The 57671-nt window shown below is 65.9% G+C and carries 52 protein-coding genes, 1 tRNA gene and 2 pseudogenes (2 of these 55 running past the window's edge); 37 read left to right on the forward strand and 18 right to left on the reverse strand.

The window, feature by feature from the left end; translation table 11 throughout:
• The 6 genes from bamA to lpxB all read left to right on the forward strand — a co-directional run.
• Positions 1-744, forward strand: partial view of an outer membrane protein assembly factor BamA gene (bamA, locus tag DEM25_RS02250; RefSeq protein WP_109767160.1) — the 3' portion only. Its footprint begins 1611 nt before the window's first position; 744 of the gene's 2355 nt are visible here — the last part of the coding sequence; its start codon lies beyond the left edge, outside the window; the stop codon is at positions 742-744.
• A 61-nt stretch (positions 745-805) separates the two neighbouring features.
• Positions 806-1876 carry a UDP-3-O-(3-hydroxymyristoyl)glucosamine N-acyltransferase gene (lpxD, locus tag DEM25_RS02255; protein WP_245412728.1) on the forward strand — a complete coding sequence of 357 codons (1071 nt, stop codon included), beginning with the start codon at positions 806-808 and terminating at the stop codon, positions 1874-1876.
• A gap of 23 nt (positions 1877-1899) precedes the next feature.
• Positions 1900-2388, forward strand: coding sequence for a 3-hydroxyacyl-ACP dehydratase FabZ (gene fabZ / locus DEM25_RS02260; RefSeq protein WP_109767159.1), 489 nt, complete (start codon positions 1900-1902; stop codon positions 2386-2388).
• Between the two features lies 1 nt (position 2389).
• Positions 2390-3229: an acyl-ACP--UDP-N-acetylglucosamine O-acyltransferase gene (gene lpxA, locus DEM25_RS02265; RefSeq protein WP_109767158.1), complete on the forward strand. Its 840-nt coding sequence runs from the start codon at positions 2390-2392 to the stop codon at positions 3227-3229.
• Positions 3230-3232: 3 nt separating this feature from the next.
• Positions 3233-4129: an LpxI family protein gene (locus DEM25_RS02270; RefSeq protein ID WP_109767157.1), complete on the forward strand. Its 897-nt coding sequence runs from the start codon at positions 3233-3235 to the stop codon at positions 4127-4129.
• Positions 4126-5316, forward strand: a complete 1191-nt coding sequence (gene lpxB, locus DEM25_RS02275) for a lipid-A-disaccharide synthase (RefSeq protein WP_245412729.1) — start codon at positions 4126-4128, stop codon at positions 5314-5316. The genes DEM25_RS02270 and lpxB overlap by 4 nt, the downstream gene beginning before the upstream one ends.
• Before the next feature lie 53 nt (positions 5317-5369).
• On the opposite strand, the gene gltA is transcribed toward lpxB, so the two are convergent.
• Positions 5370-6659, reverse strand: a complete 1290-nt coding sequence (gene gltA / locus DEM25_RS02280) for a citrate synthase (protein ID WP_109767155.1) — start codon at positions 6657-6659, stop codon at positions 5370-5372.
• Between the two features lie 168 nt (positions 6660-6827).
• Entirely contained in the window at positions 6828-8252 is a 1425-nt protein-coding gene (gene gltX / locus DEM25_RS02285) for a glutamate--tRNA ligase (protein ID WP_109767154.1), read from the reverse strand.
• Between the two features lie 167 nt (positions 8253-8419).
• Here gltX and DEM25_RS02290 point away from each other — a divergent pair, with 167 nt between their 5' ends.
• Positions 8420-10858, forward strand: coding sequence for a ComEC/Rec2 family competence protein (locus DEM25_RS02290; RefSeq protein ID WP_158585139.1), 2439 nt, complete (start codon positions 8420-8422; stop codon positions 10856-10858).
• Between the two features lie 67 nt (positions 10859-10925).
• Here DEM25_RS02290 and lexA read toward each other — a convergent pair whose 3' ends face one another.
• Entirely contained in the window at positions 10926-11648 is a 723-nt protein-coding gene (lexA, locus tag DEM25_RS02295) for a transcriptional repressor LexA (protein ID WP_109767213.1), read from the reverse strand.
• 340 nt (positions 11649-11988) lie between these two features.
• On the opposite strand from lexA, the gene DEM25_RS02300 reads away from it, so the two are divergent.
• From DEM25_RS02300 to tgt, 6 genes and pseudogenes are all read left to right on the forward strand, one after another.
• Positions 11989-12402, forward strand: a complete 414-nt coding sequence (locus DEM25_RS02300; protein ID WP_147393260.1) for a hypothetical protein — start codon at positions 11989-11991, stop codon at positions 12400-12402.
• 85 nt (positions 12403-12487) lie between these two features.
• Positions 12488-12985: a pantetheine-phosphate adenylyltransferase gene (gene coaD / locus DEM25_RS02305; RefSeq protein WP_109767151.1), complete on the forward strand. Its 498-nt coding sequence runs from the start codon at positions 12488-12490 to the stop codon at positions 12983-12985.
• A gap of 30 nt (positions 12986-13015) precedes the next feature.
• Positions 13016-13606, forward strand: coding sequence for a peptidylprolyl isomerase (locus tag DEM25_RS02310; RefSeq protein WP_109767150.1), 591 nt, complete (start codon positions 13016-13018; stop codon positions 13604-13606).
• A 29-nt stretch (positions 13607-13635) separates the two neighbouring features.
• Entirely contained in the window at positions 13636-14142 is a 507-nt protein-coding gene (locus DEM25_RS02315) for a peptidylprolyl isomerase (RefSeq protein WP_196780243.1), read from the forward strand.
• A 67-nt stretch (positions 14143-14209) separates the two neighbouring features.
• Positions 14210-15218: pseudogene (gene queA, locus DEM25_RS02320) on the forward strand (tRNA preQ1(34) S-adenosylmethionine ribosyltransferase-isomerase QueA).
• Positions 15205-16338 (forward strand): tRNA guanosine(34) transglycosylase Tgt, encoded by a 1134-nt coding sequence (gene tgt, locus DEM25_RS02325; protein ID WP_428981923.1) that lies wholly within the window; start codon positions 15205-15207, stop codon positions 16336-16338. The pseudogene queA and the gene tgt overlap by 14 nt, the downstream one beginning before the upstream one ends.
• 6 nt (positions 16339-16344) lie before the next feature.
• Here the strand turns inward: tgt and DEM25_RS02330 are convergent, their stop codons facing one another.
• Positions 16345-17274, reverse strand: a complete 930-nt coding sequence (locus DEM25_RS02330) for a DMT family transporter (protein WP_109767148.1) — start codon at positions 17272-17274, stop codon at positions 16345-16347.
• A gap of 105 nt (positions 17275-17379) precedes the next feature.
• Here DEM25_RS02330 and glmU point away from each other — a divergent pair, with 105 nt between their 5' ends.
• The gene (gene glmU, locus DEM25_RS02335; RefSeq protein ID WP_109767147.1) at positions 17380-18738 is read left to right on the forward strand and encodes a bifunctional UDP-N-acetylglucosamine diphosphorylase/glucosamine-1-phosphate N-acetyltransferase GlmU; all 1359 of its coding nucleotides are present in this window, start codon (positions 17380-17382) and stop codon (positions 18736-18738) included.
• Here glmU and recG read toward each other — a convergent pair.
• Positions 18735-20843: an ATP-dependent DNA helicase RecG gene (gene recG, locus DEM25_RS02340; RefSeq protein ID WP_109767146.1), complete on the reverse strand. Its 2109-nt coding sequence runs from the start codon at positions 20841-20843 to the stop codon at positions 18735-18737. The two genes, glmU and recG, sit on opposite strands and share 4 nt — an antisense overlap.
• Positions 20844-20944: 101 nt before the next feature.
• Between recG and DEM25_RS02345 the strand changes: the two genes are divergently transcribed.
• The gene (locus tag DEM25_RS02345) at positions 20945-21220 is read left to right on the forward strand and encodes an FAD assembly factor SdhE (RefSeq protein WP_109767145.1); all 276 of its coding nucleotides are present in this window, start codon (positions 20945-20947) and stop codon (positions 21218-21220) included.
• Positions 21221-21222: 2 nt separating this feature from the next.
• Positions 21223-24729 (forward strand): transcription-repair coupling factor, encoded by a 3507-nt coding sequence (gene mfd / locus DEM25_RS02350; RefSeq protein ID WP_109767144.1) that lies wholly within the window; start codon positions 21223-21225, stop codon positions 24727-24729.
• 63 nt (positions 24730-24792) lie between these two features.
• Here mfd and DEM25_RS02355 read toward each other — a convergent pair whose 3' ends face one another.
• On the reverse strand, positions 24793-25425 hold the full coding sequence (locus DEM25_RS02355) for an invasion associated locus B family protein (protein WP_109767143.1): 633 nt from the start codon (positions 25423-25425) through the stop codon (positions 24793-24795).
• A 229-nt stretch (positions 25426-25654) separates the two neighbouring features.
• Here DEM25_RS02355 and DEM25_RS02360 point away from each other — a divergent pair, with 229 nt between their 5' ends.
• Positions 25655-27463: an extracellular solute-binding protein gene (locus DEM25_RS02360; RefSeq protein ID WP_109767210.1), complete on the forward strand. Its 1809-nt coding sequence runs from the start codon at positions 25655-25657 to the stop codon at positions 27461-27463.
• A gap of 22 nt (positions 27464-27485) precedes the next feature.
• On the forward strand, positions 27486-28157 hold the full coding sequence (locus DEM25_RS02365) for a DsbA family oxidoreductase (protein ID WP_109767142.1): 672 nt from the start codon (positions 27486-27488) through the stop codon (positions 28155-28157).
• 15 nt (positions 28158-28172) lie between these two features.
• On the opposite strand, the gene hspQ is transcribed toward DEM25_RS02365, so the two are convergent.
• Positions 28173-28499, reverse strand: a complete 327-nt coding sequence (gene hspQ, locus DEM25_RS02370) for a heat shock protein HspQ (protein WP_109767141.1) — start codon at positions 28497-28499, stop codon at positions 28173-28175.
• A 136-nt stretch (positions 28500-28635) separates the two neighbouring features.
• On the opposite strand from hspQ, the gene DEM25_RS02375 reads away from it, so the two are divergent.
• Complete coding sequence (locus tag DEM25_RS02375) at positions 28636-29601, forward strand: AEC family transporter (RefSeq protein WP_109767140.1); 966 nt, start codon at positions 28636-28638, stop codon at positions 29599-29601.
• On the opposite strand, the gene DEM25_RS02380 is transcribed toward DEM25_RS02375, so the two are convergent.
• Positions 29576-30811 (reverse strand): UbiH/UbiF family hydroxylase, encoded by a 1236-nt coding sequence (locus tag DEM25_RS02380; RefSeq protein ID WP_109767209.1) that lies wholly within the window; start codon positions 30809-30811, stop codon positions 29576-29578. The genes DEM25_RS02375 and DEM25_RS02380 overlap by 26 nt on opposite strands.
• Positions 30812-31006: 195 nt before the next feature.
• On the opposite strand from DEM25_RS02380, the gene DEM25_RS02385 reads away from it, so the two are divergent.
• From DEM25_RS02385 to DEM25_RS02400, 4 genes are all read left to right on the forward strand, one after another.
• Positions 31007-32593, forward strand: a complete 1587-nt coding sequence (locus tag DEM25_RS02385; protein WP_109767208.1) for an ABC transporter ATP-binding protein — start codon at positions 31007-31009, stop codon at positions 32591-32593.
• Positions 32590-33687, forward strand: a complete 1098-nt coding sequence (locus DEM25_RS02390) for an ABC transporter permease (RefSeq protein WP_109767139.1) — start codon at positions 32590-32592, stop codon at positions 33685-33687. The genes DEM25_RS02385 and DEM25_RS02390 overlap by 4 nt, the downstream gene beginning before the upstream one ends.
• A complete protein-coding gene (locus DEM25_RS02395) occupies positions 33684-34610 on the forward strand; it encodes an ABC transporter permease (RefSeq protein ID WP_109767138.1) in 927 nt (308 codons plus the stop codon). The genes DEM25_RS02390 and DEM25_RS02395 overlap by 4 nt, the downstream gene beginning before the upstream one ends.
• An 86-nt stretch (positions 34611-34696) precedes the next feature.
• Positions 34697-35767: a BMP family ABC transporter substrate-binding protein gene (locus DEM25_RS02400; RefSeq protein WP_109767137.1), complete on the forward strand. Its 1071-nt coding sequence runs from the start codon at positions 34697-34699 to the stop codon at positions 35765-35767.
• Between the two features lie 59 nt (positions 35768-35826).
• Here DEM25_RS02400 and DEM25_RS02405 read toward each other — a convergent pair whose 3' ends face one another.
• Entirely contained in the window at positions 35827-37062 is a 1236-nt protein-coding gene (locus tag DEM25_RS02405) for a glycosyltransferase family 87 protein (RefSeq protein WP_158585140.1), read from the reverse strand.
• A gap of 161 nt (positions 37063-37223) precedes the next feature.
• Here DEM25_RS02405 and DEM25_RS02410 point away from each other — a divergent pair, with 161 nt between their 5' ends.
• The gene (locus DEM25_RS02410; protein ID WP_109767135.1) at positions 37224-37538 is read left to right on the forward strand and encodes a P-II family nitrogen regulator; all 315 of its coding nucleotides are present in this window, start codon (positions 37224-37226) and stop codon (positions 37536-37538) included.
• Positions 37539-37554: 16 nt separating this feature from the next.
• Here DEM25_RS02410 and DEM25_RS02415 read toward each other — a convergent pair whose 3' ends face one another.
• A complete protein-coding gene (locus DEM25_RS02415; RefSeq protein ID WP_109767207.1) occupies positions 37555-38562 on the reverse strand; it encodes a sodium-dependent bicarbonate transport family permease in 1008 nt (335 codons plus the stop codon).
• Positions 38563-39140: 578 nt separating this feature from the next.
• Positions 39141-39230: transfer RNA gene (locus tag DEM25_RS02425), tRNA-Ser, on the reverse strand.
• Positions 39231-39419: 189 nt separating this feature from the next.
• Between DEM25_RS02425 and DEM25_RS02430 the strand changes: the two genes are divergently transcribed.
• From DEM25_RS02430 to DEM25_RS02475, 10 genes are all read left to right on the forward strand, one after another.
• Positions 39420-39836 (forward strand): hypothetical protein, encoded by a 417-nt coding sequence (locus tag DEM25_RS02430; protein WP_245412730.1) that lies wholly within the window; start codon positions 39420-39422, stop codon positions 39834-39836.
• Between the two features lie 142 nt (positions 39837-39978).
• Positions 39979-40929: a septal ring lytic transglycosylase RlpA family protein gene (locus tag DEM25_RS18470; protein WP_439650643.1), complete on the forward strand. Its 951-nt coding sequence runs from the start codon at positions 39979-39981 to the stop codon at positions 40927-40929.
• 158 nt (positions 40930-41087) lie between these two features.
• A complete protein-coding gene (locus tag DEM25_RS02440; RefSeq protein ID WP_245412731.1) occupies positions 41088-42215 on the forward strand; it encodes a D-alanyl-D-alanine carboxypeptidase family protein in 1128 nt (375 codons plus the stop codon).
• Complete coding sequence (gene tmk / locus DEM25_RS02445) at positions 42200-42919, forward strand: dTMP kinase (RefSeq protein WP_109767131.1); 720 nt, start codon at positions 42200-42202, stop codon at positions 42917-42919. Before DEM25_RS02440 ends, tmk begins: the two co-directional genes overlap by 16 nt.
• Complete coding sequence (locus DEM25_RS02450; RefSeq protein WP_109767130.1) at positions 42916-43962, forward strand: DNA polymerase III subunit delta'; 1047 nt, start codon at positions 42916-42918, stop codon at positions 43960-43962. Before tmk ends, DEM25_RS02450 begins: the two co-directional genes overlap by 4 nt.
• Positions 43963-44055: 93 nt before the next feature.
• Entirely contained in the window at positions 44056-45597 is a 1542-nt protein-coding gene (metG, locus tag DEM25_RS02455; protein ID WP_109767205.1) for a methionine--tRNA ligase, read from the forward strand.
• A complete protein-coding gene (locus DEM25_RS02460) occupies positions 45597-46394 on the forward strand; it encodes a TatD family hydrolase (RefSeq protein WP_109767129.1) in 798 nt (265 codons plus the stop codon). The genes metG and DEM25_RS02460 overlap by 1 nt, the downstream gene beginning before the upstream one ends.
• Positions 46384-47211 carry an MBL fold metallo-hydrolase gene (locus tag DEM25_RS02465; RefSeq protein ID WP_109767128.1) on the forward strand — a complete coding sequence of 276 codons (828 nt, stop codon included), beginning with the start codon at positions 46384-46386 and terminating at the stop codon, positions 47209-47211. The genes DEM25_RS02460 and DEM25_RS02465 overlap by 11 nt, the downstream gene beginning before the upstream one ends.
• Complete coding sequence (locus tag DEM25_RS02470; RefSeq protein ID WP_109767127.1) at positions 47208-47423, forward strand: hypothetical protein; 216 nt, start codon at positions 47208-47210, stop codon at positions 47421-47423. The genes DEM25_RS02465 and DEM25_RS02470 overlap by 4 nt, the downstream gene beginning before the upstream one ends.
• Positions 47420-47908: a YbaK/EbsC family protein gene (locus DEM25_RS02475; RefSeq protein ID WP_439650644.1), complete on the forward strand. Its 489-nt coding sequence runs from the start codon at positions 47420-47422 to the stop codon at positions 47906-47908. The genes DEM25_RS02470 and DEM25_RS02475 overlap by 4 nt, the downstream gene beginning before the upstream one ends.
• A 124-nt stretch (positions 47909-48032) precedes the next feature.
• Here DEM25_RS02475 and DEM25_RS02480 read toward each other — a convergent pair whose 3' ends face one another.
• Positions 48033-48347, reverse strand: coding sequence for a YciI family protein (locus DEM25_RS02480; protein ID WP_109767125.1), 315 nt, complete (start codon positions 48345-48347; stop codon positions 48033-48035).
• A gap of 140 nt (positions 48348-48487) precedes the next feature.
• Here DEM25_RS02480 and DEM25_RS02485 point away from each other — a divergent pair, with 140 nt between their 5' ends.
• From DEM25_RS02485 to mazG, 3 genes are all read left to right on the forward strand, one after another.
• A complete protein-coding gene (locus tag DEM25_RS02485; RefSeq protein WP_109767124.1) occupies positions 48488-48805 on the forward strand; it encodes an ArsR/SmtB family transcription factor in 318 nt (105 codons plus the stop codon).
• Position 48806: 1 nt separating this feature from the next.
• Positions 48807-49277: an SRPBCC family protein gene (locus tag DEM25_RS02490; protein ID WP_158585141.1), complete on the forward strand. Its 471-nt coding sequence runs from the start codon at positions 48807-48809 to the stop codon at positions 49275-49277.
• A gap of 69 nt (positions 49278-49346) precedes the next feature.
• Positions 49347-50183 (forward strand): nucleoside triphosphate pyrophosphohydrolase, encoded by an 837-nt coding sequence (gene mazG, locus DEM25_RS02495; protein ID WP_109767122.1) that lies wholly within the window; start codon positions 49347-49349, stop codon positions 50181-50183.
• A 9-nt stretch (positions 50184-50192) separates the two neighbouring features.
• Here the strand turns inward: mazG and DEM25_RS02500 are convergent.
• The 6 genes and pseudogenes from DEM25_RS02500 to DEM25_RS02525 all read right to left on the reverse strand — a co-directional run.
• Positions 50193-51468 (reverse strand): annotated as a pseudogene (locus tag DEM25_RS02500) (HflX GTPase family protein).
• 26 nt (positions 51469-51494) lie between these two features.
• On the reverse strand, positions 51495-51746 hold the full coding sequence (gene hfq, locus DEM25_RS02505; RefSeq protein WP_109767121.1) for an RNA chaperone Hfq: 252 nt from the start codon (positions 51744-51746) through the stop codon (positions 51495-51497).
• A 135-nt stretch (positions 51747-51881) separates the two neighbouring features.
• Positions 51882-52772, reverse strand: a complete 891-nt coding sequence (locus DEM25_RS02510) for a D-amino-acid transaminase (protein WP_109767120.1) — start codon at positions 52770-52772, stop codon at positions 51882-51884.
• 33 nt (positions 52773-52805) lie between these two features.
• A complete protein-coding gene (trkA, locus tag DEM25_RS02515) occupies positions 52806-54182 on the reverse strand; it encodes a Trk system potassium transporter TrkA (RefSeq protein WP_109767119.1) in 1377 nt (458 codons plus the stop codon).
• A gap of 5 nt (positions 54183-54187) precedes the next feature.
• Positions 54188-55549 carry a nitrogen assimilation response regulator NtrX gene (ntrX, locus tag DEM25_RS02520; RefSeq protein WP_109767118.1) on the reverse strand — a complete coding sequence of 454 codons (1362 nt, stop codon included), beginning with the start codon at positions 55547-55549 and terminating at the stop codon, positions 54188-54190.
• On the reverse strand, positions 55546-57671 hold the 3' portion of the coding sequence (locus DEM25_RS02525; protein ID WP_109767203.1) for a sensor histidine kinase NtrY-like. The gene runs 214 nt beyond the window's last position; 2126 of the gene's 2340 nt are visible here — the last part of the coding sequence; the start codon falls outside the window, past its right edge; the stop codon is at positions 55546-55548. The genes ntrX and DEM25_RS02525 overlap by 4 nt, the downstream gene beginning before the upstream one ends.

The raw sequence follows: 57671 nt of genomic DNA on the forward strand, positions 1-57671 counted from the left end.
GGCTATTCCTACTCGCAGACCGCCTTCAATGCGGACGGTGCCGATTGTACCGATTTGCCGGGGGATCCGGACGCCAACTGTAGCGCGCCCGGCTATGTTCAGACGCGGATCGCCAGCGGTCGTGACCGGATCAAGTCGTCGGTCTCCTACGGCCTGATCTACAACACGATCGACGACCGCAACGATCCGCGCAGCGGTCTCTTTGTCAGGGCGATCCAGGAAGTGGCCGGTCTTGGCGGCGACGCCCGCTTCGTCCGCTCGACGGTTGATGCATCCTATTATGTGACCGTGTCCGAAGATGCCGAAGTCGTCGGCCTTTTGAGTGCCGGCGCTGGCAACGTTACGGGCATTGGTCGGACGGTCGAGGGGTTCGACCAGTTCCAATTGGGTCAGCGGCGCATTCGCGGCTTCTCCTATAACGGTATCGGCCCGACCGATGCGGCGGGCAACTTCATCGGCGGAAAGACCTATTTCAACGCCACCGCTGAAGTTCAGTTCCCGCTGCCGGCATTCCCGCGCGATCTTGGCTTCAAGGGCGCCCTGTTTGCCGATGCGGCAACCCTGTTCGGCTCCGACGTAGCCGGCGCCATGAACACCAACATGGAATGGCGTGCGTCGGCCGGTCTCAGCGTGATCTGGCAATCGCCGTTTGCGCCGCTGCGCTTCGACTATGCCTGGCCGCTGGCCAAACAGGCGCACGACAAGGAGCAGCGCTTCAGCTTCTCGGTGTCGTCCGCCTTCTGACGATGTGATCGCCCGGCACGAGGACAGGTCCAAGCGCCGGGCGTCCTGATTGGTGCCGGTTTTGGCAATTGATCCGCATTTTCACCCTTCCGACCTGCCGCTTCCGCTGAAAGCGGTGGCAGCGCTTGGCGGTCTTGCAGTGCCCGACGGCGCCGCCAGTGACGCCGTCGTCACCACGCTTGCGCCCGCCTCGGCGCCCGTGAAAGGAAGCCTGGTCTTCATCGAGAGCGCCCGCAACGTCGCGCTCGATACGCTAGGCCTGTGCAGCGCCGTGATCGGACCCGCCGATCTGGCCGGACTTTTGCCCGAGGGCCCCGTCCATCTTGCGGCCAATGCGCCGCGGCACGCCTTTCAGGATATTGCGCTGGCGCTTTTTGCGGACAGCATTGGCGACGCGGTGGCCATCGCCGATCCGGCCACGGCGCTCCACCCCTCATCGGGCGCGACCGTTTCGTCCACAGCGCGCCTCGAGGACGGCGTGATCCTGGCGCCGGGTGCCGTCATCGGTGACGATGTGGAGATCGGTGCGGGCACCATCGTCGGCGCCAATGCGGTCATTGCGCGCGGGTGCCGCATCGGCCGCAACGGCCGCATCGGTGCGGGCGCGAGCCTGCAATACGCCTTGCTTGGCGACCGGGTGCAGATACTGCCTGGCGCGGCGATCGGCCAGGACGGGTTCGGCTATGTGCCGCGCGCCGACGGCCTGCGCAAGATGCCGCAGCTCGGCCGTGTCGTCATACAGGACGATGTCGAGATCGGCGCAAACACGGCGATCGACCGGGGCACGCTGGGCGACACGGTGATCGGGCAGGGCACGAAAATCGACAATCTGGTGCAGATCGCCCACAATGTGCGGATCGGCATGCACACGGTGATCGCCGGCCATTGCGGCATTTCGGGCAGCGTGACCATCGGCGACCAGTGCATGCTGGGCGGCGGTGTCGGCGTCGCCGACCAGATCGTCATCGGCGACCGGGTTCAGATTGCGGGCGGCGCCGGCGTGATGGACAACATTCCGTCGGGCGAGCGCTGGGGCGGTTCTCCCGCCAAGCCGGCCAGAGACGCACTGCGCGAAGTGCTGGCATTGCGCCGGCTTGCCAATGACCGTAAGAGGTCGGCTCAATCCGATTAACGCAAGGGCTTCCGCTTCTTGGCATGACACACACCTCCGTGGACGAGGCGCTCGACACCGCCGATCTCGCCGACATTCTAAAGGCGCTGCCGCATCGCTATCCGATGCTGCTGGTCGACCGTATCGTCAACATTGACGGACTGGATTCGGCGGTCGGCATCAAGAACGTCACCTACAACGAGCCCCATTTCATGGGCCACTTCCCCGGCAATCCGATCATGCCGGGCGTCCTGATCATCGAGGGCCTGGCCCAGACCGCCGGCGCGATCGGCATCAAGAGCCTGGGCATGGACAAGCCGGCGCTCGTCTACTTCATGTCGATCGACAAGGCCAAGTTCCGAAAACCCGTCGTGCCGGGCGATGTGCTGGAATACCATGTCCGGCTGATCAAGCGGCGCGGCTCGATCTGCCGCTATGAGTGCATCGCGAAGGTCGCCGGCGACACGGTTGCCGAAGCCGAACTGACGGCCATGCTCTCGCCGAACGATGCCAAGCGCGGAGGCGGGCTCTGAGATGGACGCGCAATCGACATTCGTTCACCCCACCGCATTGGTCGAGACCGGGGCGACCCTGGGCGCAAACGTGCGCATCGGCCCGTTCTGCCACGTCGGCTCGGAGGTCACGCTCGGCGACGATGTCGCTCTGATGAGCCATGTATCGGTCACCGGCCCGACCGTGCTGGGCGCCGGATGCACCGTGCATCCCCATGCGGTGCTGGGCGGTGCGCCGCAAAACACCGCCTATAAGGGCGAACCGACGAAGCTGGTCATCGGCAGGAACGTCACGATCCGCGAAGGTGTGACCATGCACCGCGGCACCGGCAATGCGCGCGGCGAGACCGTCGTCGGCGACGATTGCATGTTCCTGGCCTATTCTCACGTCGCCCATGACTGCGTCATCGGGCAGCGCGTGACGTTCGCCAACAATGTGATGATCGGCGGCCATGTGACGATCGGCGATCATGTGATCGTCGGCGGCGGCGGTGCCATCCACCAGTTCTGCACCATCGGCAACAACGCCTTCATCGGCGGGCTGACGGGCGTCGCCCATGACGTCATTCCCTACGGTCTTGCGATGGGCAGCCGGGCCTATCTGAGCGGCCTCAATCTTGTCGGCCTCAAACGCTCGGGCATGGACCGGGCCGACATCACGGCCATCCGCCATGCCTATCGCGACCTGTTTGCGGACAATGGCCGCTCGGTCAGGGAAAACGCCGAGGGGCTGGTCGATGCCTATGCCGGCATCGAACCGGTGCAGCAGATGGCGCGCTTCGTGCTCGACGGCGCCAAGCGGCATCTGACGACGCCGCTGAGCGGCGCCGATGCGCGCCGCGCGGAAAACCACGCGGGATAAGACATGGTCCGGGCTCCGCAGGATGGGTCCGGTGCGCCCCTTGCCATCATCGCCGGGGGCGGGCAGGTTCCGCTGCATCTGGCCCGATCGCTGTCGGACAAGAACGTTCCGTTCGTTGTCGTCATGCTCGAAGGCGACGCGGATCCGGCGCTGGCCGAATACGAGCATATCGCCGTCAACACCGCCGAACTGAGCCGATTCAAGCGCTACATGCTCGATCGTGGGGTCGAAAAGGTCACTTTGGTCGGCACGGTGAAGGGCCGGCCCGACATCGGCCTGTTCCGCCCCGACTGGACGACGCTGCGCCTGATCGCACGGATCGTGCGCGCGCTCGGCAAGGGCGACGATGCGCTGCTGCGCGCGGTTGTGGCGATGATGGAGGATGGCGGACTGACGGTGGTCGGCGCGCACGAGATCGAGCCCGATCTGCTGGCGCCCGCCGCCCGGCTTGGAAAGGTTTCCGTGCCCAAGAGCCAGCAAGCCGCCATCGAGGCCGGAATCGTCGCCGCCAATGCGCTTGGCGCGCTCGATGCCGGGCAGGCGGTCGTCGTGCTTGGAACCCGCGTGGTCGCGCTCGAAGGCGCCGAGGGCACCGATGCGATGCTGCAACGGGTTGCGGACCTGCGCGCCATCGGCCGGCTGGGCCGGCGCAAGGGCGGCGTGCTCGTCAAACTGCGCAAGCCCGGCCAGGACATCCGTGTCGACATGCCGACAATCGGACGCAACACGGTCGCCGGCGCCGCGTCCGCCGGCCTTGCCGGCATTGCGGTGCATGGCGAAAACACGCTGGTGATGGACCGCCAGACAACGATAGCGGATGCCGACGCCGCCGGTCTCTTTCTGGTCGGTCTCGATCCGCACGCCGTCGAACGGACATGGACCGGGGAGCACACGCGGTGAGCCATGACAAGCGCAACGGCCCGCTGATCGGCATCGTGGCCGGCGAACCGTCCGGCCAGCTTCTCGCGGCCGACCTGATCGCCGCGCTAAACGCGCGGCTGGGTACGCCCGTGCGCCTGGTCGGTGTCGGCGGCCCGCCACTCCAAACCCATGGGCTCGCATCGCTTTTCGACCCGGACGAGATCGCGCTGATGGGGCTGACCAGTGTGGTCCGCGCCCTTCCGCGTCTCGCCCGCCGTATCGGGCAGACCGCAAACGCGTTGATCGCCGCTCGGCCCGACTGCCTGATCGTCGTCGACAGCCCGGACTTTTCGTTGAGGGTCGCAAAGCGGGTCAAGAAGCGCCTGCCGGACCTGCCAGTCGTCAAATATGTCGCGCCGACGGTCTGGGCATGGCGGCCGGGCAGGGCCCCGGCGATGCGCGCCCATGTGGACCATGTCCTGTCCATCCTGCCGTTCGAGCCGGCGGTGATGGCCGAACTGGGCGGACCGGAAACCCATTATGTCGGGCACCGGCTGATGGCGGACGACGCGCTGCAGCGCTGCTGGGACGCCAACACGGCGCGAACCGCGCGCGCCGATGGCTCAACGGTCAATCTGCTGCTGCTGCCGGGATCGCGCCGGTCGGAGGTGCGCGCGCTGCTCGATGACTTTCGCCAGGCGGTCGACATCATGCGCGAGCGCGGCAATGCGCTGTCGATCACGCTGCCCACATTGCCGCATCTGGAGCGGCAGGTGCGCGATCATGTGCTGGGTTGGCCCGATGTCGTCCGGGTCACGACCGGGCGCGACGCCCAGATCGAGGCGTACGGGACGGCCGATGTGGCGATTGCGGCGTCCGGCACCGTGCTGCTCGAACTGGCGTTGGCCGGCGTGCCGGCGATCTCCTGTTATCGCTCCGATCCGCTGATCCGCCGGGTCGCCGAGCGGTTGTTGACGACATGGTCGGCGGCGCTGCCCAACCTCATCGCCGACAGGGTCGTGATCAACGAATACTATGACGAGATGATCCGGCCCGGAATGCTGGCGCGGCTGGCCGAGGAACTGGCCGACCCGGCCGGCTCACGCCGGGCCACGGTCATGGCGGGCTATCACACCGTGCGCGACCGGATGCAGGTAAACGAGCCGCCGAGCAGCAAGGCCGCGGCGATCGTGGCCGATATTCTCGAAGGCCACAGCCGCGCATGAAAAAAGCCCGCGTCGCATGACGCCGCGGGCCTTGTTTCCGGTACCATAGACGCTCAGCGCTTGGACAGCGGCACGTAATCGCGCTGCACTTCGCCCGTGTAGAGCTGACGCGGCCGGCCGATCTTCTGGCCCGGATCCTCGATCATCTCCTTCCACTGGGCGATCCAGCCGACAGTGCGCGCGAGCGCGAAAAGGACGGTGAACATATTGGTGGGGAAGCCGAGCGCCTTGAGCGTGATGCCCGAATAGAAATCGATGTTCGGATAAAGCTTCTTTTCGATGAAATATTCGTCGGTCAGCGCCATTTGTTCAAGCTCCATGGCAACCTCGAGCATCGGGTCGTCCTTGATGCCCAGTTCGCCCAGAACCTCGTGCGTGGTCTTCTGCATGATCTTGGCGCGCGGATCGTAATTCTTGTAGACGCGGTGGCCGAAGCCCATCAGGCGGAACGGATCGTCCTTGTCCTTGGCGCGGGCGACGAATTCCGGAATGCGGTCGGCGCTGCCGATCTCGGCCAGCATGTTCAGCGCCGCCTCATTGGCGCCGCCATGGGCCGGACCCCAGAGGCAGGCAATGCCCGCAGCGATGCAGGCGAACGGGTTGGCGCCGGACGAGCCGGCGAGCCGCACGGTCGAGGTCGATGCGTTCTGCTCATGGTCGGCGTGCAGGATGAAGATGCGGTCCATCGCGCGGGCCAGCACCGGGTTGACCTGATACTCCTCGCAAGGCACGGCGAAGCACATGCGCAGGAAGTTGGACGCATAGTCCAGATCGTTCTTGGGATAAACGAAGGGCTGGCCGATCGAGTACTTGTAGGCCATGGCCGCGATCGTCGGCATCTTGGCGATCATGCGCAGGCTTGCGACCATGCGCTGATGCTCGTCGGAAATGTCGGTGGAGTCATGATAGAAGGCCGACAGGGCGCCGACCACGCCGCACATGATGGCCATCGGATGCGCATCGCGGCGGAATCCGGTGAAGAACCGGTTCATCTGCTCATGGACCATGGTGTGGTGCGTCACGCGGAAGTCGAAATCTTCCTTCTGCACCTTGGTCGGCAGATCGCCGTAGAGCAGCAGGTAACAGGTTTCCAGAAAGTCGCCATGCTCGGCGAGCTGGTCGATCGGATAGCCGCGATGCAGCAGCACGCCCTCGTCGCCGTCGATGAAGGTGATCTTGGATTCGCACGATGCGGTCGAGGTGAAGCCCGGATCGTAGGTGAACTTGCCGGTCTCGGCGTAGAGCCTTGAGATATCGACGACATCGGGCCCCACAGAGCCCGAGCGGACTTCAAAGGAGTGGTCGGTGCCTTCAACGTTCAGGGTTGCACTCTTGTCGGTCATGGCCTCTCCTTCAATCGCTTCTCGTCTAGAAACCCGGGCCCGATTTTGCGTTGCATCAAAACCGGTTCGGGCGGATCGTTGCGGCCTAGCTAGCCCATTTGCCCCGGAGTGCCAAGCTAGCCCAAAGCCCTATTTGTGCATTGCACAAGTCACATTCGCGTCGGTGCGTCACGCCATCACGTCGGCGATCCGCGCCAGTGATTCCTCGCGCCCCAGAACGGCGAGCACGTCGAACACGCCCGGCGAGGTGGCGCGGCCCGTGAGCGCCGCGCGCAACGGCTGGGCGACCTTGCCAAGCTTCAGTTCGCGGCTTTCGGCAAAGGTGCGCACCGCCGCATCGAGCGTATCGGCCTGCCAGTCGTCGACGGCCGACAGCGCCGCATGGGCACCGGTGAGAAGCGCGCGCGCATCGGCGTCGAGAATGCCGGCCGCCTTGTCGTCGAACGAAAGCGGCCGGGCATCGAAAAGGTAGGCGGCGCTGTCGACGAGCTGCACCAGCGTCCTGGCGCGCTCCTTCAGTCCCGGCATGGCGGCAAGAAGCTGCGCGCGCCGGCCCTCGTCGGCGAGCTTGGCGATCAGGTCGGCCCCGCCCTCGATATGCGGCAGCAGCACACCGATCTGTTCGAGCAGGTGGGCGTCGTCCGCATGGCGGATATGGTGGCCGTTGAGCGCCTCGAGCTTGGCAATGTCGAACCGCGCCGCGCCCTTGTTGACGTCGGCGATGTCGAACCATTCGATCATCTGTTCGGTCGACATGATCTCGTCGTCGCCATGGCTCCAGCCCAGGCGCGCCAGATAGTTGCGCAGCGCCTCGGGCAGATAGCCCATCGCGCGATAGGCTTCGGCGCCCAGCGCGCCGTGGCGCTTGGAGAGTTTGGCGCCGTCGGGACCGTGGATCAGCGGAATGTGCGCCATGACCGGCACGTCCCAGCCCATGTGACCGTAGATGATCTGCTGGCGGGCCGCGTTGGTCAGATGGTCGTCGCCGCGAATGACGTGGGTGACGCCCATGTCGTGATCGTCCACAACGACGGCGAGCATGTAGGTCGGCGTGCCGTCCGAGCGCAAAATGACGAAATCGTCGAGATCGGCGTTGGGAAAGCGCACATCGCCCTGCACCTGGTCGCGCACGATGGTTTCGCCGTCGCGCGGCGCCTTGATGCGGATGACCGGATCGACGCCTGCGGGCGCCTCGGAGGGATCGCGGTCGCGCCAGCGGCCGTCATAACGCGGCGGGCGGCCTTCGGCGCGGGCGGTCTCGCGCATCTGCGTCAATTCTTCCGGGCTGGCATAGCAGCGATAGGCGTGGCCTTCGGCGAGAAGCTGGTCGGCGATCTCCGCGTGCCGGCCGGCGCGCGCGAACTGGGAGACAGGTTCGCCCTGCCAGCCAAGTCCGAGCCAGGTCAGCCCGTCGATGATCGCATCGACAGCCTCGGGCGTCGAGCGGGCTCGGTCGGTATCCTCGATCCGCAACAGCATCGTGCCGCCGGTGTGCTGCGCGTAAAGCCAGTTGAACAGCGCCGTGCGCGCCCCGCCAATATGCAGGAAGCCGGTGGGCGAGGGGGCAAAGCGCGTGACAACGCCGCTCGTCATGGAAAGCTCCGGTCATGGTGGCTTTTGGCCGCGCGATTGCGGCGGCCCTGGGTGCGCCGCGCGGGGCGTGCGTTCTCGTACCACACAATCGCCAACTTGCAAGCGCGCCGCCGCCGCCGCACACTCGGCGCCGACGGCGGTCAAGGCACCTCCGCAAGGGTGAGCGCGTGACGGGTTCGGGTGAGGCAGGCGCACGGCACCGACGGGGCGAAACGTCCGAAAGGGACGAGCGCCGCGCCTTTGACTTCGCGCCCTTGTTGCCGGACGAACTGCGCGCACCGCCGGCAGCCGAAAGCCAAACCGCAGCGCCGCCGTTCCCGGTCGAGCGCGATCCGGATCAACCGCCGACGATACGTCGAGCCAACCCGACGCACCTTGCCCTGAAGGCGCTGAAGGAGAGGTTTCCGGCGGCACTGGCCGAGGAAGCCGATTTCGGCACGCCGTTCCTCTTCGTGCCGGTCTTGCTGCTGGCCGGCGCGGCCGCCTATTTCGCGCTTCCGGCGGAACCGGCACCCCACAATCTGCCGCTGGCGCTGGGTCTTGCGGCGCTGCTGTGGTGGCTGGCTGGCCGGCGGTCGCGGATGGCGGCCCGGATTTGTCTGGCCGCGCTCATCGTGCTGGTCGGCATGGCGACCGCGCAGTGGCACACCATGGCGCGCGGCACGCAGATGCTCGGCTCCGCCGTCACCACTCATCTGACCGGCCGGATCGTGCGCATCGAAACCCGCGCCAACGGATCGGTGCGCTATACGCTCGATGTGCTGGAGACGGCACGCCCCGCATTGCGCCATGTGCCGGACCGTCTGCGCGTCACCACCCGCAGCCCTGCAGGCAATGTACGCGTCGGCGACGGGCTGAAGGGCGTGGCGCGGCTTTTTCCGCTGTCGGGACCGGCGCGGCCGGGCGGTTATGATTTCGCCTTTCACGGCTATTTCGCCGGCCATGGGGCCAACGGCTTCTTCTATGGCGCACCGGACCGGGTGGCCGTCAAAGCTCCTGACGGCGTGCGGGCACGCCTCGCCGGCCGTCTGCAAAATGCGCGCTTGTGGCTCGGCGACCGCATCCGGTCCGCCGCGCCGGGCGAGGCAGGCTCCGTGTCCGCCGCGCTCGTCAATGGCGACAAGTCGGGCATTCCGGAGCCTGTCAACGAGGCGCTGCGCGTCTCGGGGCTTGCGCACATATTGACGATTTCCGGGCTGCACATGGCGCTGGTCGCCGGCACGGTGATGATGACGCTCCGCGCGATTCTTGCCCTGTCGGGCCCGGTGGCTTCGGCCCATACGGTGAAGAAATATGCGGCGAGCGCGGCCTTTGCGGCGATCTTCGTCTATCTGTTCCTCGCCGGCGCTGGTGTGGCGACCCAGCGATCCTTCGTCATGCTGGCGGTGATGCTCGGCGCGCTGATGCTCGACAGGACGGCGATCAGCAAGCGCAACCTCGCCATCGCGGCGATCATCGTCATCGCCGTCGCGCCGGCCAGTGTCGTCGGGCCGAGCTTTCACATGTCGTTTGCCGCGACGCTGGCGCTGATAGCGCTCTATGACGGCTGGAACCGCGCCCGGATTGCACGGGCACGGCAGCGCGGCGATACGCCAATCCAAAGCGGGACCGCGGCGGCCGCGGCCAACGCTTGGCGGTTCGTGGCAGCCCTTGCGGCCACTTCGATCGTCGCAGGCGCCGCCAGCGGGCTTTATGCGGCCTATCATTTCCAGCGCGTGGCTGTCCTCGGCCTGGTGACCAATCTGGCCGCGATGCCGATCGTCTCGTTCCTGACCATGCCGCTGGCGATATTGGCAACGCTCGCCATCCCGTTCGGCATCGACGGGCCGATCTATGCGGCGATGGCAGCGAGCGCCGGCTGGATCCTGTCCATCGCGCAATGGGTCGCCGAACGGTCTCCCGACGGGATGGTCGGCGCCATGTCCGCGGGCACCATGCTGGCGGCGACGGTGGCGCTGGCCTGGCTGTGCCTGTTCCGCACTTGGCTGCGCTGGGCGGCGATCCTGCCCGCATGCGTCGCGATCGTGCTTGCCCGGCAGGGCGAACTGCCGATCGCTGTCATCTCCGAGGACGGCAGGCAGATGGCGATGATCGGCGACGATGGCACGCTGCGCGTCAACCGTGCGCGGCCGAACGGGTTCATCCTCGAACAATGGCAGATGGCCTATGCGGCGCGGACGGTGACCATGCCCGTCTCCGTCGATGATCCATTCACCGAGGCTCCTGACGGCACTGGACGGGAAAGCGCGATGCGCTGCAACGGGACGGTTTGCATGGCAAATGTGCGCCACGCATCCGGCGCTTCGGTCGATATCGCGATCCTCACGGAACCGGCGGACGGACCGTTGAGCGGGGGTGAACTGTGCCGGCGCTTCGATCTGATCGTGCTGGCCTATGCGCCATCAACTGCGCACTGCAACGACGGCACGCTGGTGCTGACGGCGCAGACGCTTGCCCTGCAAGGCAGCGCGGAGATCCTGGTCGGCACCGATGCCTCTGGCGAACCGAAACTGACGGCGCGCCACGCGATCGGCGCATCCTTGCGGCCCTGGCACGATCACCGTCGATGGAGCCGGGCGGCCCGCAATCTTGCGGAGCGGCAATAGCCCCCGCTGCAAGCCATACCGGGCGTCCGCCATCCGGCGCTTGGCGCCATCGGGCTGGCCCCGGACGTCAGTAGCGCCGGACGAGACCGACCAGCCGCCCCTGTATCCGCACCCGGTCGGGCCCGAAAATGCGGGTCTCATAGGCCGGGTTGGCCGCTTCCAGCGCAATCGAGGCGCCCTTGCGGCGGAAACGTTTGAGGGTGGCTTCCTCGTCATCGACCAGAGCGACGACGATCTCGCCGGGATTGGCCGTGTCGGTGCGTTTGATCACCACCGTGTCGCCATCGAGAATGCCGGCATGGATCATCGAATCGCCCTCGACATCGAGCGCGTAGTGTTCGCCCTTGCCCATCATGTCGGGCGGCACGACCAGCGACCGTGTCTGGTTCTCGATCGCGGAAATCGGAACGCCGGCGGCGATCTTGCCCATCACCGGAACGCTGAAATCGTCATTGGCGCCATCGGGCGCCTCGCGCGGCGGAGCGGCGGGAACGGACGGGGCGGCGGGCCGGCCAAGACCGCCCTCGACCACGCTCGGCGAAAAGCGCTGGCGCACCTGGTTGATCGGCTGCATCGCCTCGGGCAGCTTGATCACCTCGAGCGCCCGCGCCCGGTTGGGCAGGCGGCGGATGAAGCCGCGCTCCTCGAGCGCGGTGATCAGCCGGTGGATGCCGGACTTCGACGCCAAATCCAGCGCCTCCTTCATTTCGTCGAAGGATGGCGGGACGCCGGTCTCCTTGAGCCGTTCATTGATGAACATCAGGAGGTCGAGTTGTTTGCGTGTCAGCATGGCGAATCCGGAAACAAACGAAAACAAATGTCGAACAGACGTTAACTGTTCCATTTGTGTTCCGCAAGGGATAAAATCCGGTTAACGCCTGCAATGCTGCGTGCAGTCGTGTCGAACGCCGGCGGCGCAGCGGCGATGTCAGTCGCGCGGGCGCACCATCAGGCCGAACGACAGGGCGGTGGCGCCGGTCAGCACGGTGACGGCGGTGGCGATGGCGTAGATCGTGATCATGACGGTTCTCCCAACAGGCACAATGACTGTGTTTGTGCCGGTGAAAACGCGCGGGCGATGTGATAGGTTGCACACGGCGATGCGTTTTCACGGTTCGAGGGAGTGGATGATGGCCGGTCCGGGGCGATTGTTATGCGCAACCGCGCTTGCCACGCTGGGGCTGACCGGCGCGGCGTCGGCGACGGCAAGCGTCGCCTGCACCGGTATCGACGATCCCGGAACGTCCGTTCTGCTGACGCTTGGACGTGTGCCGGTGCTGGCTGTGGTCAATGCGGTTATCGAAGCGGACGGCACGGTCTATGCAACCAATCCGCCGGAGGGCGAGGATGCCGAAACGATCCTGTTCGGGCAGGGCTATACGAGTTCCGAGCGCCTTTGGGCGGATTTCACCGATCCCAATGTCGAGGAGATCCTGATCACGCTGCGTCTCGAGCGCGCGTTCGAGGACAAGGCCGGCGCGGAAGCCGGAATTTTGCGGATCGTCGGACAGGGCGTCTATGCGGTGACCTGCGAAACCGGCTGACGCGCGCCGTCGTCGCCGATCATGAAGGCTTGCTGCCCGCCGAAAAGGCTTTGCAGGCGCGCCGCTTTTTTCCTACACGCACCCGATGAGCAAACGTTCGGCCATCTATGCGGGCTCCTTCGACCCGTTGACCAACGGGCACCTGTCCGTGCTGCGGGCCGGTCTCGCGCTGTTCGACCGCGTGACGGTCGCCATCGGCACCCATGCCGGCAAGAAAGGCCTGTTCGCTTTCGATGAGCGCGAAAGCCTGATCCGCGCCGCGCTGGACGAGGCGGGCCTTGCCGGCGACCGGGTGTCGGTAACCGCGTTCGACGGGCTGGTGGTCGATGCGGCTCGCGCGGCGGGCGCGGTCGCCATGCTGCGTGGCCTGCGCGATTCCACCGATTATGCCTATGAGATGCAGATGGCCGGCATGAACACGGCCATGGCGCCGGACATCGAGACCGTGTTCGTGCCCGCGGCGGCCGAAACCCGTCCCATCGCCGCCACATTGGTGCGCCAGATCGCCGCCATGGGCGGCGATGTGTCGCCCTTCGTTCCCGGCCCGGTGGAAGAAGCGCTCAAGGCGCGGTTTGCCGGCTGATCGAAAGCTGACACGAAAAGAGGCTCCTTCATGCGTTTGACACGACGAATTGTGCTGGCCGCCACCGCCGCGCTCGGCCTGACCGGCGCGACGGTTTCGATATCGATGGCCGAGGCCGATCCATCGGACACGATGGTCATCACGCTCAAGGATGGCGAGGTGCGCGTCGCGCTCAGGCCCGATCTGGCGCCGAAGCATGTCGAACAGATCAAGACGCTGGTGCGCCAGGGCGCCTACGACAATGTCGCCTTTCACCGCGTCATCGACGGCTTCATGGCGCAGACCGGCGACGTCCAGTTCGGCGACATGGAAGACGGGTTCAGCCTGCGCCGCGCCGGCACCGGCGGCTCCGACCTGCCGGACCTTCCGGCCGAGTTCTCGGGCGAGCCCTTCATGCGCGGCGTCGTCGGCATGGCCCGCTCGCAGAGCCCGAACTCGGCCAATTCCCAGTTCTTCATCATGTTCGACGAGGGCCGTTTTCTCGACGGCCAGTACACGGTCGTCGGCAGCGTCGTCAGCGGCATGGAATATGTCGACAACATCACGCGCGGCTCGCAGGCGCAGAACGGCGCCGTCGCCGACCCCGACCGCATGATCAAGGTCGAGATGGCCGATCAGTAGTCACACGATTTCAAGGAGAGGATATCCCATTGGCTTACAAGGACCCCGAGAACACGCTCGTCATGGAAACCACCAAGGGCGAAGTCGTGATCGAGATGAAGCCCGATCTGGCCCCCGGTCATGTCGCGCGCATCAAGGAACTGGTGCGCGCGGGCGACTATGACGGCGTGGTCTTCCACCGCGTCATTGACGGCTTCATGGCGCAGACCGGCGATGTGCGTTTCGGCAAGAAGGGCGGCGCCCATTTCGATCCCGGCCGCGCCGGCATGGGCGGCTCGTCCAAGCCCGATCTCAAGGCCGAATTCTCCGGCGCCAACCATGGCCGCGGCACCTGCTCGATGGCCCGCGCCCAAAACCCCAATTCGGCGAACTCGCAATTCTTCATCTGTTTCGAGGACGCCTCGTTCCTCGACAATCAGTACACGGTCTGGGGCGAGGTGATCGAAGGCATGGACAATGTCGACCAGATCAAGCGCGGCGAGCCGGTGCAGGATCCTGATTCGATCGTCTCGATGAAGGTCGCGGCAGACCTTTGATAGCGGCCGTCGTGCGTCTTGCAGGGCGCCGCGCCGCGGCGTCCTGTTTTCATTTTGGGGATCGATCGTGCGCGTCGACGAGTTCGATTTTGACCTGCCCGAGGAGCGGATCGCGCTGCGCCCGGCCGAGCCGCGCGATGCGGCGCGCATGCTTGTGGTGCGCGATACCGGCCTGACCGACGCGGGCGTCATGGACCTGCCGTCCTTCCTGTCGGCGGGCGACCTGATGGTGTTCAACGACACGCGCGTCATCCCGGCCCAGCTCGAAGGGACCCGCGAGCGTGACGGCCAGATCGCGTCCGTAGGCGCGACGCTGCACATGCGCGAGGGCCCCGACCGGTGGAAGGCGTTCGTGCGCGGCGCCAAGAAGCTGCGTGTGGGCGACCGCATCCGGTTCGGCGAAACGGGAGATGCCTGCCTCGCCGGCGTGCTCGACGCGACGGTCGCCGAAAAGGCCGAGGGCGGCGAGGTGACGCTCACCTTCGATCTTGCCGGGCCCGACCTTGACGCGGCGATCGCCCTGGCCGGCCATATCCCGCTGCCGCCCTATATCGCGTCCAAACGCGCCGACGACGAACGCGACCGCACCGATTATCAGACCGTCTATGCCCGCGAGGACGGCGCGGTGGCCGCGCCCACGGCGGGTTTGCATTTCACCGACCGGCTGTTTGCGAAACTCGACAAGGCCGGCGTCAACCGGGCGTTCGTCACGCTCCATGTGGGCGCCGGCACCTTCCTGCCCGTCAAGGCCAAGGACACGGACGACCACAAGATGCATGCCGAGATCGGCCACGTGTCCGACGAGACGGCGGCCCTGATCAACCAAACGCGGGCGCGTGGCGGGCGGATCGTCTCGGTCGGCACGACATCGCTGCGCCTTCTTGAAAGCGCGGCGGACGAAGACGGCAACGTCCGTCCTNTTCCACCTGCCGCGCTCGACGCTGATGATGCTGGTCTCGGCCTTTGCCGGCATGGAGCCGATGCGGGCCGCCTATGCCCATGCCATCGAAACGGGCTATCGGTTCTATTCCTATGGCGATTCGAGCCTTCTTTTCCGGAACGATGGCGATGGCTGAATTCGGCTTCACCCTTCACGCGACCGACGGCGGCGCGCGGCGCGGCACCGTGACGACCGGCCGCGGCGACATCGCGACACCGGCCTTCATGCCGGTCGGCACCGCCGGGACGGTGAAGGGGCTCTATCTCGATCAGGTCAAGGGCGCCGGCGCCGACATCATCTTGGGCAACACCTATCACCTGATGCTGCGGCCCGGCGCCGAGCGGATCGACCGTCTGGGCGGCCTGCACGGGTTCATCGGCTGGGACGGGCCGATCCTGACCGATTCGGGCGGCTTTCAGGTGATGAGCCTGTCGGCGCTGCGGCAGATGAGCGAGAAGGGCGTCACCTTCAAGAGCCATGTCGATGGCGCGATCCACGAGATGAGCCCGGAACGCTCGATCGAAATCCAGGGGCTGCTCGGTTCGGACATCCAGATGCAGCTCGACGAATGCGTCGCGCTGCCGACCGATGCCGAGACGATGAAGGCGGCGATGGAACTGTCGCTGCGCTGGGCCGAGCGCTGCCGGGTCGCGTTCGGCGAACAGCCGGGTAAGGCGATGTTCGGCATCGTGCAGGGTGGCGATGACGAAAAACTGCGCGTCCAGTCGGCCGAAGCCCTCAAGGCGATGGATCTGAAGGGCTATTCGATCGGCGGACTGGCGGTCGGCGAACCGCAGGAGGTCATGCTGGCCATGCTCGATGTGGTCTGCCCCATCCTGCCGGCGCACAAGCCGCGCTATCTGATGGGCGTCGGCACACCGCAGGATCTGCTGCGTTCGGTGGCTCGCGGGGTCGACATGTTCGACTGCGTGATGCCGACCCGTTCGGGCCGGCACGGACTTGCCTTCACACGGCGCGGGCGCGTGAACCTCAAGAACGCGCGCCACGCCGAGGATCACCGGCCGCTCGACGATGAGATGAACTGTCCGGCCTCGCGGACCTATTCGCGCGCCTATCTGCATCATCTGATCCGCTCGGGCGAAATGCTCGGCATGATGCTGCTGAGCTGGCACAACACCTATTACTATCAATGGCTTATGGCCGAGATGCGTAGAGCGATCGAACAGCGGCGCTTCGCCGACTTTTCCGCCGAGACCGAGGCGATGTGGGAGGCCGGCGACATCGCGGCCTTGTAGCCGCCGTTAGCGGCGGCGCCGGAACAGTTTCGCCGGCAGCGTCGCAATGCCGATCCCGGTCATCACAAGGACGATGCCCGCCAGATGGAACGGTTCGAGCCGCTCGCCCAGAAAGACGATCGCCATCAGCACGCCATAGGGCGTCATCAGATACATGAACATGCCGGCGACCGAGGCGCCGAGCGCACGCACGCCATACTGGAAGCCCGAAAACGCCAGCAGCGACGAGATGAGCACGATCCCGCCCGTGGCGTACCAGGCCTCGCGCGTCGCCGGCAGCCCGTCGGCCGATGCCAGATCCATGGCCGCAAGCGGCAGATTGACCAGCGCGCCGAAGCCGGCAACCAGCGCGAACAGGCTCATATTGTCGAGCCGCCGGAGACCCTCGGCGCGATAGAGGATCGAATAACCGGCCCAGGAGAGCGAAGCCATGGCGATCAGCAGGTCGCCGGGATTGAAGGTCAGCCGGGCCAGCGTCGTCAGATCGCCGCGCAGGACGATGATCGCAACGCCGGCAAAGCCCAGCGCGATGCCGGCCGTCTCGCGCAGGCCGATGGCGCGGCCGCGAAACAGCCGCTCGAGCAGGATGATCAGGATCGGCGCGGTCGAATAGATCAGCGTGGCGTTGGTGGCCGTCGTCAGGCTCAGGCCGAGATAGACGACACCGCCCGAAAGGCCCATGCCAAGAAACCCCAGCGTCAGCAGCAGGCGCCAATGGTCGGCCAGAACGGCGCGCACCGCGGCGCCTTGGCGGACCAGCGCAAACGGCAGCAGGATCGCGGCGACCGAGGCCCAGCGCAGAAAAGCCAGCACGAAGGGTGCCGTATCGCCCGCGACGTAACGCCCGAAAATGATGTTGGTCGAAAAGAAAAGCGGCGTTGCCAGCATCACCGCATAGGGAAGGGCCTGGGGCGGCGATGCGGTTTGCTGTGACATGGCCCCGAGTAACCGTGAAGCCCGCCGCCGGCAAGCGCCGTCTGGAAATGGCGCGCCTTTGCGGATAGACGGGCGCGACAACGGCCGCAAACCGGGGAGCCATCCATGCCGCGCACCTGCCTGACCATCGTCCTCGCCGCCGGCGCGGGCACGCGCATGAAGTCCGACCTGCCCAAGGTTCTGCACAAGGTCGCCGGCCTGCCGATGGTCGGCCACGTGACGCAGCGCGCACGCGCGGCGGGCAGCGGCGATCTGGCCGTCGTCGTCGGCCATGGCGCCGATGCGGTGCGCACCGAGCTGGGCGCCATCGAGGGCGACGCGCAGTTCTTCACGCAGGAACGGCAGCTTGGCACGGCCGATGCGGTCATGGCCGCGATGCCGGCCATCGAAGCGGGCCATGACGATGTGCTGGTCCTGTTCGGCGACACGCCGCTGATCACGACCGAAACGCTCACAGCGGCGCGTGTCGGGCTGGCGGACGGGGCCGATCTGGTGGTCGTCGGCTTCCGGCCCGACGATCCGCACGGCTATGGCCGGCTGATCGAGCAGGGCGGGCAACTGGTGGCGATCCGCGAGCACAAGGACGCAAGCGAAGCCGAACGGCAGATCGGCTTTTGCAATGGCGGGCTGATGGCGTTTGCCGGCGACAAGCTGGCCAACCTGCTCAAGGCCATCGGCAACGACAATGCCAAGGGCGAGTTCTATCTGACCGATGCGGTGGAGATCGCCCGCAGGCAGGGGCTCGACGTGCGCGCCATCGAAGCGCCGGTCGAGGATGTGATCGGCGTCAACACGCTCGCCGAACTGGCCGAAGTGGAAGCGATCTGGCAGGCGCGCCGGCGCCGCGCGCTGATGCTGGAGGGCGTTGCCATGGCCGCCCCCGACACCGTCCATCTCAGCCACGACACGCAGATCGCGCCCGGCGCCGCGCTCGAACCCAATATCTGGTTCGGCCCCGGCGTACGCGTCGATGCCGGCGCGCGCATAAGGGCGTTCAGCCATATCGAGGGCGCTTCCATCGGCCCGAATGCGGAGATTGGCCCGTTCGCGCGGCTTCGTCCGGGCACGATGCTGTCGGAGAAGGCCAAGGTCGGCAATTTCTGCGAGATCAAGAATGCGACCGTGGCAGAAGGGGCGAAGGTCAACCATCTGACCTATATCGGCGATGCGGCGATCGGCGCGGGCGCCAATATCGGCGCGGGCACGATCACCTGCAACTATGACGGGTTCGGCAAGCACCATACCGAGATCGGTGCGGGCGCGTTCATCGGCTCGAATTCGGCGCTCGTGGCGCCCGTGACGGTGGGCGAGGGCGCCTATGTCGGCTCGGGCAGCGTGGTCACCGACGACGTGCCTGCAGATGCCTTGGCCATCGGCCGCGCCAGGCAGGTGAACAAGGACGGGCTCGCCGCGCGCCTGCGCGCGAAGTTGGCCAAGGCAAAGGCGGCCAAGTCGGCGGGCTAACCTGCCCCCAAAAGCCGAACCGCCGCGTCGCGCTCGAACAGGTAGAGCAGGATGCGCAGCGCCTTGCCGCGCTCGGAGACAAGCTCGGGATCGGTTTCGAGCACCAGCCGTGCATCGTCGCGCGCCACCGGTAACAGGTCGCCATGGGCTTCGAGCCGCGCCAGCGTGAATCCCGGCGTGCCGGACTGGCGGGTGCCAAGCAGTTCGCCTTCGCCGCGCAGCCGCAGATCCTCCTCGGCGATCACGAAACCGTCTTCGGTGCGCCGCATCACATCGAGCCGGGCGCGGGCGGTTTCGCCCAAAGGTTCGCCATAGAGCAGGATGCAGGACGAAGCGTCCGCACCGCGCCCGACCCGTCCGCGCAACTGGTGCAGCTGCGACAGGCCGAACCGTTCGGCGTGTTCGATCACCATGATCGTCGCGTCCGGCACGTCGACGCCGACTTCTATGACGGTCGTCGCGACCAAAAGACGTGTCTCGCCGGCCTTGAAGGCGGCCATCGCGGCGTCCTTTTCCGGTCCGGCCATGCGGCCATGCACCAGACCCACGCTGTCGCCGAAAAGGCCCGCCAGTTCGCCATGGCGTGCCTCGGCCGACATGACGGGCACCTCCTCGCTGTCCTCGACCAGCGGGCAGATCCAGTAGATCTTGCGCCCCTCGTCGACTGCCGTGCGGATGCGGTTCAGAAGCTCGTCCAGGCGCGCGATCGGCATGGCGACGGTGGCGACCGGCTTGCGGCCGGCGGGCTTTTCGTCGAGCTTTGAGACATCCATGTCGCCGTAGGCGGTCAGCACCAGCGTGCGCGGGATCGGTGTGGCGGTCATCACCAGCATGTCGGCGCCGCCGCCCTTTTGCGCCAGCAGCAACCTCTGGTGCACGCCGAACCGGTGCTGCTCGTCGATCACGGCCAGACCAAGATCGGCGAAGGTGACGCCTTCCTGGAAGAGGGCATGGGTGCCGACCAGAATGTCGATGTCGCCGGCTTCCAGCGCAGTCAGGGTCTCGGCGCGGCGGGCGCCCTTGTCGCGCCCGGTCAGGATGGCGACGCGCAGCCCGGCCTTTTCCGCCAGCGGGCCGATGGTCGCCATGTGCTGGCGGGCGAGCACTTCGGTCGGCGCCATCAGCGCGCCCTGCATGCCGGCTTCGACCGCGCGCGCCAGCGCCATCAGCGCGACGATCGTCTTGCCGGAGCCCACATCGCCCTGAAGAAGCCGCAGCATGCGGTCGGGCGCGGCCATGTCGGCAGCAATCTCATCGAAGGAACGCTGCTGCGCGCCCGTCAGCGGATGGCCGAAAGCCAATGTGACGGCGGCAACCAGACTGCCGTCGCCCGACAGCGAGCGGCCGGCGGTGCGTTTGGCCCTTGCGCGCACAAGCGCGAGCGCCAATTGCCCTGCCAGCAACTCATCATAGGCGAGCCGCCGGCGATTGACGGTCTCAAGGCCGATATCGGCGGCCGATTGCGGATGATGGATAGCCGCGAGTGCCCCGGCCATGGCGGGCCACCGCTCGCGCGCAAGAAGCGCCGCATCGAGCCATTCGGGCAGGTCCGGCATCCGGTCGAGCGCCTGCAGGATCGCCCGGCGCAGCACCTTGCCCGAAAGCCCTGCCGTCATCGGATAGACCGGTTCGATCAGCGGCAGGCTGTCGGCCTCGTCTTCGGTCACCATATGGTCGGGATGGACCATCGAGGCGCGGCCGTTGAACCATTCCACCTTGCCGGACACGAGCACCGTTTCGCCGACGGGAAGGGTGCGCTCCAGCCATTGGCCATGGGCGCGGAAGAATGTCAGCGCGATTTCGCCCGATTCGTCGTGACAGAAGACGCGGTAGGGCACCCGCCGGTTGCCGCGCGGCGGCGCCTGGTGCCGGTCGACATGCAGCGTCAGCGTGACGATCGTGCCGGGGACCGCCGCCATGATGGTCGGCCGGGCGCTGCGGTCGATCACCGAATGGGGCAGATGGAACAACAGCGCGCCGACATGCGGTTCGCCCCGATCGCCGCCGCGGCCCAGCGCCAGCGCGATCAGGCCGGCGAGCTTTGCACCGACGCCTTCAAGCGTGGTCACCGGCGCAAACAGCGGATCGAGAATGGAGGGGCGCATCACCGGTTTATGTTTGCCGGGCCGGGCAAGATCAAGGCTGACATGATGGCCGCCGCTCGCTATATGCGCCCGACACCATTCCAACCGGACCTTCGCGCGCCATGACCGACCCGCAGACCCTTGATGCACGCCGCCGCCGCGCGCGCTTTCGCGCCTGGCATCGCGGCATGAAGGAGATGGACATTGTGCTGGGCGGCTATGCCGATGCCCATGTCGCGCAGATGGACGCGGACGAGCTTGCGGCGTTCGAGGCGCTGATGGAGAACCTCGACCGCGACCTGTTCAAGTGGTTCACCGGGGAGGGTCCGGTGCCCGCCGAGCACGACACGCCGCTGTTCCGCGCGATCTGCGCGCACCACAAGATCGAGCTCACCTGACAATGGCCGATCCGCTCTTCGACATCCCGCACGTGCCGTCCGATGCGGGTCAGGTCGCCCTGACCGGTGTCGCCGACGGCATGGAAGGCTTTGTGCTGGCCGGGCTTGCCGGCCAGAGTGACGCGCCCTTGATCCATATCGCGCGCGATGCGGGCCGCATGGCCGATATCGCGCAGGTGCTGTCGTTTGCAGCGCCAGGGCTCGACATCATCCAGCTTCCGGCCTGGGACTGTCTGCCCTATGACCGCGTCTCGCCGAGCGCCGAGGTCACCGCGCAGCGCCTTGCGGCGCTGACACGCATTGCCGCGCTCGCCGCCAATCCGCGCCGGGCGATCGTGCTGACCAGCGCCAACGCGGTCCTCCAGCGTGTGCTGCCGCCCGAAACCATCGCCGCGCAGGCCATCGATGTGCGCCCCGGTCAAGTGATTGCGATGGAGCAACTGGTCGGCACGCTCACCGGCAACGGCTTCTTGCGCGTGCCGACGGTGCGCGAAGTCGGCGAGTATGCCGTGCGCGGCGGCATTCTCGACGTGTTCGCGCCGGGCTCGGAAGGGCCGGTGCGGCTCGATTTCTTCGGCGACACGCTGGAGACGGTGCGCGGATTCGACCCCGCGACCCAGCGCACCACGGACCAGCGCAAGGCGTTCAGCCTGCAGCCGATGAGCGAAGTCGTGCTCGATGCGGCCTCGGTAACGCGGTTTCGCACGCGCTACATCGAAACCTTCGGAGCGCCGGCGAGGGACGACGCGCTTTACGCCTCGATCGTCGCGCAGACGCGGTTTGCCGGCATGGAGCACTGGCTGCCCTTCTTCGCCGAACGGCTTGAGACGCTGTTCGATGCTCTGCCGGACGCGCCGGTGGTAATCGAGCCGCTGGCCATGAACGCCGTCGCCGAGCGGGCCGACCAGATCGACGAATATTACAAGGCGCGCACCGACCAGCTCGAAGGCAAGGCGATGGGGGAAGCTGCGCCCTACAAGCCCGTCGCGCCGGAGCTCCTGTATCTCGACAAGGCCGGGTTCGACGCGATGCTGGCGGCGCGGACGGCGGTGCATCTGTCCCCGTTCGACCGGCCCGAAAGCGCCGGCACCGCGATCATCGCACTCGATGGCCGCGCCGGGCGCAACTTTTCCGCCGAACGCGCGCAAAAGGACGTCAACGTCTTTGAGATCGCGGCGCGGTTCATTGCCGATGCGCGTGGCGACGGCCAAAGGGTCGTGCTCGCCGGCTGGTCGGAGGGTTCGCTCACGCGGCTCGTCCAGATCCTCGAGGAACACGGCCTCGAGGGCTTTTCCGGCATCGCGCCGGACGCCGCGGCACTGGCGCGCGCGCCGCAGAACGTCGTCGCCACGGCGATCCTGAACATCGAACACGGTTTCGAATGGTCGAAGACGCTCGTCATCGGCGAGCAGGACATTCTGGGCGACCGGCTGGTGCGGCGGCGCTCGAAAAAACGCGGTGCCGACTTCATCTCCGAGGTCGCCGCCCTCAACCCGGACGATCTGGTCGTCCATGTCGATCACGGCATCGGGCGCTTTGCCGGCCTGAAGACGATCGAGGCCGCCGGCGCGCCGCATGATTGTCTGGAAATCCGCTATCACGGCGACGACCGGCTGTTCCTGCCGGTCGAAAACATCGAGCTTTTGTCGCGCTACGGCTCCGACAGCGCCGAAGCGCAGCTCGACCGGCTCGGCGGCGGCGCATGGCAGGCGCGCAAGGCCAGGCTCAAAAAGCGGTTGCTCGACATGGCGGGCGATCTGATCGCCATCGCCGCCGCCCGGCAGATGCGCTCGGCGCCCGAACTGCGCGCGCCCGAGGGCATCTACGACGAGTTCGCCGCCCGTTTCCCTTATGACGAGACCGAGGATCAGCTCACGGCGATCGATTCGGTCGAGGACGATCTGGCAAAAGGCCGGCCGATGGACCGGCTGATCTGCGGCGATGTCGGCTTCGGCAAGACCGAGGTGGCGCTGCGCGCCGCGTTCCTTGCCGCCATGAACGGTCTTCAGGTCGCCGTGGTCGTGCCGACGACGCTTCTGGCGCGACAGCATTTCAAATCTTTCTCCGATCGCTTTGCCGGGCTTCCCGTCAATCTCGCCCATGCCTCGCGGCTGGCCGGCCCCAAGGCGCTGGCCGACGCCAAGAAAGGCATCGCCGATGGCAGCGTCGATATCGTCATAGGCACGCACGCGCTTCTGGGTCAGGGCATCCGCTTCAAGCAGCTCGGCCTTCTGATCATCGACGAGGAGCAGCATTTCGGCGTCAAGCACAAGGAACGGCTCAAGGAGCTCAAATCGGACGTGCACGTGCTGACGCTGTCGGCAACGCCGATCCCGCGCACGCTGCAACTGGCGCTGACGGGCGTGCGCGAACTGTCGCTGATCACCACCGCGCCGGTGGATCGCCTCGCGGTGCGCACGTTCATCGCCCCGTTCGACCCGCTGGTGATCCGCGAGACGCTGCTGCGTGAGCGCTATCGCGGCGGCCAGAGCTTTTACGTCGTGCCGCGCATCTCCGACCTTGGCGACGTCAAGGCCTATCTCGACGAGAACGTGCCCGAACTGAAGGTCGCCGTCGCGCACGGCCAGATGGCGCCTGGCGAACTCGAAGACATCATGAATGCCTTCTACGACGGCTCGTACGATGTGCTCCTGTCGACGACGATCGTCGAAAGCGGGCTGGACATCCCGTCCGCCAACACCCTCGTCGTGCACCGGGCGGACATGTTCGGCCTGGCCCAGCTCTACCAGTTGCGCGGCCGCGTCGGACGGTCGAAGCTGCGCGCCTATGCGCTTTTCACGCTGCCGGCCAACAAGCCGCTGACCAAGACCGCCGAACGGCGCCTGAAAGTGCTGCAATCGCTCGACACGCTCGGCGCCGGATTCCAGCTTGCCAGCCACGATCTCGACATCCGCGGCGCCGGCAATCTTCTGGGCGAGGAACAGTCGGGCCACATCAGGGAAGTGGGCTTCGAGCTTTATCAGCAAATGCTCGAGGAAGCGGTCGCCGAACTCAAGGGCGAGGACGATGCGGACCATGGCGAATGGTCGCCGCAGATCACCGTCGGCACACCGGTGATGATCCCGGAGAGCTATGTGCCGGACCTGTCGCTGCGCCTGTCGCTCTATCGCCGGCTCGGTGGATTCGAGAGCGTCGAGGAGATCGACGGGTTCGGCGCCGAACTGATCGACCGGTTCGGCCCGCTGCCCGAGGAAGTCGAGCACCTGCTGAAGATCGTCTACATCAAGGCGCTGTGCCGGCAGGCCAACGTCGAAAAGCTCGATGCCGGCCCCAAGGGTGCGGTCGTCCAGTTCCGCGGCCAGCAATTCGCCGATCCGGCGGGGCTCGTCCAGTGGATTGCCGAGCAGGGCGCGCTGGCGAAGATCAGGCCGGACCAGTCCGTCGTGTTCTCGCGCAACTGGCCGACGCCGGAAAAAAGGCTCGCGGGCGCTGCGGTGCTGATGACCAAGCTCGCCAACCTGGCCAAAGCGCACAAGGCCGCCGCCTGACCAACGAAAAACCGCCGGCGCATGGCACCGGCGGCTCGATCGTCGTTCGGATGCGGACGCGGCTTACTCGGTTGTGCCTTCCGTCGCGCCTTCTTCCTTGGCGCGTTCCTGCTCGGCCTTCAGCCGCTCCTGGAACTCCTCGCGCCGCCGCTCGATCTCGGCCTGCAGCTGCTGCTGGCGTTCCTCGACCTCGGACTGCTGGATCGGGTCGCCATCGAAAGCCGCCGTAAAGCCCTGCAGCGTCACCTCGATCGGGTTGGGCTGGTTCTGGAAGTTCACGGTGGTCAGCGTCATGCCGCCGCCGGCCTTCAGCGCGGCGACCAATTCCTCGGTCAGCGGCGTTTCGGCGATGCAGCGGTCGGGCAGGCAGATCGAATAGGGGATGCGGCGGGTTTCGCCGTCGTCGATCTGCATGCCGATGCCGGCGGGAATGACGCGGCCGGTCGGAACGGCGATCTGGAACAGCGCGCGGTTCTGTTTGCCGGTGATCTGGATGAGGTTGACTGCCGTCAGAAGCTGACCGGTCTGCGCCGTGCGCACATTCTGCACGTTGCAGATGTCGTTGTCGGCCTGCTTGGTGCAGACCTTGAACCACTGGTTCTGGGGCGGCGCGTTCTGCGCCTGGGCCTGGCCGGCCATCGCGGTCAGCGCGAGCGCCCCGAACGCCGCTGCCAGAGATGCGGATTTCGATCCCATCGTGATGATTGTCCTTTGTCGCTTGATGTCTTCGAGAAGGCTGGCCGCAGCCCTGACCCTGAAATGAGGCCGCACCGTGACGCCCGTCGCGTGGCGCCTGATACACAGTCTTGGCGCCGGTTTCCACCCCCGCTGCGCCCTTCGTGCCCGCTGTATAAACGTTCGATCCGCATGCTAACATCGGTCGGAATCGCCCAAGGGAGAGAAACGTCCCGTGATACGCCTGATCATGATCGCCGCCGCGCTCGCCTTTGCTGCGACCGCTGCCAGGGCCGAACCGATGCACGGGATCGCCATGCATGGCGAACCGGCATTGCCGGCCGGCTACACCCATTTCCCCTATGCCAATCCCGACGCGCCGCAGGACGGCTCGGTCACCTATGGCGTCGTCGGCACGTTCGACAGCCTCAACCCGTTCGTTCTCAAATCGATGCGGACCACCGCGCGCGGCATCTGGGACCCCGAATTCGGCAATCTGGTGTTTGAGTCGCTCATGGTGCGCTCGCGCGACGAGCCTTTCACCATGTACGGCCTGCTCGCCGAAACGATCGAGACCGACGATGAGCGGACATGGGTCGAGTTCACGCTGAACGCGGACGCGCGCTGGTCGGACGGTGTGCCGGTGACACCGGAAGACGTGATCTTCACCTACGACATATTGACCGAGAAAGGCCGTCCGCCCTTCAACCGGCGCATGGCGCGCATCGAGCGCATCGAAAAGACGGGCGAGCGCTCGGTCAAGTTCCATCTCAACGATCAGGCCGATCGAGAGTTTCCGCTGTTGCTGGCCTTGACGCCGGTCCTGCCGGCCCACGCCACCAATGTCGATAATTTCGAGGGGGCGACGCTGGACCCGCCCGTCGGCAGCGGGCCGTATCTGGTCGAAAGCGTCGAGCCGGGCGCCCGCATCGCCTATCGCCGCAACCCCGACTATTGGGGCCGGAACATCCCCGCCAAGCGGGGCTTCGACAATTACGAGCAGATCACGGTCGAGTATTTTCGCGACACGACGGCGCGGTTCGAGGCGTTCAAGAAGGGCGTTTTCGACATCTATCCCGAAAGCGATCCGATCAAGTGGGAAACGGCCTATGATTTCCCGGCTGTGACCGACGGGCGCATCGTCAAGCAGACGTTCGGCACCGGCCGACCCCAGCGCATGCTGGGCTTCTTCTTCAACACGCGCCGCGAGGTGTTCGCCGAGGCCCGGGTGCGCGAGGCGCTGGCCATGTTGTTCGATTTCGAATGGGTCAATGCCAACCTTTTTTCAGGGCGCTACACGCGCACCGGCTCGTTCTGGCAGAACTCGGACGAACTGTCGGCGCTGGGCCGGCCGGCCGATGAGCGTGAACAGGCGCTGCTCGCCCCGTTCCCGGACGCCGTCCAACCCTCGGTGATGGACGGCAGCTATGCGCCGGTGGTGACCGACGGTTCGGGCCGCGACCGCAACGTTCTGCGACAGGTCGTCCAGAAGCTAGGACAGGCGGGCTATGCGATCGAGGACGGCCGGATGGTCAGGGACGGCGAACCGCTGTCCTTCGAGATCCTTCTGGGGACCGTGCCGGGCGCCTCGCAGAACGAGATCGAGCGCATGGCGCTGTCCTACCAGACGACCGCCGGGCTGATCGGCGTCGATATCGCCGTGCGCGGCGTCGATGACGCCCAGTTCCAGCAGCGCCGCCAGACCTGGGATTACGACATGGTGGCCGGCAGCCTGTCGGCGTCGCTGTCGCCGGGCGGCGAGCAGGTGTGGCGCTGGGGCTCGGAATCGCGCGATCCGGAAGGCACCTTCAACTATGCGGGCGCCGCCGATCCGGCGATAGACGCGATGATCGCGGCCATGGTCGATGCGCGCGAACGCGAGGACTTCGCCGCTGCCGTGCGGGCGCTCGATCGCGTGCTCATCTCAGGCCACTATGTGGTGCCGCTCTATCATCTGGGCGAGGACTGGGTTGCGCACTGGAGCCATATCGAACATCCGCCCGAACCGCCGCTCTATGGCTACCAGTTGCCCGTTTGGTGGTCGACCAGGACCGAATGAGCCGACAGACCGCGAAAGGACCATGATGGCCGATATGCCCAAACCGATGAGCGTCGATGTGATTTCCGACGTGATGTGCCCCTGGTGCTTCATCGGCAAGCGCCGGCTGGAGCGCGCAGCCGAGATGGCCGAGGGCGAGTTCGATCTGACGGTCCATTGGCGGCCCTATCAGCTTGACGCGACCATTCCGCCCGGCGGCATGGACCGCAAGACCTATCTTGAAAACAAGTTCGGCGGGCCGGAGCGGGCGCAGGAGATCTACAGCCGGATCGAGGCGGCCGGGGCGGGCGAGGGGATCGACTTCAATTTCGACGCCATTGCCATTTCGCCCAACACGCTCGACGCGCACCGTGTCGTCCGTTGGGCCGGCGATGCCAGCCCGACCATGCAAGCGGCTGTCGTCGAGCAATTGTTCGCCCGCTTCTTCCTGCATGGCGAAAATGTCGGCGATCATGGCGTTCTGGTGGAGGCCGCCGGCGAAGCGGGGATGGATGGCACCGAGGTGCGCCAATGGCTCGAAAGCGACCGGGATGCGGCCGAAACGCAAGCCGAAGCCGCCCGCGCCGCGCAGATCGGCGTCACGGGCGTGCCATGCTTCATCTTCGGCAGGCGCGTCGCGGTGACCGGCGCGCACGATCCCGAAACGCTGTTCATGGCCATGCGCCAGACCGCGCAGGAAGCGCAGCCGAACTGAGGGCGGCGCGTTCGCTTAGTGGGCCATCACGTCGCGCACGACATAGCGCCCGTGGTCGGCGCTCCAGTCGAACATGTCGCCGACCTGGGGGTGCCGCACCGGCTCGCCCGTCTCGTCCGGCAACAGGTTCTGCTCGGAGACATAGGCCACATATTCGGTGTCCTCGTTCTCGGCGAGCAGGTGATAGAAGGGCTGGTCGCGGCGCGGCCGGATCTCCGCCGGGATCGCCTCGTACCATTCCTCGGTGTTGTCGAATTCGGGGTCGATGTCGAAGATCACCCCGCGAAACGGGAACATGCGGTGCCGGACGATGTCGCCGATCCCGAACCGCGCGCTGACCATTTTTGCATCAGAATATCTCATGGCCCTAATTTGATGCGATAATCGGGTCGTTTCAAGGCCTTGACCGGTCCGGCGCCAAGCCGGTACGCCATGGGCAGCGGCGGGTGTGCTGTCGTGCGGCCTTCGTGGGGAGTTCATGGCAAGCGTCTTCGGCCTGGTCCTGCCGTTCTTCGGGCTGATTGCCCTGGGGTTCGTGACCGCCCGCGTGACGCGCCAGCCGCTCGAAGCGCTGGGCTGGATGAACACGTTCATCATCTATGTCGCGCTACCGGCGCTGTTCTTCAATCTACTGGCCAAAACACCGGTCGAGGAACTGACCCAGTGGCGGTTCATCGTCGGCACCACGCTGTCCACATTCGCCGTCTTCGCGCTGATGTTCGTCATCGGGATTTTCCGCACGCGCGGCCGGGTGGACGAGAGCACGGTGATGGGGCTCGCCGGCGCCTACGGCAACATCGGCTATATGGGGCCGGGGCTGGCGCTTCTGGCGTTCGGCGAAGCGGCCGTCGTGCCGGTCGCGCTGGTGTTCTGCTTCGACAACACGCTGCACTTCGTCATCGCGCCGCTGATGATGGCGCTGGCCGACGATTCGCCGGACCGTCCGCCGGCGTGGAAGCTGGCGCTCGATGTCGCAAGGCGCATCCTGCTGCACCCGTTCATCCTGGCGACGATTGTCGGGATCACCGCCGCCATTGCCGGCTTCCGCCCGCCGGCGGCCGCGCAGACGCTGCTCGACTATCTGGCCGGCGCGGCCGCACCCTGTGCGCTGTTCGCCATGGGCGTCACGCTGGCGTTGCGCCCGCTCCGGCGCATCCCCGCGGAGACCGCGTTCATCGTGCCGATCAAGCTGATCGTGCATCCGGTCATCGCCTATGTGCTGGTCTCGTATATCGGCGATTTTCCGCCGGTCTGGGTCTACTCGGCCATGCTGCTGGCGGCGCTGCCGAGCGCCACCAACGTCTTCGTCATCGCCCAGCAATATGGTGTGTGGGTCGAGCGCGCCTCGGCCATGGTGCTGCTGACCACGGTGGGCTCGGTCGCCACCGTCACGCTGCTGCTCTACCTGATGACCAATTCTATCCTGCCGCCCGATCTGTTCTGACATCGGCGTCTTTGCCCCGGAACGGGCCTGCCATGGCTTTCAGCCCGCCGCCCGGCTCGATCCCCTCGCGCATCACCAGGCCGCGCAAAGGGCTGATGTTGCGCAGCACGGACAGGAAGGCCGCACGGCCCATCTGCACCGGCAGGAAGTCGGTCAGGAGCGACCGGTTGAGCACATCGACGCCGCCGGTACGCATGTAGACATCGGCGCGGCGGCGCATGTCGTAGCGCCGCGCCACCGCCGCCGCGCCGGGGTCTTCGCCCGCCTTGGCCAGAACGGCGGCCAGATCGGCGACATCGCGAAAGCCCAGATTGAGGCCCTGCGCCCCGATTGGCGGGAAGGCATGCGCGGCCTGCCCGATCAGCATGACGCGCGCCTTGCCGAACGTGTGGGCGACGAGGCTCGACAGCGGCCAGCCTTGAGGTTTCGTCACGTTGGAGACCTTGCCCAGCGTCGATTGCAGATTGTCCTCGATCGCGCGCGCCAGCGCATCGGGCTCCATCGCCATGACTGTTTCGACCCGCTCGGGCCGCATCACCCAGACAAGGCTCGACCGGTTTCCGGGCAGGGGAACCTGCGTGAACGGGCCTTCCTGCGTGTGGAACTCGGTCGAGATGAACTCGTGGTGGCGCTCATGGTCGAAGGCGGCAACGAGCGCGGTCTGCGGATAGCTCCAAGAGCGCTGGCCGATATCGGCGGCCTGCCGGACCAGCGAATGAACGCCGTCGGCTCCGACCACAAGCCGGGTTTCGTAGGTATCGCCATTGGAGAGCGTGACGAACGCCGCATCATCGTTGAAGGCGACCGCCGACACCATCGCGTCGACCGTTTCGATCAGATCATGCGCCTTGACGGCCTTTTCCAGCGCCGTGTTCAGCGCCTGGTTGGGAATGTTGAAGCCGAACTCCTCATAGCCGGCCTCGGCCGCGCGGAAACTGACCGTCGGCGCGCGAAACAGGCGTCCGGTCGCATCGACCATGCGCAGCACCTTGAGCGGCGCAGCCGCCTCTTCGCAGTCGCTGAAGATGCCATAGTCGCGCAGCATGTGTATTGCCGGCTGCATCAGCGCCGTGGTGCGGGAATCATCGTCGAGAAATGTACCCGACGGCGCGGCGAGCACGGTGCGGTAGCCGCAGGCGGCGGCCTCGAGCGCGGCTGCCATGCCGGTCGGCCCGGCGCCGGAAATGACGATGTCGGCGGGTTTGGTCATGGCGAACGCCTCTATTTCATTGCCATCCATTTGGCGCGCGGTTCCCGTGCTGTCCAGCCGCCAATTGCCGCACGGTCGTCGGCACGCAACACGACATTGTGGGGAGAAAAGCCGGCAAGCGAGACGTTTTGCGTTGCACAGCGGCGCGGTCGGCGCATACGCTCAAAGTGTTGCGCAACAGATTGACCGGTGCCGATGACCGCCAGCGCGTCCGAAAAACCCGGTCCGACGCCGCTTCTGGCGGTCGAGGGCATCACCAAGCGGTTTGGCGATCTCGTCGCCAACGATGCGGTCGATTTCGACATTCTAGCGGGCGAAATCCACGCGCTTCTGGGCGAGAACGGCGCCGGCAAGTCGACGCTGGTGAAGATGCTGTTCGGGTCGCTGATGCCCGACGGCGGACGGATTGTCTGGAACGGCGAACAGGTTTCGATCGCCAATCCTTCCGCTGCAAGACATCTTGGCATCGGCATGGTTTTCCAGCATTTTTCGCTGTTTGACTCGCTGACCGTCGCCGAGAACATCGCCCTGTCTCTGGAGGACGATGTGCCGCTGTCGACGGTGGCGGACGAGGCGCGCCGGCTGGGCGAGGTCTACGGCCTGACGCTCAACCCCGAGGCGCTGGCCGGCGATCTGTCCGTTGGCGAGCGCCAGCGGGTGGAGATCATCCGCTGCCTTTTGCAGGAACCGAGCCTGATCATCCTCGACGAGCCGACATCGGTGCTGACGCCGCAGGAAGCGGAACGGCTGTTCGAGACGCTCGACAAGCTCAAGGCCGAGGGAAAGTCGATCCTCTACATTTCGCACAAGCTCGACGAGGTGAAACGGCTTTGTGATCGGGCGACCGTGCTGCGCCACGGCAAGGTGGTCGCCCATTGCGATCCGCGCGCCGAAACCGCCAAGAGCCTTGCGGCCATGATGGTCGGCGAGGAGGTGCAGGCGGTTCGCCGGACCCATGACGCGCCGGCCGACGGCGAAGCCGGGCGCGATGTCGTGCTCGGTGTGCGCAATCTCGATCAGCCGCCGCTCGGTCCGTTCTCGACGCCGCTGCGCGCAATCCACATGAACGTCCATGCGGGCGAAGTGTTCGGCATTGCGGGCGTTGCCGGCAACGGCCAGTCGGAACTGTTCGAGGCCTTGTCGGGCGAACAGCTCCAGGACAATCCCAACGCCGTCACCATCGGCGGCGCGCCGGCCGGGCGGCTCGGTCCGAACGGACGCCGGCGGCTGGGCGCGGCGTTCGCCCCCGAAGAGCGGTTCGGCCATGCCGCCGTCGCCACCATGCCGCTGACCGAGAATATCCTTTTGAGCCGGCACGCATCGGACGCCAGCGCCTACCAGTCCGGCGGGCGGCTGGGCATGTTGCGCCGCTCGGCGCTGGGGCGGACGCTCGCCCGCGTGGTCGATGCGATGGATGTGCGCAAGTCCGGCGAGAACCCCGACGCGGGAACGCTGTCGGGCGGCAATCTGCAAAAGCTGATCCTGGGCCGCGAATTCGACCGGCGGCCGCGGCTTTTCATCGTCAATCAGCCCACTTGGGGCGTCGATGCGGGCGCCGCGGCACGCATCCGCCAGGCACTGATGGATGCGGCGACCGCCGGCGCCGGCGCGCTGGTCATCAGCCAGGACCTCGATGAACTGCTGGAAATGTGCGACCGGATCTCGGTCATCCACAACGGCGAAATGTCCGAGCCGCTCGATGCGCGCACGGTGACCCGCGAGCAACTCGGCCTTTTGATGGGCGGCGCCGAACCCGAAAAGCATCACGGGGTCGCTGCATGACGCGGATCGAACTCGTCCGCCGGCCGCAGCATTCGGCGCTGTTCAGCGTGCTGTCGCCGTTCATCGCCGTGCTGATCACCGCGCTGATCGGCGGCATCATGTTCGCCATGCTGGGCAAGTCGCCGATCGGCGGGCTCCATGCCTATTTCATCGAACCGCTCACCGAGGTGTGGTCGATCCACGAGCTGATCATCAAGGCGACGCCGCTGATCCTCATCGCGGTCGGGCTTTCGGTCTGCTTCCTGTCCAACAACTGGAACATCGGCGCCGAAGGCCAGTTCATCATGGGCGCGATCGCCGGATCGGTCATGCCGGTGCTCTATCCGGGCATCACCGGGCCGATGGTGCTGCCGCTGATGCTGGTCATGGGGATGGCGGGCGGCGCGGCCTGGGCGACGGTCCCGGCATTCCTCAAGGCGCGGTTCGGCACCAACGAGATCCTGTCCTCGCTGATGCTGGTCTATGTCGCCGAACTGTTCCTCGACTGGCTGGTGCGCGGGCCTTGGCGAAATCCCGAAGGCTTCAACTTCCCCGAAACCCGCTCCTTCCATGCCGATGCCATCCTGCCGGAAATGCTCTCCGCCTCGGGGCGCGCACATTACGGCTTCGTTTTCGCGATCCTCGCCGCGCTGATCGTCTGGTTCATGCTTTCGCGCACGCTCAAGGGCTATGAGATCCGGGTGCTTGGCGAAAGCCCGAGGGCAGGGCGGTTTGCCGGCTTTTCGGCCAAGCGCATGGTCTTTTTTGCCTTCATCGTTTCCGGCGCGCTTGCCGGGCTGGCGGGCATCATCGAAGTGTCCGGCGCGATCGGCCAATTGCGCCCCGCCATCTCGCCCGGCTATGGCTTCACGGCGATCATCGTGGCGTTCCTGGGACGTCTCAACCCGCTCGGCATCGTCGCCGCCGGGCTGATCCTGGCGCTCTCATATCTGGGCGGCGAGGCGGCCCAGATATCGCTCGGCGTCTCCGACAAGGTGGCCAATGTGTTCCAGGGCGTGCTGCTGTTCTCGGTGCTCGCCTGCGACACGCTGATCCGCTACCGCATCCGCATCGTCCGCCCGCAACCCGCCGCCGCACCGGAGCCCGCACGATGAGTCCCGATGTAATCCAGGCGATACTCCTGACGGTCGTCACGGCCGCAACGCCGCTTCTGATCGCGGCGATGGGTGAACTGGTGGTCGAACGCTCCGGCGTTCTCAATCTCGGCGTCGAGGGCATGATGATCATCGGCGCGGTCACCGGCTTCGGCGCCGCGCAGATCACCGGCTCGCCCTGGGCCGGCGTTCTGGCGGCAATTATCTGCGGCGCGCTGTTCTCGCTGCCCTTTGCCGTCCTGACTTTGTCGCTGGCCACCAACCAGGTGGCGACCGGATTGTCCCTGACCCTTCTGGGGCTGGGCGTTGCCGGCATGATCGGCGAACAGTTCGTCGGCCTGCCGGGCGTCCGTCTCGAGGCCGTCAACGTGCCTTTCCTCGTCGATATTCCGCTGATCGGACGGCTCCTGTTCGGACAGGACCCGATCTTCTATCTGTCCATCGGTCTGGCGGTCGGCGTCTGGTGGTTCATCTTCCGCACCCGCGCCGGCCTGACCCTGCGCGCGGTCGGCGACAGCCATGGGTCCGCCCATGCGCTGGGCATCAATGTGCTGCGCGTGCGTTATCTGGCGGTGATGTTCGGCGGCGCCTGCGCCGGGCTGGCCGGCGCGCACCTGTCGCTGGTCTACATTCCGCAATGGGTGGAGAACATGACGGCGGGCCGCGGCTGGATCGCGCTGGCGCTCGTCGTCTTCGCCTCATGGCTGCCGCTGCGGGTCGTCATCGGCGCCTATCTGTTCGGCGCGGTCACCATCGCCCAGTTCCACGCGCAGGCGCAGGGCGTCGCCATACCCTCACAATTGCTGTCGGCGCTGCCCTATCTGGCGACGATTGTCGTTCTTGTCTTGATTTCATCCAACAGACGGATGACGATGCGAAATACGCCAGCGTCGCTGGGCAAGCCCTTTGTTCCGGACCGCTAGCAACAACAACAAGCCGATCACGGGCGGGATCGCGCGACAGCGCGTCTAAGAGTTTGGGCAATCGAGAGTTTCGGGGAAAGGCGATCATGAAGAAACTTGCAACATCACTTCTGGCGGCGGCAGCGGCCGTGGCCATCACCGGCGCGGCGCAGGCTGCCGACGCCAAGGCGTGCTTCATCTATGTCGGGCCGATCGGCGACTATGGCTGGTCCTATCAGCACCACCAGGGTCTGCTCGACGTGGAAAAGGCGTTCGGCGACCGGGTCGAGACCGCCTATCTCGAAAGCGTGGCGGAAGGCGCCGACGCCGAGCGCGCGATCGAGCGTTTCGCACGGTCGGGCTGCGACATCATCTTCACGACGTCGTTCGGCTATATGGACGCGACCAACAAGGTGGCGGCCAGGTTCCCGGACGTGAAGTTCGAACACGCGACCGGCTACAAACGCGAGTCGCCGAACGTTGCGACCTACAATTCGAAGTTCTATCAGGGCCGCTACGTGCAGGGCCAGATCGCGGCCAGCGTGTCGGAGACCGGCGTCGCCGGCTACATCGCCTCGTTCCCGATCCCCGAAGTGGTGCGCGGCATCAACTCGTTCATCCTGGGCGCGCAGTCGGTCAATCCGGACTTTTCGCTGAAGGTGGTCTGGGTGAACACCTGGTTCGATCCCGGCAAGGAAGCCGACGCCGCCAAGGCGCTGATCGACCAGGGCGTCGACATTCTCACCCAGCACACCGATTCCACCGCGCCCATGCAGGTGGCCGAGGAGCGCGGCATCAAGGCGTTCGGCCAGGCGTCCGACATGTACGCCTTCGGCGAGCAGACCCAGCTCACCTCGATCATCGACGATTGGGGCCCGTATTATGTCGAGCGCGTGCAGGCGGTGCTGGACGGCACCTGGGAGAGCCACGATGTGTGGGACGGCATGGCCGAGGGCCATGTGGCGATGGCGCCCTACTGGAACATGCCCTATGAGGTCGCCGCCATGGCCAAGAAGACCGCAACGGCGATCACGGTCGGCGTGCTCGAGCCGTTCACCGGTCCGATCACCAAGCAGGACGGCACCGAATGGCTGGCCGAGGGCGAGACGGCCGACATCGGCGCGCTTCTGGGCATGAATTTCTACGTTCAGGGCGTCGACGACCAGCTGCCCGAATAAGCGCGCAGGCGCCGACACCTTCGATCAGGGCGCCCGGGGTTTCCGCCCCGGGCGCCTTTTCATTCGGCGGGCTGAATGGCGCTTTCCGGCGCGTGATCGGCGTGTTCGCACCAAGCGCGCCGCAGTGCGAGCGCAAAGACGGCCAGCACGAGCACGGGCGCCATCGGGAACCGCGCACTCATCGCAACGAGCAGCAGGAACGGCGCGGCGAAGGCGATTGCCATCACCGTCTTTTCATACGGCAGAAAGCCGGCGGCGAGACCGCGTGCGGCAACAAACGCCAGTGCCGGCGCCAGCAGATAAAGATCGTAGTTGAGCCCGAACGGCGTGGCGATCAGTGCGCCCGTCAGAAGCAGCGCGGCTTTGGTCTCATGCGCGATGCCGTTTTGCGGCAGCCACGCCCAGACGATGGAGGCAGCGACCGCAATCGCCAGCGCGGCGTGGGCGGCCATGGCCGCGCCGTCGGGCACGCCGGACAGCCGCAATCCGGCATAGGCGGAGATCATCTTCTGCCATCCCACCAGCCCGAGCGTCAGCGCTTCCATCGCCTGATCGCTTTGGGCGAGAAACGCAATCCACACCTGCGGACCCAGCAAGAGCGCGGAACCGGCAACGAGCAAGCCGAGCGTGGCGCCGGCGGCCGCGATCGCCCGCCACTGGCCAGCGGCGAGCAGCGCAAGCGGGATGAGGAGGCCCAGCTGCGGCTTGTACGTCAACAGACCGAACAGGATGCCGGCCAGAACCGGCCGTTTTGGCAAAAGGGCCAGCCCGCCGCCGAACAGGGCCGCGCTCAGGAACGCGTTCTGGCCATGCGCGATGGTCAGGAACGCCGCCGGAAAAGCCAGTGCCAGAACCAGCGTCTGAACCGCATTGCCGGAAATGCGGCTCAGGACCCAGAGGCAGGCCCCGAAGCTGACGGCCATCCATGCGCCAAGTGCGGCGTAGAAGGGCAGCGCGCCAATCGGCAGCATGTAGGCGAGAAAATGCGGCGGATAGAAGAAGGCGAAATAGCCCGCATCCGGGAACAGCGCGCGCTGGGCGGGCTCGAACAGAGCCCTGTCATAGGGAACGAGCGGGTTGCCGGCGAGGGCCTCGCGGGCGGCGACCCAGTAGGAGACGAAATCCGTGCCGAACGGGGCGCCATTGGGCATGACGCCGCCATTGCTCCAAAGAACGAACACGGTGGCCGCAACGGTCAGCACAAGCATCATCGCCGGATAGGCGACCATCCGGTCCCGCGTGATCCACCTGCCTTGCGACAGGCCTAGCGGAAGGCCGGCGAAAAGGTTGGCCATGATGCCCTCGTTCGGTCGGTGGCGGCAGACGCCGCCCGGTGTTGGCTCCAGATAGCGCGCCGGCGTTGAACATTGCGTTAAGCGCTCCATCCGATCCGGCGCCGCTTGACCTGCGCGGCGGGGCTGCTACCAGTCGGGGATCAGCGAGGAGACGGCGCGTCATGACGCACAAGGCGACCAAGATCGTCATCATCACCGAAAAGCTCATCGTCGAGGGCGTGACGAAGATCATCGAGGAGGCCGGCGCGAGCGGCTACACGATGGTGCAGGCCGCCGGCAAGGGAAGCCGCGGCGTGCGCTCGTCCGGCCGCCCGGCGGTCGTCGATGCCTTCGCCAATGTCAAGGTCGAGGTGATCACGGCAACCCGCGACATGGCCGAACAGATCGCCGACAAGGTCGCCGCGCGCTACTTCGACAACTATTCGGGCATCACCTATCTCGAAGAGGTCGAGATCCTGCGGCCGCACAAATTCTGAGCGTCCGCCGGAAGCCTCAGAACCCGAAGACAGCCTGTCCCAGCGCGATATAGAGCGGAATGCCCACGGCGATCGCGACCGGCGTGCCGATGCTGGTCGACGATCCGATATAGGATGACGGATTGGCGGTCGGGATCGCGGCACGCAGCGTGGGCGGACCCGATATATCCGAACTGGAGCCGGCCAGCACCGCCAGCAGGATCACGCCGCCCGGGCTGAACCCCGTGACGAGATGGGCGATGTAGCCCAGGCCGAACGCCATCAGCCCGTGGACGAGCGGTGCGGCCACGCCATAGACGACATACCAGTGGGCAACCTTGCGCAACTCGTTGAGCCGCGTATAGGCCTCCATCCCCATGATCAGCATCAAGACCGACAACAGCCCGCGGAACAGCGGATCGTAAAACCCCTCGAAGACCCGGTCGGGCCGGGTGAGAAGGCCGAGCGCCAGACCGAGCAGCAGCGCCGAAAGGGCCGAACCGCGCAGGCTTTCCGTGATGATCGGCCAGATCTTCACCCTGGTGTTGGCGCCGTCCTTCTTCCGGTTCAGATAGATGTTCGCCAGAACGATGGCCAGCACAAGCGCCGGGATGTCCATGAACGGATAGAGCGCCGGCACCCAGGCCTCGTAGACGACACCTTCCTCTTCGAGGATCACCATCGCGGCAGCCAGCGTCGACGCGCTGACCGCGCCGAAAAGGCCGGCCGTGGCAATGCCGTCCTCGACCTTGACGCCGGGCAGATTGGCCAGCGTGATGCGGCCCAGAAACACGATGCCGCAGCCGAGCACGGCCGAAAAGACCGCCGGCAGCAGCATCTCCATCAAATTCGCCTCACGGATCTCCATGCCGCCATTGATGCCGATCCGCATCAGCAGCATGAAGACGGCGAACTTGTAGATCGCATCGGGAATTTCGAGCTTGCTGCCAAACGCGGCCAGCGCCATGCCGCCGACGAGAAAGGCCAGAGCGGGCGTTTGGAACTGGGTGACGAAACGCGTCAGAAAATCAACCAGCAGTTCCATCGCCGTCCTCATATTGGCCAAAAGTCGGATATTCGGCATCCGTATCGACCGCCGATGCCGGTGCGTCAAGCAGAACCGGATGGCCGGCGGCGGTTGCGATAACGGCTATCGCGTCCGGCAGGGCACGACGCGCACGATCTTGCCGCTGACGGGATCGCGGCCGGCCCGGGCAGCAGCGCGCTTGACCGGACGGTGAAGCCGGCCCAACGTCCGCGTATGGGCTGCGCACAGACGAAAGGGGCGGCCGCGCCAGCTGTCAGCCGCCGCCGTTCCTGACCCGTTTGGGTTCCAAGACGGTTGCGCGGGTGGCCGGATCGCAGAAATTGGGCGGCCTGTTCGGGCTCCGCCAGCGCATACGCCGCAAAAACGGCGGACGGGTAGGGACGAAGTTCGAACCCGGAGCCATGCTGGCCTGATCGTTCGAGGCGAAGCCGGGGACGTGAATCAGCCAGCGGATAATGGCGGAGAGTTCGGGAGAAACTTCGAACCGGTCTCCGCAAGCGCACGACCGTGCGCCGGCCGGTCAGGCCGCCCCCGCGGAGCCAGCGAACGCAGTGAGCTTGGCGTGAGCGAAACAATGGCGGAGGGGGTGGGATTCGAACCCACGGAACGCTCGCACGCTCAACGGTTTTCAAGACCGCCGCAATCGACCACTCTGCCACCCCTCCGGCGTCCGTTAGATGGCACAGCGCCAACTGCCCCGCAAGGGCGCGGGCAGGGCGGCGGGACCGGGGCGACGAACGGGCATTTGTCGTTGGAACCTTGTCCGGCCTCGGCAATTATCCGTGTGCAAAGCTGATCCGGAATCCGATCCGGAGCGTATCTGTCGGCAAAGGCTCAAAGGAGGGAACTGGCCCATGAACCGTACTCGCTTCAACCGCATGTCCGCCGCCCGCGCCATCGCCGCAGGCGCACTGGCGGTTTTTGCCGCAATGCCGGCAACCGCTGCCGCCGAGCAGCTCTCCGGTCAGGCTCTGAAGGAGACGATCAACGGCAAGCGCGTCTATCTCGCCACGCCTTTCGGCGGCGAATTTCCCTTGCATTACAAGAGTAACGGCCAGGTGACCGGCGACGGCACCGCGCTCGGTCTCGGCCAGTACTTCGCGCCGCGCGAGACCGGGCGCTGGTTTGTGGAAGGCGACCAGCTCTGCCAGCAGTTCCCGACCTGGTATCGCGGCAAGCTGAGTTGCTTTACCTTGCGCAAGACCGGTGAGACCACGCTGCGCTGGCGCCGCGACGACGGCTATTCGGGCCGGGCACGCATCGAGGGCTGAGCGCGGCCAACGATCCGTTCATCACGCAATTTAACACAACGATAAGCGAGATGACCTAAGGTGGCGTTTTACGCGCCGCCGCCCTCTGGCAAGGCGCAGCAGCTTGGTGTAAGCGCCTTTGCCTATGGGGAATACATCCACATTGACACGTTTCGCGCGTCTGTGCGCACTCGGCGCCGTCGGCGTTGCGCTTTCGGGCTGCGGTTCGAACCTGACGCCGAAAGTCGCGCTGACCAGCGGCACCGAGAGCGTGGTCGCCACCAGCAGCGATGTGGTCAATCTTTCCAATCTGCCCGTCTTCACCCAAAATGCGGCGACCTCCGGCGAAGAGAGCTTTTCCGTCGCCGCCTATGGCGTTGCGGCCAGCCCGCGCGTCGCCTCGGGCACGCGCATCCAGCGCGGCGGCGGCCGGCAGATGGTCGGCCGACCCTACACGGTGCGCGGCCAGCGCTATTTTCCGACCGCCAATCAGCCCGCCGTCCAGCATGGCCGCGCGTCGTGGTATGGCGAGGCCTTCCACGGCCGCAAGACCGCCAACGGCGAAGTCTACGACATGAACCACCTGACGGCGGCGCACAAGACGATGCCGCTGCCGTCCTATGCGCGGGTGACCAACCGCGCCAACGGTCGCTCGGTTGTCGTGCGGGTCAACGATCGCGGCCCTTTTTCCAACAACCGCGTGATCGACCTGTCCAAGCGTGCCGCCTACATGCTTGACTACATCTCCGCGGGCACCGCCAACGTCCAGGTGGAGTATCTCGGCCCGGCACCGTTGCACGGACAGGACGATGAGTTCCTGATCGCATCGTTCCGCGGTGCACCGACGCTGGGCACGCCGCGCGGCGGCGGCGATCACAACCTGCCCGGCGTGCGCCAGCCGGGCGTGATGCTGGCCTCGAGCGGGCAGCAGCCCGCAGCCGAACGCTTTGGCGGTCCCGCTGCCCCGGCGCTGGAAGCGCCGGGATCGCTGCTGCGCCGCTCGGCACGCCCGGTGATCGGGCTCGATGCATCGGCCTATGCCGATGCGCGCGTGGCGGCCGCATTCGCGGCGCCTTGGGCACCAATGGCAACCGAAGGCTGGAAAGCCCGCTGAGTTTTTCCGGCGATCATGCCGGCTTGCCGCTTCCCATGAGACGCTGGACGCTCTAGGTTCGTCGCGACACCATCCCGTTGCCGATGAGTTTGATTTTTATGCGCTCTTTGCCGCGCGGCACCTTCGGAAGGCCGGCGATCACGATTGTCCTCTTGCTGATGGCAGCCGTATTGCTTTCGGCCGGACCCGCGCGCGCCCAGCTCTATGAAACGCCCGCCCGGCACGCCATGCTCCTTGATGTGGGCACCGGCACCATCCTATTCTCCAAGGACACCGATACGCCCATCCCGCCCGCCTCGCTTGCCAAGCTGATGACGATGGAAGTGGTCTTCCACGCCCTCAAATCCGGCCGGCTGACGCTGGAAGACCGGTTTCTGGTCAGCGAAAACGCCTGGCGTACCGGCGGCGCGGTGTCCGGCACATCGACCATGTTCGCCGAACTCAATTCGGAGATCGCGCTCGAGGATCTGATCCGCGGCGTCATCGTCCAGTCGGCCAACGATGGCTGCATTATCATCGCCGAGGGCATTGCCGGTTCGGAAGAGGCGTTCGCCCAACTGATGAACGACCGGGCCCGGGCGATCGGCATGACCGGCTCGAATTTCGTCAACTCGACCGGTCTGCCGGCCGACGGACAGACCGTGACGATCCGGGATCTGGTCACGCTGACACAGCACATGCAGCGCACCTATCCCGAGTTCTACCGCTACTACAGCGAGACCGAGTTCACCTGGAACGGCATCCGCCAGCGCAACCGCAACCCCTTGCTGCGGATGGACATCGGCGCCGACGGGATGAAGACCGGCTTCACCGAGGCATCGGGCTACGCGATCGTCGGTTCGGTCGCGCGCTCGGGACGACGCATGATCGTTGCGATGAGCGGGCTGGACTCCGAGCGCCAGCGCGCCGAGGAAGCGCGCAAGATGCTCGACTGGGGCATAAGGGCATTCGAGCCGCACAGCCTGTTCGAGGCCGGCGAGGAGATCGGAAATGTCCGGCTTTATGGCGGCGAACTGGCAACAGCACCGGTCAGGCTCGCCAAACCTCTGACCATATTGATGCCGCTGACGGGGCGGGACACGATGCGCGCGCAGATCGTCTTCGACGGCCCGGTGCCGGCGCCGGTCGAAGCGGGCGATCCGATCGCCAGGCTGCACATCTATTTCGGTGACGAACTGGCCCATGAGGCCGAACTCGAAGCGGCGCAGGCCGTCGGCAAAGGGCCCATCCACCGGCAGGCGCTCGATGCGCTTCTCGAAATGGCGATCGGATGGATACGCTTCTAAACGCCGTGCCGGAGACCGGCCGCAAGGCCCGCGCGCACGGCCATGACGGCCTTTTCATCACATTTGAAGGCGGTGAGGGGGTCGGCAAGTCCACCCAGATCCGTCTGCTCGCCGACCGCCTTGCAGAGCGCGGCCATGCCGTGCGGGTCTCGCGCGAGCCCGGCGGCACACCGGGCGCCGAGGCGGTGCGGCATGTGCTTCTGGACGAGGCGGCGCTTGAAAGCTTCGGCCCTGCGCTCGAGGCGCTGCTGTTTGCCGCCGCGCGCAGCGACCATGTGGAGCAGGTGATCCGGCCGGCGCTTGCACGCGGCGAAACGGTGCTGGTCGACCGCTTCATGGATTCAACGCGAGTCTATCAGGGTGTCAGCGGCGATCTCGATCCGGGCTTCGTCGCCGCCCTCGAGCGCGTGGCGATCCACGGCACGGTGCCGGACCTGACCATCATTCTCGACCTCGACCCGGAAACCGGGCTGGCGCGCGCCGATGCGCGGCGTGCGGAGAACACGGCGCAGGACCGGTTCGAAAAGGAAACGGTCGCGGTACACGAGGCACGCCGCAAGGCGTTTCGCGCCATCGCCGAGGCAGAACCGGACCGGTGCCGCATCGTCGATGCCGCTGGCGATCCGGAAACCGTCGGCGAGGCAATCTGGGCGCATGTGGCGCCGCTCGTCGCCGCCAACAGCGGTGGGGCAAACGTTTCATGACCGATCAACAGACGCCGGAGTATCACGACACGCTGGAAGGGATCGCGCCGCCCAGCGCGTCGACACGCCTTGTGGGTCATGAAACGGCCGTGGCGCAGATGCTGTCCATCGTGCGCTCGGGGCACCATGCCATCCTCTTGGACGGCGAACAGGGGATCGGCAAGGCGACGGCGGCATTCCATCTGGCGAACGCGCTTCTGGATGGCGCTTCGCTCTTGGACGAACGTCTGCCGGCGCCAAACCCGTCGTCGCCGGGCGTCCGGCAGGTGGCGCAGGGCGCCCATCCCAACCTCATTCATTTGACCCGGCCGCGCGCTGCGACCGGCACCGGCTTCAAGACCGCGATCACCATCGACGAGGTGCGGCGCGTCCAGCATTTCCTGTCGATGACCGCGAGCGTCGATCGGCCGCGCATCGTCATCGTCGATCCGGTCGGCGACATGCCGCGCGGGGCGGCCAATGCCCTTCTCAAAACACTTGAGGAACCACCGTTTAACACTTTGTTTTTGCTTGTATCACACGGCAGCGGCGGATTGCTTGCCACCATTCGCTCGCGCTGCCAGATCGTGCGGTTTGCGCCCTTGCCAGACAGCCAGGTCGAAGAGGTGATCACGCTCGCCGGGCAGGGGGCCGTCCCGGAATCGGATACCGGCCGGCTGGCGGCTTTGTCGGGCGGTCGTCCGCGCCTGGCACTGACTTTGGCGCTTTTCGGCGGAGCAGAACTGCGCGACAGCCTCGAAAAGCTGCTGGCCGCGCCGCGCTTCGACACGATGCTGGCGCACAGGCTGGCCGAAGTGGCAGGCGCCAAAGGCAACGACACCCACAACGCGCTGCTGCGCGAAATGGCTGTCGACATCGTCCGCAGCCGCGCGCGCAGCGCCGCGCTGTCGGGCGATCTGCGCGGCGCCGACCGGCTCGCTGCCTTCGAACGCGAACTGGCCCAGCGCTTCGCCGAGGCCGATGCGTTCGGCCTCGACCGCAAGCAGGAACTGCTGGTCGCCAGCGCGCGCATGCACGACGTTCTGGGCGGCGCCGGTCGCTGAAAAACCGTTGCTCCGGCGGTTTGAAATGCGCCGGAAATCGGATACATGCACGCCACGCTTTCCCGATTTGCGAACAAGTGGTTGCCGGCGCCCATGAGCGACACTTTCTACATCACCACGCCGATCTTCTACCCCAATGGCGTACCGCATATCGGCCATGCCTATACGGCGATCGCCACCGATGTGCTCGCGCGCTTCCAGCGGATCGACGGCAAGGATGTGTTCTTCCTGACCGGCACGGACGAACACGGCCAGAAGATGCAGCGCACGGCCGAGGAGCGCGGCATCACGCCGATCGCCCTGGCAGACGAGAACTCGGCGGTGTTCCGGTCGATGGTGGAGGAGTTCGGCTGCTCCAACGACGATTTCATCCGCACCACCGAGCCGCGTCATGCCGCCGCCTGCCAGGAACTGTGGCGCCGCATGGAAGCCAATGGCGACATCTACCTCGATACCTATGGCGGCTGGTACTCGGTGCGCCAGGAAGCCTATTTCGACGAAAGCGAGACCGAGATCGGCGACGATGGCGTGCGGCGCGAGCCGCTGGGCTCGGAAGTGGAATGGGTCGAGGAGGAGAGCTATTATTTCCGCCTGTCGGCCTATGGCGACCGGCTGCTCAAGCATTATGAGGACAATCCCGGCTTCATCGCGCCAAACGAGCGGCGCAACGAGGTGATCTCCTTCGTCAAGTCCGGCCTCAAGGATCTGTCGATCTCGCGCACCACCTTCGATTGGGGCATTCCGGTGCCCGGCAACGATGCCCATGTCATGTATGTCTGGGTCGACGCGTTGACCAACTACATCACGGCGGCCGGCTTTCCCGACACCGGTGCCGACAAATGGCGCTATTGGCCCGCCACGCACATCATCGGCAAGGACATCATCCGCTTCCACGCCGTCTACTGGCCGGCTTTCCTGATGTCGGCTGGCGTGGAACTGCCGGAACGAGTGTTCGCGCACGGCTTTCTGAACAATCGCGGTGAGAAGATGTCCAAGTCGGTCGGCAATGTGGTCGACCCGTTCGAGCTGCGCGACCGGTACGGGCTCGACCAGGTGCGCTACTTCTTCATGCGCGAGGTGCCGTTCGGCAATGACGGCAGCTACAGCCACGAGGCTATCGTCGCGCGCACCAATGCCGATCTCGCCAACGGGATTGGCAACCTGGCGCAGCGCTCGCTGTCGATGATCGCCAAGAACTGCGAGGGCAGGGTGCCCGACAATGGCGGACTGACGGACGACGATGAGGCGCTGATCGCGGCGACCGGCCCGGCGCTGGAGACCGCGCGCACGGCAATGGCCGAACAGGCGATCCACAAGGCGCTCGAAGCGATCTTCGCCGTCGTTGCCGAGGCCGACCGCTATATCGACGCCCAGGCGCCCTGGACGCTGCGCAAGACCGATCCCGAACGCATGAAGGCGGTGCTCTACACGATGGCCGAAACCGTGCGGCGCATCGCGCTGATGACGCAGCCGTTCATGCCCGATGCGTCGGCCAGGCTGCTCGATCTCGTCGCGGTGCCCGCCGGCAAGCGCACATTTGCCGATTTCGAGGCGCGGCTGGTGCCGGGCACCGAACTGCCCAAGCCGCAGGGCGTGTTTCCGCGCTATGTGGAGGACGAGGCGCAGGACGCCTGATGCCGACCCTCGTCGACAGCCACTGCCATCTTGATTTCGACACGTTCGCGCCGGAGCTGGACGCCGTCGTCGACCGTGCGCGGGCGGCGGGACTCGTGCGCATGGTGACGATCTCGACAAAAGTGCACCTGTTTGCCGAGCGCATCCTGCCGATCGCCGAGCGCTATGACGATGTGTTCTGCTCGGTCGGCACCCATCCGCACCATGCCGACAAGGAACTGGACGTCACCGCCGACGATCTGGTGCGGCTGTCGGATCACCAAAAGGTCGTCGCGATCGGCGAGGCGGGGCTCGACTATTTCTACGACAACAGCCCGCGTGAGGCGCAGGCCGAAGGCTTCCGCCGCCATATCGCCGCGGCGCGGGAGACCGGCCTGCCGCTGGTGATCCATTCGCGCGACGCAGATGACGACATGGCCAAGATCCTGACCGAAGAGACCGAAGGGAAGAGAGCGTTTCCATTCGTGCTGCACTGCTTTTCGTCGGGCCGCGCCCTTGCCGAAACCGGTGTCGCGCTGGGCGGCTATGTCTCGTTTTCCGGCATTGCGGCGTTCAAGCGCTCGGTCGAACTGCGCGACATCGCCCGCGACCTGCCGCGTGAGCGGATCCTCGTTGAAACCGACGCGCCTTATCTCGCGCCGCCGCCGCATCGCGGCCAGCGCAACGAACCGGCCTATGTAGCGCACACGGCAGCGATCCTTGCCGATCATCTGGGCGACGATGCCGACACTTTCGCCGCGCAGACGACCGAAAATTTCTATCGCCTGTTTGCCAAGGTGCCGCGCCATGACGGGTAACGCGAGCTGCACCGTGCGCGTGACCATATTGGGCTGCGGTTCGTCGCCCGGCGTGCCGCGCCCGAACGGCGATTGGGGCAAATGCAACCCGCACAATCCGAAGAACCGCCGCATGCGCGCGTCGATCCTCGTCGAGCGGGCCGGGCGATCGGGAACGACCAGCGTCGTCATCGATACCGGCCCCGATTTCCATGCGCAGATGCTGATGGCTGATGTCCGGCAGATCGACGCCATCGTCTATACGCACGCCCATGCGGACCACATTCACGGCGTCGACGATGTGCGGACCTTCGTGTTCGCCCAGGGCCAGATGATGCCGATCCATGCCGACGCGGCAACGGCCCATCGGCTGCACGAGGCGTTCGGCTATTGCTTTGCAACGCCGGACGGCAGCGCCTATCCGCCGATCCTGATCGATCACCGGATCGACCACGAAACGCCGTTCACGGTCCAAGGGCAGGGCGGCCCCCTCACCTTCGTGCCGCTGTACCAGCATCACGGTTCCATCCACTCACTGGGGTTCCGCATCGGCGATCTGGCCTATTGCCCGGACGTGTCGGCCTTTCCCGACGCGACGCTCGACAAGATGCGCGATCTCGACGTGCTGATCGTCGACGCGCTGCAATACCGCGAACACCCAAGCCATCTGTCGCTGGCACAGACGCTGGACGTCATCGACCGGATCAGGCCGAAGCGCGCATTCCTCACGCACATGCACATTCCGCTGGACTATGACGTGGTGCTGGCCGAAACGCCCGATCACGTCGAGCCGTGCTATGACGGGCTGGTGATCGAAACGGGAGGAACAATGCCATGACCCAAATCGTGGTCGTCTTCAAATCCGGCGCCGTGGTTCGCCTTGCCGCCGAGCCGGTCCAGGCCGACACGCTCATCGGTGCGTTCTACAGCGAATGGGATCAGGCGGGCGTCAATCTGGTTGGCAACCTGATGTATGGCGGCGGTTCGCCGTACCGGCTGCAAGCCTCCGAGATTGCCGGCATCTTCGTGGATCAGGACGACACGCCGTGACGCCCAAACCAGGATCGTCCATGGCGCGTGTCGCGGACGCTGCGGCGGCACTCGGGCTTTCAATCGAGCTCAAGGTGATGGATCAATCCACGCGCACCGCAGAGGATGCGGCGCGCGCCTGCGGCTGCGAGGTCGGCCAGATCGTCAAGTCGCTGGTTTTCGAGAACGCGGCCGACGGCGCGCTTGTCCTGTTGCTGGTCTCGGGCGGTCACAATGTGGATTTGGAATTTATTTCAGATTGTTACGGCTTGACTTTGAAGCGATGTGACGGCCGGCGTGTGCGCGACGAGACCGGCTTTGCCATCGGCGGCCTGGCACCGATCGGCCATCTGGCGCCGATCCCGATCTATATGGACACGACGCTTCTGGACTATGAGACGGTCTGGGCGGCGGCCGGAAGGCCCGACAGCGTCTTCAGCGTCGATCCGAATGCGTTGGCCAAGGCCATTGACGCCGAGAAGATCGACGTTGTGCCCAAGCTCTGAAACGCCATCCGGGCACACCTGTCAGTTCCATAATCCATCTTATGCGACAAATGTGTGCGTTGGTCTGGTGACGGGCGGACCGGCATCGCCTCGGTGCTGACGCCGGCCTGCCCTGCGCGCGCCGTCACATTTCCATGATCTCGGCGACCTCGACCGTGCCGCTGCCATCAGCGACCATCGGGCAGCCCTTGGCCATGGCGACTGCGGCATCGATGCCGCCGGCGCTGACGATGGTGAAGCCCGACAGAGGGTTGGCGCCGCCATCATCTGTGACGCCTGAGCCGCTGACGGTCTTCGACATGCCCACCGGATTGCCCGGATTGACGACGGCGTCACCCATCTCCTTGAACCAGGCTTCCCACTGCGCCATGACCTTGGCGCCTTCCTCGGGCGTGTCGGGCCTGTTGCCGCCATGATAGGCGAAGATGAAATGTGACATGATCGATCTCCTTGAATGTCGGATGATTTCGCCCGCCCAGCCGGGTGCCGAGCGGCGGGTTCATCAATACTGAACCATGTGGTTGATTAATAGGGCTGCGCCGTATTGTCAACCATATGGTTGAGTGATATGCCGGCCGCATGAATGCACTCGACACCACCTTTGCCGCGCTCAGCCACGAGGCGCGGCGCGCCATCCTGGCCAGGCTTGCCGATGGAGAAACCCGCCTGTCCGATCTCGCCGGCCCGTTTGCCATGTCCCAGACCGCCGTCTCCAAGCATGTGCGGGTTCTCAGCGATGCGGGCCTCGTCACCGTCGAACAGCGCGGACGCAGCCGCTATTGCCGGCTCAACGCGACGCCGATGAAGCAGGCGGCCGAGTGGCTGTCGGACTATGAGGCGTTCTGGGGCCAGCAGTTCGACAATCTGGCCCGCTATCTGGCCGAAAGCGGAGACTGAGATGCAGTTCGTTCAATCGCCTCCGGGCGACGACCCGATCGTGGTCGAAGGCTTCTTCGCCGCCTCGCCGGCCCGCGTCTTCAACGCCTGGACCAATCCGGACATCGTCATGAAATGGTTCGGTCTCGAGCCGAACTCGCTGCATTCGGCCGATATCGATTTGCGGCCCGGCGGCGCATGGCGCTTTCTGCATTCCAGAACCGCCGAACAGACCATGGGGTTTGAAGGCGCCTATGCGGAAATCGAGCCGGACGAGCGGCTGGTCTTTTCCTGGTCGCATGTGATCACCCGGGCCGATGGCGCCCGCGAGGCGACGCCGGAATCGCGGATCGAGGTGACGTTCACGCCCAAAGGTTCGGGCACGATGGTGCGGCTCGTCCATTCCGCCGTCCGGACCGAGGATGCGCGGCGCGGCATTGGCGGCGGCTGGGAGGCCTCGTTCGGATCGCTGCGCGACGTGCTGGCCGAATAGCTGTGCATAAGGACGCGCGCCGCCAAAAGGCGGCATGACAGTACGGGCGACCCGCCGCAGTTTGCGGCCATGGAACCCTCCCGCGACATCGACCGACTGATCGAGATCATGGCCCGCCTGCGCGACCCCGAAACGGGTTGCCCGTGGGATGTCGAGCAGACATTTGCGACGATCGCGCCCTATACGATCGAGGAAGCCTATGAGGTGGCCGACGCGATCGAACGCGACGACATGATCGATCTGGTCGACGAACTGGGCGATCTCCTGTTGCAGGTCGTCTTCCACGCGCGGATGGCCGAGGAAGCCGGCACCTTCGATTTCGGCGCCGTGGTCGAGGCGATCACCCGCAAGATGATCCGCCGGCATCCCCATGTCTTCGGCGACGACACGGTGCGCAGCAAAAAGCTCGCCAAGGGCATGTGGGAGAAGATCAAGGCCGGCGAAAAGGCCGAGCGCGTGGCGGCACACAAGGCGGCCGGCACCGCCGACGGGTCGGACGAAACCCCGTCTCTGCTGGACGATGTGCCGCGCGCCCTGCCCGCCCTGATGCGCGCCCTGAAGCTGCAAAAGCGTGCCGCCAATGTCGGCTTCGACTGGGACACCGCGCCGCCGATCCTTGCCAAGATTCGCGAGGAAACCGAGGAACTGGCCGAGGTGATGGACGAGGCCGATCCCGACCGCATTCGCGAGGAGTATGGCGACCTGCTTTTCGCGATGGTCAATCTTGGCCGGCATCTCGATCTCGAACCCGAGGCCGCGCTGACCGAAGCCAACGCCAAATTCGCGCGCCGTTTCAAACGGATCGAGGAAGAGCTGTCGGCGCGCGGCTCGTCGGTCGAAGCCGCCGATCTTGCCGAGATGGATGCGATCTGGAACGCGGTCAAAAAGGCGGAAAACCCGGCCTGACGACGGCTGTTACCCGGTCTTCTCGGTAACCCGCGCCGTCCGTCGATCATAGGCATCGGCGGTGTCTCGCGTCATCTGCACGCTGACCGAGACGCTGCCATCGTCGCCGTCCTGCCGGTCGCGGACAACCGCGTTCTCGTACAGCCACGCGACATCGGCGAACCGGGCGGCGGGTACCGTAAATTGCCGGGTCACCAGCGCTCCGGCAATGCGTTCCTCGATCAGCGCCAGAAGCGCATCCATCCCCTCGCCGGTCAGCGCCGACACGGCCACCTGGCCCTGCCCGGACACCCTGGCCGAGAGCGCGGCGCGGGCATCTTCGCCCAGCGCATCGGTCTTGTTGTGCACCTCGATCACATGCTCGTCGTCCGGCGTCACGTCGAGCTCGGCAAGAACGGCGCGCACGTCTGAACTCTGCGCCGCCGCCTGCGGATCGGACGCGTCATGAACATGGACGATCAGGTCGGCTTCCTCGACCTCTTCGAGCGTCGCGCGGAACGCGGCCACCAGATGCGTCGGCAGGTCGGAGATGAAGCCGACCGTGTCTGACAGAATGATCTCGGTCCCGCCCGGCAGGCGCACGCGGCGCAAGGTCGGATCAAGCGTGGCGAACAGCATGTCCTCGGCCATGACGGCGGCGCCCGTCAGCCGGTTGAACAGGGTCGACTTGCCGGCATTGGTGTAGCCGACCAGCGCCACCACCGGCAGCGGCACCTTNGTCGCGCAGGATGCGCCGGTCGGCCTCGATCTGCGTTTCGCCGGGACCGCCCAGGAACCCTGCCCCGCCGCGCTGGCGCTCAAGGTGCGTCCATGAGCGCACGAGGCGTCCGCGCTGATAGTTCAGATGCGCCAGTTCGACCTGAAGCGAGCCCTCTTTCGTGCGCGCCCGGCGCCCGAAAATTTCGAGGATCAGTCCGGTGCGGTCGAGCACCTTGGCGTTCCACGCCTTTTCGAGATTGCGCTGCTGAACCGGCGTCAGCGCGTGGTCGACAACCACCAGTCCGGCTTCGTGCGCCGCGATCACGCCCGCCAGTTCAGCGACCTTGCCCGAGCCGATCAGCGTCGCCGGAACGGGCTTGGCGACCGGCACCACCATCTGGTCGGCGATCACCAGGTCGATGGCGCGCGCGAGACCGGCGGCCTCGGCCAGCCGCTCGCCCGCCGTCCGCACCGGCAACCCGGCCCGATCGGCATCATTGTCCCGTTTGGCGATGTCGGGCGCCAGCACGACGGCACGCGTCGGCTCGCCGCGGCGGTCCACGCCGCCGCCGCGCCCCTGCTTCATCGTCTCTGGCCGGGAAACGCGCTGCGTCACTCGGGCTTCTGGCTCGCGCTTTCGCTGTCGAACAGCTGCACGGGCTGGCTCGGCATGATCGTCGATATGGCGTGCTTGTAGACGAGCTGCGCGCTTCCATCCCGGCGCAGCAACACACAGAAATTGTCGAACGACGTCACGACACCGGTCAGCTTAACGCCGTTGACCAGGAAGATGGTCAGCGGGATTTTCTGTTTTCTGACTGCGTTGAGAAACTGGTCTTGAAGGTTCTGCGACCTTTCGGCCATTCCTGATGCCCCACTTCGGTGCTTTTTGTTTATCGTATCACTATCCTGCGACCGCCGCTCAACGGCCCGATTTTGCGACAATGGCTGGCCATCTGTGACAGTTTCGACTGTCTCATGATGAGATTTGCGAAAAGATCACCGCTTTTCAAGGGAAAGCGAGCCGGCAACAGCGATTTTTTCGGCCGCACCGAAGAAAGCCCGCCCCAGCTGGCGTGCCGTTTCTCCCGGATGACCATTGGCGACCGGCGCACCGTCAATGCTCGTCACCGGCATGATCTGCGAGGTCGCAGACGTCATGAACGCCTCCCGCGCCGCCATGGCTTCGGCAACGGTAAAACCACGTTCCTCGACGGCCAGGCCCAGTTTCGCCGCCGCCTCGAGCGCGGTCGCACGTGTCACACCGCGCAGGATGCCGTTTTCGGCGGGACGGGTGACCAGCACATTGTCCATCGTCACGATCCAGGCATTGGTGGCCGCGCCCTCGGTGACCATGCCGTCCTCGTCGATCATCCAGGCTTCGGCCGCGCCGCTGTCGCGCGCCTGCTGCCGCGCCAGAACGTTGGGCAGCAGGCCGATCGTCTTGATGTCCACCCGGTCCCAGCGATTGTCGGGCACGGTGATCACGGCGACACCCTTTTCGGCCTTTTCGGCGAACGCCCGGCGGTCGGTCGATTTGGCTGTCACGACGAGCGCCGTCGGCGTGCCGGGAGGCGGGAACGGATGGTCGCGGCGTGCCACACCGCGCGTCACCTGCAGGTAGACCAGCCCGTCGCGCACTCGGTTCCGGCTTGTCACTTCGATCATGATCCGGCCGAGCGCGTCGCGGCCCACGGGCCAGGCCATCGCCAGTTCGCTCAACGAGCGGTCCAGCCGGTCCAGATGTCGCGTCCGATCGATGATGAAGCCGCCGGAAACCTCGCACACCTCATAGACGCCGTCGGAAAACTGGTAGCCGCGATCCTCCACATGCACCTGGGCTTGCGCATGCGGCACATAGCGGCCGTTGACATAGGCAATGCGTGACATCCGTCCCCTTCCCTTTCGTGCGCGGCGGCGCTCTCAGAAGAACTGCAGGCTGACGCGGAACAGCTGCTCGACCTTCTTGACCGCCGATGTCTTGGCGAAGATCACCACGCGGTCATGTGCCTTGATGCGGGTTTCGCCGTCCGGCTTGACCACTTCGCCGTCCCGGTAGAGCGCACCGATCCGGATGTCCTCGGGCAGATCGAGTTCGCGCAGCGGCACGCCGACAAGCGGCGAAGTCTCAAGCGCCTCGGCCTCCAGCACCTCCGCCTGACCCTTCTGCACCGAGTGGACCTGGCGGATGCGGCCGCGGCGCATATGCTGCAGCACGCGCGAGATCGTCACCGCACGCGGGTTGATGTGCGCGTCGATGCCGAGCGTCGAGGTGAAGCTCTGATAGCCAAGATCATTGATCAGGCTCATCGTCGCATCGCACCCCAGCTTCTTGGCCATGACCGCCGACAGAACGTTGACCTGGTCGTCATTGGTCAGCGTGACCATCAGTTCGGCGTCCTGAATGTCGGCTTCGTGCAGGATCTGCTGGTCGAGCGCGCTGCCATGCAGCACGATCGTGCGGCGCAGCGTGTCGGCGACGCTGATCGCGCGTTCGCGATTGTGCTCGATGATCTTGACATTGGTGCGCGCGCCGCTGCGTTCCAGTTCGGTGGCGACGAAATGGCCGATATTGCCGCCGCCGGCGATGACGATCCGCCGCGCCTCGGTTTCCTCATGCCCGAACAGCGACAGGGTCCGCCGCACCTGGTCGCGATTTGAGATCACATAGACCAGATCGTCGACGAGAAGCTGGTCCGCCGAATGGGGCACGAACAGTTTCTCGTTGCGCCAGACGCCCACGACCGTCGCGCTGAGATCGGGGAACAAATCGGTCAGCTGGCTCAGCGGCGTGTTGATGACCGGGCAATCCTCGCGGCACTCGATCGCCATCATCGTCACATTGTCGTCGGCGAACTGGACGACATCGGTGGCACCGGGCAGCGCGATGCGCTTGAGCACAACCTCGCCGACTTCCTTTTCCGGCGAGATGATGACGTCGATCGGCAGATGGTCGCGCGAGAACAGATCGCCGAAATGGGCGCCCAGATAGGATTGCGCACGCACGCGCGCGATCTTGGTCGGCACGTCGAACAGCGAGTGCGCCACCTGGCAGGCGGTCATGTTGACCTCGTCATAGAGCGTGACCGCGATGATCATTTCGGCCTGGTCGGCGCCGGCGGCAGCCAGCACGTCCGGGTGGCTGCCATGGCCGACGATGCCGCGCACATCGAGCGTGTCGCGCACCCGCTGGATCAGGTTCTGGGAGGTGTCGATGACCGAGACGTCATTGTCCTCGCTGGCCAGCCGCTCGGCGATGCCGAACCCGACCTGACCGGCGCCGCAGATGATGACGCGCATCTAGATCACACTCCCAAGGATTTGAGTTTGCGGTGCAAGGCGGAGCGTTCCATACCAATGAACTCGGCGGTGCGCGAGATGTTTCCGCCAAAGCGCGATATCTGCGCCAGCAGATAGTCGCGCTCGAAGCGCTCCCGCGCCTCGCGCAGCGGCAGCGACATGATGTGCGTATCCTCCGCCGTCGGCGCCTTGGGCAGGTTTTCGCTCAGTTCGGCGGGCAGCATGTCCGGCGAGATCATCCGGTCGTCCGGTTCGTCGCGCGCCAGGATCAGCACGCGCTCGACCGTGTTGCGCAACTGGCGGATGTTGCCCGGCCAGGAATGCGCCTGCAGCACGGCCATCGCCTCGTCGTCGATCATGCGGGGACGGATGCCGGTCTGGGCGCTGATCTGCTTGACGAAACCGTCCACCAGCATGGCGATATCCTCGCGCCGCTCGGCAAGCCCCGGCACCGCGACGGGCACCACCGCCAGCCGGCTGTAGAGATCGCGCCGGAACCGGTCCTCGGCGATCAGCGCTTCAAGATCGAAGGCGGTCGATGAAATGATGCGCACATCGACATTGACCCGCCGGACACCGCCGACGCGCTCGAATTCCTGTTCCACCAGCACGCGCAATATCTTCGACTGGGTCTCGCGCGGCATGTCGGCGACTTCGTCGAGATAGAGAATGCCGCCATGGGCCTGTTCGAGCGCGCCGACCTTGCGCTCGGCGCCGTTGGCCTCGGTGCCGAACAGCTCGATCTCCATGCGGCTGGGCGTGATCGCCGCCGCGTTGAGCGCGACGAACGGGCCCGCCGACCGGTCCGAGGCCGCATGGATTGCGCGGGCAACCAGTTCCTTGCCGCAGCCGGACGGCCCGGTGATCATCACCCGGCTGTTGGTCGGCGCCACCCGGCCGATGGCCTGGCGCAGCGTGTTCATCGCCGGCGACTGGCCGGTCAGTTCTCCCTGATCGCTCGAATGGCGCTTCAGCGCGGCGATCTCGCGTTTGAGCGCATGGGCTTCCAGCGCACGTTCGGCGACAAGGATCAGCCGGTCCGCCTTGAACGGCTTTTCGATGTAATCGTAGGCGCCGCGCTTGATCGCCGACACCGCGGTTTCGATGTTGCCATGGCCGGAGATCATCACCACCGGCAGGCCCGGATGCATTTGCTGGATGACATCGAGCAGTTCGAGCCCGTCGAGCTTGCTGCCCTGCAGCCAGATGTCGAGGAAGATCAGCCGCGGCACGCGGTCGGAAATGGCCGCCAGCGCTGAATCGCTGTCATGGGCGGTACGCGTCTCGTAGCCCTCATCGTCCAGAATGCCCGAAACGATGTCGCGGATATCGTCTTCATCGTCGATGACGAGAACGTCGGCTTTCATGGGGCTGCCTCCGGGTGTCCCTTGGACGGCGCGCCGGGGCGCGCCGCGTCCGTTTCGGGTTCTTCTTTTGTGATGCGGGCATCGGAAACCCCTGCCCCGCCGCGAGCCGGAAAGACCAGCCGCACCAGGGCGCCGATGCCATTGTGGAAATCGTCGGGCGCGTCATGCAGCTCCAGCGCGCCCGCATGGTCTTCCATGACCTTGCGCACGATGGCGAGCCCGAGACCCGTGCCCTTTTCGCGCGTCGTCATATAGGGTTCGAGAAGCTTCTGCCGGTTCTGGCGCGGCAGGCCGCGGCCATTGTCGATCACATCGACATGGATGTGCGCGCCATCGTCCGTGCGGTAGGCCCGCACGAGGATATGACCGGCAATGCCCTCGTCCTGATGACCGGCCAGCCGCGCTTCGATGGCTTCCGAAGCGTTCTTGATGACGTTGCCGATCGCCTGGCCGACCAGACGCGCATCGAAGACCGCCGGCAGCGCCTCGTCCGGCAGGTCCCGCTCCACGGTGATCTCGTTGCGGCTGACCTCGACGAGAAACGCCGCCTCGCGGATTGTCTCGCGCAGGTCCTGACCGGTCATCACAGGTTTGGGCATGCGCGCGAACGACGAGAATTCGTCCACCATGCGGCCGATATCGCCCACCTGCCGGATGATCGTGTCGGTGCACTGGTCGAACACCTCCCGGTCGTCGTCGGCGATCGCCTTGCCGTAACGGCGCTTGATCCGCTCGGCGGACAGCTGGATCGGCGTCAGCGGGTTTTTGATTTCGTGCGCGATTCGGCGGGCGACATCGGCCCAGGCGCTCGAGCGTTGTGCGTCGACCAGATCGGAAATGTCGTCGACCGTGACGACATGCGTGCGCGCCGGCTTTCCGGCCTGGCCGGCGGGCTGGCGGTCGAAATTGACCTGGATGTTGAGCACGCGCTCGCGCCCGTTGCGATCGATGTAGGAGACCGGGGCGCGATAGTCGGCGCGGCGCGATTCGATTGCCTTGACGAAGCCGGCATGGACGGGCGGCGCCACATCCTTGAGCGTCGCGCCGGCGGCGATCGGCTTGCCGCCATTGAGGATGTTGGCCGCCGAGCGGTTGGCCACCGAGATGCGTGCGCGGTCGTCGACGCCCAGAACGCCGGCGGAGACGCCCGACAAGACCGCTTCCGAAAAGCGGCGCCGCTTGTCGATGACATCCTTGGCACTCAAAATCTCGTCGCGCTGGCTCTTGAGCTGCCCGAGCATGTCGTTGAACGTCTCGCCCAGATGGGCGACGTCACCATCCGACGCGCGCACAGGGACGCGCACCTCCAGATTGCCGCGCCCCACCTCGTCCGACGCGTTGATCAGCTGCCGGATGGGCCGGACGATCCGGTTGGCGACCGCGATCCCGGTCCAGATCGCCGACAGCAGCAGGATCAGCGTCAGCCCGAAGTAAAGCAGCGCGAAGGCGAGTTGCAGCGTGCCCTGGTTGGCATCGAGGTTCTGGTACTCGGCGCGGTTCTGCTGCATCAGCCGCACCGCATCGAGCGCATCGGCGTCAATCGTGCGGAGCGTGTAGAGCAGCGCATTGTCGATCTCGCGCAACTGGATCACCGCGCCGACAAGGTTGGTCGTGCCCGGCGGGATGATCACCGGCTTGCCGTCGGCGGCCGCGTCCAGCGCATCCTGCGGCGGCAGGGGCAGCGGCCGGTCCACGTCGATGTCGGCGGACTGGATGACGCTGCCGTCCGGGCGGATGACGGATGCGCCCAGAAGCGCCCGGCCCAGCGCCTGCTGGGTCAGGAAGCGTCGAAATCCGGTGCGGTCCAGATTGAACAGGCGCCGCTGGGAATCGAGCGCGAACGCCATGTTGATGGTCGAATCGCGCAGGTTCACCGCCGTCTCGTTCACATAGGATTCGGCGACCTGGATGGAGCTGTCGACGATCGTGCGGGTACGGATTTCGAACCAGCGGTCGAGACCGAGATCGAGCGTGATCGCGGCAACGAGCGCGACGACGATCGCCGGTGCGGCAGCGACAACCGAGAACATGGCGACGATGCGCACATGCAGCCGGGCCGCCGCCCTGCCCGCGCGGCGTGCCTGCCATATGTTGCGCAACTCCAGCCCGATCAGCAGCAGCA

This window comes from Oceaniradius stylonematis (assembly GCF_003149475.2).
Lineage (GTDB): Bacteria > Pseudomonadota > Alphaproteobacteria > Rhizobiales > Rhizobiaceae > Roseitalea > Roseitalea stylonematis.

Coding starts and splice junctions, on each gene's coding strand:
- DEM25_RS02390 (WP_109767139.1), top strand. CDS start 32,590: ATGACGCGGATCGAACTCGTCCGCCGGCCGCAGCATTCGGCGCTGTTC.
- hfq (WP_109767121.1), bottom strand. CDS start 51,746: ATGGCCGAAAGGTCGCAGAACCTTCAAGACCAGTTTCTCAACGCAGTC.
- DEM25_RS02365 (WP_109767142.1), top strand. CDS start 27,486: ATGATGGCCGATATGCCCAAACCGATGAGCGTCGATGTGATTTCCGAC.
- coaD (WP_109767151.1), top strand. CDS start 12,488: ATGAGCAAACGTTCGGCCATCTATGCGGGCTCCTTCGACCCGTTGACC.
- DEM25_RS02410 (WP_109767135.1), top strand. CDS start 37,224: ATGACGCACAAGGCGACCAAGATCGTCATCATCACCGAAAAGCTCATC.
- lpxA (WP_109767158.1), top strand. CDS start 2,390: ATGGACGCGCAATCGACATTCGTTCACCCCACCGCATTGGTCGAGACC.
- gltA (WP_109767155.1), bottom strand. CDS start 6,659: ATGACCGACAAGAGTGCAACCCTGAACGTTGAAGGCACCGACCACTCC.
- DEM25_RS02380 (WP_109767209.1), bottom strand. CDS start 30,811: ATGACCAAACCCGCCGACATCGTCATTTCCGGCGCCGGGCCGACCGGC.
- DEM25_RS02460 (WP_109767129.1), top strand. CDS start 45,597: ATGCCGACCCTCGTCGACAGCCACTGCCATCTTGATTTCGACACGTTC.
- DEM25_RS02405 (WP_158585140.1), bottom strand. CDS start 37,062: ATGGCCAACCTTTTCGCCGGCCTTCCGCTAGGCCTGTCGCAAGGCAGG.
- DEM25_RS02470 (WP_109767127.1), top strand. CDS start 47,208: ATGACCCAAATCGTGGTCGTCTTCAAATCCGGCGCCGTGGTTCGCCTT.
- DEM25_RS02300 (WP_147393260.1), top strand. CDS start 11,989: ATGGCCGGTCCGGGGCGATTGTTATGCGCAACCGCGCTTGCCACGCTG.
- lexA (WP_109767213.1), bottom strand. CDS start 11,648: ATGCTGACACGCAAACAACTCGACCTCCTGATGTTCATCAATGAACGG.
- DEM25_RS02345 (WP_109767145.1), top strand. CDS start 20,945: ATGACCGACCCGCAGACCCTTGATGCACGCCGCCGCCGCGCGCGCTTT.
- DEM25_RS02430 (WP_245412730.1), top strand. CDS start 39,420: ATGAACCGTACTCGCTTCAACCGCATGTCCGCCGCCCGCGCCATCGCC.
- metG (WP_109767205.1), top strand. CDS start 44,056: ATGAGCGACACTTTCTACATCACCACGCCGATCTTCTACCCCAATGGC.
- DEM25_RS02415 (WP_109767207.1), bottom strand. CDS start 38,562: ATGGAACTGCTGGTTGATTTTCTGACGCGTTTCGTCACCCAGTTCCAA.
- DEM25_RS02440 (WP_245412731.1), top strand. CDS start 41,088: ATGGCAGCCGTATTGCTTTCGGCCGGACCCGCGCGCGCCCAGCTCTAT.
- DEM25_RS02490 (WP_158585141.1), top strand. CDS start 48,807: ATGCAGTTCGTTCAATCGCCTCCGGGCGACGACCCGATCGTGGTCGAA.
- fabZ (WP_109767159.1), top strand. CDS start 1,900: ATGACACACACCTCCGTGGACGAGGCGCTCGACACCGCCGATCTCGCC.
- DEM25_RS02375 (WP_109767140.1), top strand. CDS start 28,636: ATGGCAAGCGTCTTCGGCCTGGTCCTGCCGTTCTTCGGGCTGATTGCC.
- ntrX (WP_109767118.1), bottom strand. CDS start 55,549: ATGAAAGCCGACGTTCTCGTCATCGACGATGAAGACGATATCCGCGAC.
- DEM25_RS02450 (WP_109767130.1), top strand. CDS start 42,916: ATGACCGATCAACAGACGCCGGAGTATCACGACACGCTGGAAGGGATC.
- trkA (WP_109767119.1), bottom strand. CDS start 54,182: ATGCGCGTCATCATCTGCGGCGCCGGTCAGGTCGGGTTCGGCATCGCC.
- hspQ (WP_109767141.1), bottom strand. CDS start 28,499: ATGGTCAGCGCGCGGTTCGGGATCGGCGACATCGTCCGGCACCGCATG.
- DEM25_RS02400 (WP_109767137.1), top strand. CDS start 34,697: ATGAAGAAACTTGCAACATCACTTCTGGCGGCGGCAGCGGCCGTGGCC.
- DEM25_RS02480 (WP_109767125.1), bottom strand. CDS start 48,347: ATGTCACATTTCATCTTCGCCTATCATGGCGGCAACAGGCCCGACACG.
- DEM25_RS02485 (WP_109767124.1), top strand. CDS start 48,488: ATGAATGCACTCGACACCACCTTTGCCGCGCTCAGCCACGAGGCGCGG.
- mazG (WP_109767122.1), top strand. CDS start 49,347: ATGGAACCCTCCCGCGACATCGACCGACTGATCGAGATCATGGCCCGC.
- DEM25_RS02465 (WP_109767128.1), top strand. CDS start 46,384: ATGACGGGTAACGCGAGCTGCACCGTGCGCGTGACCATATTGGGCTGC.
- tmk (WP_109767131.1), top strand. CDS start 42,200: ATGGATACGCTTCTAAACGCCGTGCCGGAGACCGGCCGCAAGGCCCGC.
- gltX (WP_109767154.1), bottom strand. CDS start 8,252: ATGACGAGCGGCGTTGTCACGCGCTTTGCCCCCTCGCCCACCGGCTTC.
- DEM25_RS02330 (WP_109767148.1), bottom strand. CDS start 17,274: ATGTCACAGCAAACCGCATCGCCGCCCCAGGCCCTTCCCTATGCGGTG.
- DEM25_RS02385 (WP_109767208.1), top strand. CDS start 31,007: ATGACCGCCAGCGCGTCCGAAAAACCCGGTCCGACGCCGCTTCTGGCG.
- DEM25_RS02270 (WP_109767157.1), top strand. CDS start 3,233: ATGGTCCGGGCTCCGCAGGATGGGTCCGGTGCGCCCCTTGCCATCATC.
- DEM25_RS02355 (WP_109767143.1), bottom strand. CDS start 25,425: ATGGGATCGAAATCCGCATCTCTGGCAGCGGCGTTCGGGGCGCTCGCG.
- DEM25_RS02395 (WP_109767138.1), top strand. CDS start 33,684: ATGAGTCCCGATGTAATCCAGGCGATACTCCTGACGGTCGTCACGGCC.
- recG (WP_109767146.1), bottom strand. CDS start 20,843: ATGCGCCCCTCCATTCTCGATCCGCTGTTTGCGCCGGTGACCACGCTT.
- DEM25_RS02360 (WP_109767210.1), top strand. CDS start 25,655: ATGATCGCCGCCGCGCTCGCCTTTGCTGCGACCGCTGCCAGGGCCGAA.
- glmU (WP_109767147.1), top strand. CDS start 17,380: ATGCCGCGCACCTGCCTGACCATCGTCCTCGCCGCCGGCGCGGGCACG.
- DEM25_RS02310 (WP_109767150.1), top strand. CDS start 13,016: ATGCGTTTGACACGACGAATTGTGCTGGCCGCCACCGCCGCGCTCGGC.
- tgt (WP_428981923.1), top strand. CDS start 15,205: ATGGCGATGGCTGAATTCGGCTTCACCCTTCACGCGACCGACGGCGGC.
- DEM25_RS02510 (WP_109767120.1), bottom strand. CDS start 52,772: ATGTCACGCATTGCCTATGTCAACGGCCGCTATGTGCCGCATGCGCAA.
- mfd (WP_109767144.1), top strand. CDS start 21,223: ATGGCCGATCCGCTCTTCGACATCCCGCACGTGCCGTCCGATGCGGGT.